Source organism: Paraburkholderia sp. BL21I4N1, from assembly GCF_002973525.1.
In the GTDB taxonomy this organism is placed as follows: domain Bacteria; phylum Pseudomonadota; class Gammaproteobacteria; order Burkholderiales; family Burkholderiaceae; genus Paraburkholderia.
Genome location: NZ_PVEN01000006.1, coordinates 285,251 through 342,734 on the forward strand (window position 1 = coordinate 285,251; position 57,484 = coordinate 342,734).

Annotated in this window: 50 protein-coding genes and 1 pseudogene (1 of these 51 only partly in view); 13 read left to right on the forward strand and 38 right to left on the reverse strand. The window is 64.8% G+C overall.

The genetic code is table 11. The features are described 5' to 3' along the window. Positions 1-38 precede the first annotated feature (38 nt). From B0G83_RS18140 to B0G83_RS18170, 7 genes are all read left to right on the forward strand, one after another. Positions 39-824 carry an SDR family oxidoreductase gene (locus B0G83_RS18140; protein WP_105508940.1) on the forward strand — a complete coding sequence of 262 codons (786 nt, stop codon included), beginning with the start codon at positions 39-41 and terminating at the stop codon, positions 822-824. A gap of 127 nt (positions 825-951) precedes the next feature. Then, positions 952-2,526 (forward strand): DUF1302 domain-containing protein, encoded by a 1,575-nt coding sequence (locus B0G83_RS18145; protein WP_105508754.1) that lies wholly within the window; start codon positions 952-954, stop codon positions 2,524-2,526. 110 nt (positions 2,527-2,636) lie between these two features. Next, positions 2,637-4,028: a DUF1329 domain-containing protein gene (locus B0G83_RS18150; RefSeq protein WP_105508755.1), complete on the forward strand. Its 1,392-nt coding sequence runs from the start codon at positions 2,637-2,639 to the stop codon at positions 4,026-4,028. Positions 4,029-4,127: 99 nt separating this feature from the next. Beyond that, positions 4,128-4,910, forward strand: a complete 783-nt coding sequence (dmpE, locus tag B0G83_RS18155; RefSeq protein ID WP_105508756.1) for a 2-oxopent-4-enoate hydratase — start codon at positions 4,128-4,130, stop codon at positions 4,908-4,910. 34 nt (positions 4,911-4,944) lie between these two features. After that, positions 4,945-5,841, forward strand: a complete 897-nt coding sequence (locus tag B0G83_RS18160) for an acetaldehyde dehydrogenase (acetylating) (RefSeq protein WP_105508757.1) — start codon at positions 4,945-4,947, stop codon at positions 5,839-5,841. Positions 5,842-5,850: 9 nt separating this feature from the next. Continuing rightward, complete coding sequence (gene dmpG / locus B0G83_RS18165) at positions 5,851-6,876, forward strand: 4-hydroxy-2-oxovalerate aldolase (RefSeq protein ID WP_105508758.1); 1,026 nt, start codon at positions 5,851-5,853, stop codon at positions 6,874-6,876. 643 nt (positions 6,877-7,519) lie between these two features. After that, entirely contained in the window at positions 7,520-8,347 is an 828-nt protein-coding gene (locus tag B0G83_RS18170) for a tyrosine-protein phosphatase (protein WP_181156943.1), read from the forward strand. A 48-nt stretch (positions 8,348-8,395) separates the two neighbouring features. Here B0G83_RS18170 and B0G83_RS18175 read toward each other — a convergent pair whose 3' ends face one another. From B0G83_RS18175 to B0G83_RS18300, 26 genes are all read right to left on the reverse strand, one after another. Beyond that, entirely contained in the window at positions 8,396-9,472 is a 1,077-nt protein-coding gene (locus tag B0G83_RS18175; protein WP_105508760.1) for a Rieske 2Fe-2S domain-containing protein, read from the reverse strand. A 143-nt stretch (positions 9,473-9,615) separates the two neighbouring features. Then, the gene (locus B0G83_RS18180; protein ID WP_105508761.1) at positions 9,616-12,105 is read right to left on the reverse strand and encodes an RND family transporter; all 2,490 of its coding nucleotides are present in this window, start codon (positions 12,103-12,105) and stop codon (positions 9,616-9,618) included. Between the two features lie 108 nt (positions 12,106-12,213). Continuing rightward, positions 12,214-13,239: a YCF48-related protein gene (locus tag B0G83_RS18185; protein WP_105508762.1), complete on the reverse strand. Its 1,026-nt coding sequence runs from the start codon at positions 13,237-13,239 to the stop codon at positions 12,214-12,216. A 172-nt stretch (positions 13,240-13,411) separates the two neighbouring features. Then, positions 13,412-14,617 (reverse strand): acetyl-CoA C-acyltransferase, encoded by a 1,206-nt coding sequence (locus B0G83_RS18190; RefSeq protein ID WP_105508763.1) that lies wholly within the window; start codon positions 14,615-14,617, stop codon positions 13,412-13,414. A 37-nt stretch (positions 14,618-14,654) separates the two neighbouring features. After that, entirely contained in the window at positions 14,655-15,137 is a 483-nt protein-coding gene (locus tag B0G83_RS18195; protein WP_105508941.1) for a MaoC family dehydratase, read from the reverse strand. An 11-nt stretch (positions 15,138-15,148) separates the two neighbouring features. Then, positions 15,149-15,952, reverse strand: a complete 804-nt coding sequence (locus tag B0G83_RS18200) for an SDR family oxidoreductase (protein ID WP_105508764.1) — start codon at positions 15,950-15,952, stop codon at positions 15,149-15,151. Then, positions 15,949-17,160: an acyl-CoA dehydrogenase family protein gene (locus tag B0G83_RS18205; RefSeq protein WP_105508765.1), complete on the reverse strand. Its 1,212-nt coding sequence runs from the start codon at positions 17,158-17,160 to the stop codon at positions 15,949-15,951. The genes B0G83_RS18200 and B0G83_RS18205 overlap by 4 nt, the downstream gene beginning before the upstream one ends. Further along, complete coding sequence (locus B0G83_RS18210; protein ID WP_105508942.1) at positions 17,160-18,443, reverse strand: acyl-CoA dehydrogenase family protein; 1,284 nt, start codon at positions 18,441-18,443, stop codon at positions 17,160-17,162. Before B0G83_RS18210 ends, B0G83_RS18205 begins: the two co-directional genes overlap by 1 nt. Before the next feature lie 4 nt (positions 18,444-18,447). After that, complete coding sequence (locus tag B0G83_RS18215) at positions 18,448-19,323, reverse strand: SDR family oxidoreductase (RefSeq protein WP_105508766.1); 876 nt, start codon at positions 19,321-19,323, stop codon at positions 18,448-18,450. 39 nt (positions 19,324-19,362) lie between these two features. Beyond that, the gene (locus B0G83_RS18220) at positions 19,363-20,514 is read right to left on the reverse strand and encodes an acetyl-CoA C-acetyltransferase (protein WP_105508767.1); all 1,152 of its coding nucleotides are present in this window, start codon (positions 20,512-20,514) and stop codon (positions 19,363-19,365) included. After that, complete coding sequence (locus B0G83_RS18225) at positions 20,514-21,575, reverse strand: acyl-CoA dehydrogenase (protein WP_105508768.1); 1,062 nt, start codon at positions 21,573-21,575, stop codon at positions 20,514-20,516. Before B0G83_RS18225 ends, B0G83_RS18220 begins: the two co-directional genes overlap by 1 nt. A gap of 72 nt (positions 21,576-21,647) precedes the next feature. After that, positions 21,648-22,829 carry an acyl-CoA dehydrogenase family protein gene (locus B0G83_RS18230; protein WP_105508769.1) on the reverse strand — a complete coding sequence of 394 codons (1,182 nt, stop codon included), beginning with the start codon at positions 22,827-22,829 and terminating at the stop codon, positions 21,648-21,650. Beyond that, a complete protein-coding gene (locus B0G83_RS18235; protein WP_105508770.1) occupies positions 22,826-23,647 on the reverse strand; it encodes an enoyl-CoA hydratase family protein in 822 nt (273 codons plus the stop codon). Before B0G83_RS18235 ends, B0G83_RS18230 begins: the two co-directional genes overlap by 4 nt. A 41-nt stretch (positions 23,648-23,688) precedes the next feature. Continuing rightward, positions 23,689-24,771: a nitronate monooxygenase family protein gene (locus tag B0G83_RS18240; RefSeq protein ID WP_105508771.1), complete on the reverse strand. Its 1,083-nt coding sequence runs from the start codon at positions 24,769-24,771 to the stop codon at positions 23,689-23,691. Beyond that, positions 24,768-25,667 (reverse strand): enoyl-CoA hydratase, encoded by a 900-nt coding sequence (locus B0G83_RS18245; RefSeq protein ID WP_105508772.1) that lies wholly within the window; start codon positions 25,665-25,667, stop codon positions 24,768-24,770. The genes B0G83_RS18240 and B0G83_RS18245 overlap by 4 nt, the downstream gene beginning before the upstream one ends. An 8-nt stretch (positions 25,668-25,675) precedes the next feature. Beyond that, positions 25,676-26,473 carry a CoA-transferase subunit beta gene (locus B0G83_RS18250; RefSeq protein ID WP_105508773.1) on the reverse strand — a complete coding sequence of 266 codons (798 nt, stop codon included), beginning with the start codon at positions 26,471-26,473 and terminating at the stop codon, positions 25,676-25,678. 10 nt (positions 26,474-26,483) lie between these two features. After that, positions 26,484-27,368, reverse strand: coding sequence for a CoA transferase subunit A (locus B0G83_RS18255; RefSeq protein WP_105508774.1), 885 nt, complete (start codon positions 27,366-27,368; stop codon positions 26,484-26,486). 6 nt (positions 27,369-27,374) lie between these two features. Next, a complete protein-coding gene (locus tag B0G83_RS18260) occupies positions 27,375-28,271 on the reverse strand; it encodes a VOC family protein (protein ID WP_105508775.1) in 897 nt (298 codons plus the stop codon). 76 nt (positions 28,272-28,347) lie between these two features. Next, positions 28,348-29,997: a FadD3 family acyl-CoA ligase gene (locus tag B0G83_RS18265; RefSeq protein WP_105508943.1), complete on the reverse strand. Its 1,650-nt coding sequence runs from the start codon at positions 29,995-29,997 to the stop codon at positions 28,348-28,350. Between the two features lie 66 nt (positions 29,998-30,063). Then, positions 30,064-31,176, reverse strand: a complete 1,113-nt coding sequence (locus tag B0G83_RS18270) for a ferredoxin--NADP reductase (RefSeq protein ID WP_105508776.1) — start codon at positions 31,174-31,176, stop codon at positions 30,064-30,066. An 11-nt stretch (positions 31,177-31,187) separates the two neighbouring features. Continuing rightward, positions 31,188-31,952: an SDR family oxidoreductase gene (locus tag B0G83_RS18275; RefSeq protein WP_105508777.1), complete on the reverse strand. Its 765-nt coding sequence runs from the start codon at positions 31,950-31,952 to the stop codon at positions 31,188-31,190. 20 nt (positions 31,953-31,972) lie between these two features. Next, positions 31,973-33,670: an FAD-binding protein gene (locus B0G83_RS18280; protein ID WP_105508944.1), complete on the reverse strand. Its 1,698-nt coding sequence runs from the start codon at positions 33,668-33,670 to the stop codon at positions 31,973-31,975. Between the two features lie 17 nt (positions 33,671-33,687). Beyond that, entirely contained in the window at positions 33,688-34,206 is a 519-nt protein-coding gene (locus B0G83_RS18285) for a flavin reductase family protein (RefSeq protein ID WP_105508778.1), read from the reverse strand. Then, positions 34,203-35,951: an FAD-dependent oxidoreductase gene (locus B0G83_RS18290; protein ID WP_105508779.1), complete on the reverse strand. Its 1,749-nt coding sequence runs from the start codon at positions 35,949-35,951 to the stop codon at positions 34,203-34,205. Before B0G83_RS18290 ends, B0G83_RS18285 begins: the two co-directional genes overlap by 4 nt. 11 nt (positions 35,952-35,962) lie before the next feature. Then, complete coding sequence (locus tag B0G83_RS18295; protein ID WP_105508780.1) at positions 35,963-37,156, reverse strand: flavin-dependent monooxygenase; 1,194 nt, start codon at positions 37,154-37,156, stop codon at positions 35,963-35,965. A 212-nt stretch (positions 37,157-37,368) separates the two neighbouring features. After that, entirely contained in the window at positions 37,369-38,526 is a 1,158-nt protein-coding gene (locus B0G83_RS18300) for an LLM class flavin-dependent oxidoreductase (RefSeq protein ID WP_105508945.1), read from the reverse strand. A 326-nt stretch (positions 38,527-38,852) separates the two neighbouring features. Here B0G83_RS18300 and B0G83_RS18305 point away from each other — a divergent pair, with 326 nt between their 5' ends. Beyond that, on the forward strand, positions 38,853-39,206 hold the full coding sequence (locus tag B0G83_RS18305; RefSeq protein ID WP_105508781.1) for a VOC family protein: 354 nt from the start codon (positions 38,853-38,855) through the stop codon (positions 39,204-39,206). A gap of 10 nt (positions 39,207-39,216) precedes the next feature. On the opposite strand, the gene B0G83_RS18310 is transcribed toward B0G83_RS18305, so the two are convergent. Then, entirely contained in the window at positions 39,217-40,398 is a 1,182-nt protein-coding gene (locus tag B0G83_RS18310; protein WP_105508782.1) for a helix-turn-helix transcriptional regulator, read from the reverse strand. Between the two features lie 272 nt (positions 40,399-40,670). Between B0G83_RS18310 and B0G83_RS18315 the strand changes: the two genes are divergently transcribed. The 4 genes and pseudogenes from B0G83_RS18315 (at position 40,671) to B0G83_RS18330 (ending at position 44,656) form a co-directional block, all read left to right on the forward strand. Next, entirely contained in the window at positions 40,671-41,651 is a 981-nt protein-coding gene (locus B0G83_RS18315) for an alpha/beta hydrolase (RefSeq protein WP_105508783.1), read from the forward strand. An 11-nt stretch (positions 41,652-41,662) separates the two neighbouring features. Further along, the gene (locus tag B0G83_RS18320) at positions 41,663-42,466 is read left to right on the forward strand and encodes an enoyl-CoA hydratase/isomerase family protein (RefSeq protein ID WP_105508784.1); all 804 of its coding nucleotides are present in this window, start codon (positions 41,663-41,665) and stop codon (positions 42,464-42,466) included. A gap of 53 nt (positions 42,467-42,519) precedes the next feature. Further along, a pseudogene (ribBA, locus tag B0G83_RS18325) lies at positions 42,520-43,614 on the forward strand (bifunctional 3,4-dihydroxy-2-butanone-4-phosphate synthase/GTP cyclohydrolase II); the annotation flags it as partial. A 151-nt stretch (positions 43,615-43,765) separates the two neighbouring features. Beyond that, a complete protein-coding gene (locus tag B0G83_RS18330) occupies positions 43,766-44,656 on the forward strand; it encodes an SDR family NAD(P)-dependent oxidoreductase (protein ID WP_374954919.1) in 891 nt (296 codons plus the stop codon). Positions 44,657-44,790: 134 nt separating this feature from the next. Here B0G83_RS18330 and B0G83_RS18335 read toward each other — a convergent pair whose 3' ends face one another. The 10 genes from B0G83_RS18335 to B0G83_RS18380 form a co-directional block, all read right to left on the reverse strand. After that, positions 44,791-45,081 carry a hypothetical protein gene (locus tag B0G83_RS18335; RefSeq protein ID WP_035555733.1) on the reverse strand — a complete coding sequence of 97 codons (291 nt, stop codon included), beginning with the start codon at positions 45,079-45,081 and terminating at the stop codon, positions 44,791-44,793. Between the two features lie 259 nt (positions 45,082-45,340). Further along, positions 45,341-46,756 carry an amidase gene (locus B0G83_RS18340; RefSeq protein WP_105508787.1) on the reverse strand — a complete coding sequence of 472 codons (1,416 nt, stop codon included), beginning with the start codon at positions 46,754-46,756 and terminating at the stop codon, positions 45,341-45,343. Between the two features lie 79 nt (positions 46,757-46,835). After that, the gene (locus B0G83_RS18345) at positions 46,836-47,597 is read right to left on the reverse strand and encodes an ABC transporter permease (protein ID WP_105508788.1); all 762 of its coding nucleotides are present in this window, start codon (positions 47,595-47,597) and stop codon (positions 46,836-46,838) included. Continuing rightward, positions 47,594-48,520: an ABC transporter ATP-binding protein gene (locus B0G83_RS18350; RefSeq protein ID WP_105508789.1), complete on the reverse strand. Its 927-nt coding sequence runs from the start codon at positions 48,518-48,520 to the stop codon at positions 47,594-47,596. Before B0G83_RS18350 ends, B0G83_RS18345 begins: the two co-directional genes overlap by 4 nt. A 117-nt stretch (positions 48,521-48,637) precedes the next feature. Then, the gene (locus B0G83_RS18355) at positions 48,638-50,563 is read right to left on the reverse strand and encodes a response regulator (protein WP_105508790.1); all 1,926 of its coding nucleotides are present in this window, start codon (positions 50,561-50,563) and stop codon (positions 48,638-48,640) included. Continuing rightward, complete coding sequence (locus B0G83_RS18360; RefSeq protein ID WP_105508791.1) at positions 50,560-52,038, reverse strand: sensor histidine kinase; 1,479 nt, start codon at positions 52,036-52,038, stop codon at positions 50,560-50,562. Before B0G83_RS18360 ends, B0G83_RS18355 begins: the two co-directional genes overlap by 4 nt. After that, complete coding sequence (locus B0G83_RS18365) at positions 52,038-53,156, reverse strand: ATP-binding protein (RefSeq protein WP_105508792.1); 1,119 nt, start codon at positions 53,154-53,156, stop codon at positions 52,038-52,040. The genes B0G83_RS18360 and B0G83_RS18365 overlap by 1 nt, the downstream gene beginning before the upstream one ends. Then, positions 53,141-53,575: an anti-sigma regulatory factor gene (locus B0G83_RS18370; protein ID WP_105508793.1), complete on the reverse strand. Its 435-nt coding sequence runs from the start codon at positions 53,573-53,575 to the stop codon at positions 53,141-53,143. Before B0G83_RS18370 ends, B0G83_RS18365 begins: the two co-directional genes overlap by 16 nt. A 44-nt stretch (positions 53,576-53,619) precedes the next feature. After that, positions 53,620-53,979 carry an STAS domain-containing protein gene (locus B0G83_RS18375; RefSeq protein WP_105508794.1) on the reverse strand — a complete coding sequence of 120 codons (360 nt, stop codon included), beginning with the start codon at positions 53,977-53,979 and terminating at the stop codon, positions 53,620-53,622. A gap of 46 nt (positions 53,980-54,025) precedes the next feature. Next, the gene (locus B0G83_RS18380; RefSeq protein ID WP_105508795.1) at positions 54,026-54,943 is read right to left on the reverse strand and encodes an STAS domain-containing protein; all 918 of its coding nucleotides are present in this window, start codon (positions 54,941-54,943) and stop codon (positions 54,026-54,028) included. A 527-nt stretch (positions 54,944-55,470) separates the two neighbouring features. On the opposite strand from B0G83_RS18380, the gene B0G83_RS18385 reads away from it, so the two are divergent. Continuing rightward, positions 55,471-55,878, forward strand: coding sequence for a hypothetical protein (locus B0G83_RS18385; protein ID WP_105508796.1), 408 nt, complete (start codon positions 55,471-55,473; stop codon positions 55,876-55,878). Between the two features lie 145 nt (positions 55,879-56,023). On the opposite strand, the gene B0G83_RS18390 is transcribed toward B0G83_RS18385, so the two are convergent. Then, positions 56,024-57,484, reverse strand: the 3' portion of a protein-coding gene (locus B0G83_RS18390) for a tannase/feruloyl esterase family alpha/beta hydrolase (protein WP_105508797.1). The gene runs 216 nt beyond the window's last position; the window shows 1,461 of its 1,677 coding nt (coding positions 217-1,677); its start codon lies off the right edge, out of view; it ends in the stop codon at positions 56,024-56,026.

Here is a 57,484-nt window from a genome sequence, read left to right on the forward strand (position 1 = left end):
CTACCATCGGGCCACACGAACGAATGGAGACAGCGGCAATGACGGGATTCGACTTCAGCGGCAAGGTGGTGCTGGTGACGGGCGGCACCAAGGGGATCGGCGCGGGCATCGCCCAGGCGTTCGTCGAGGCAGGCGCGACGGTGTATGTGTGCGGACGTACCGATCCCCACACACAACACCCGCGCTTCATCGCCGCCGACGTACGCGACATCGACGCGATCGACGCGCTGCTCGCGCGGATCGAACATGAAACCGGCCGCCTCGACGTGGTGATCAACAATGCGGGCGGCGCGCCGTTCGCGCTCGCCGCCGACGCCTCGCCGCGCTTCACCGAGGCGGTGATCCGCCTGAACCTGCTCGCGCCGCTGCAACTCGCGCAACGCGCCAATGCACGCATGCAGCGGCAAAGCGAAGGCGGCGTTCTGCTGTTTATCGGCAGCGTGAGCGGGCTGCGGGCGTCGCCCGGCACGGCGGCTTACGGCGCGGCCAAGGCGGGCCTGCTCAATGCGGTACGCTCGCTCGCCGTGGAATGGGCCCCGAAAGTGCGCGTCTGCGCGGTGAGCCCGAGTCTGGTGGAAACCGAAGCGGCCACCAGCGGCCACACCGGTTCGTCCGCAACGGACCCGCACGGCGCGCTCGCCGGCATCACGGCAACGATTCCCGCCGGCCGTCTCGCGCAGCCCGCCGACATCGCGTCCGCCTGCCTGTTCCTCGCGTCGCCACACGCGGCCTACGCATCGGGCAGCAACCTGATTCTCGAAGGCGGCGGCGAAGTCCCGGCGTTTCTCGCCGCGAGCGGCCAGCTTCGTCGTTCGACAACGTAACGCACGCGCGCACGCAGCGCGCGTCCCCCAGGACAAGCGACTAGTCCGTTTTGACGATTCCCGCCCTGCACGTGGCCCCTAACCTCTGATCACAACAAATTTCAGACGTGACCACAGAGGAGACAGGATGCAGATCAACGGAACACAGGAGCGCGCACCGGCACTGCGCGCGGTGTGCGCGGCATGCAAGCTCGCCATGCTGGCAGCGGCGACGCTGACCGTCGCGCCCGCTTACGCGGGCGACACGGTGAATCTTGGCGCCGATACCACGCTCGATTACACCTTCACGCTCGGTTACGGTCTGGGCATGCGCACGCGCGCGCCGAGCGGCAACCTGCTGACGCCCGCGAACATCAACGGCGACGACGGCGACCGTAATTTCGCCAAAAACAAGCTGATCGAAAACCAGGTGAGCGTGCTCGGCGAAGTGAATTTGAAGCACGACGACTGGGGTGTCTTCGTACGTGCCGACACGTTCTACGATCAGGCCTATCAACACTCGAATTACAACAACGCGCCCGGCACCGTGAATCACGGCGGCGTCTACAACAACTTCACCGAACAGGCGAATTACTGGGCCGGCGGCCGCACGCAACTACTCGCGGCATATGTCTACAACACCTTCAAACTGGGCGGCACGAGCCTCAATGTGAAGGTCGGCGATCAGGTCGTGGCGTGGGGCGAGAGCGTGTTCTTCCCGAACATCGCGGGCGCGCAAGGCCCCGCCGACGCGACCAAATCGTTCGTGGCGGGCGCGGAAGTCAAAGACATTCTGTTGCCGGTGCCGCAAATCTCGACGCAATGGCAGATCGCGCCGAACTTCAGCCTGCTCGGCTACTACCAGTTCGCGTTCGAACCGAATCAACTGAGCGCGCCGGGCAGTTACATGAGCTACTCCGACGTGGTCGGCCCGGGAGCCGAATACATCATCGGACCCGGCGGCGTGCAGATTCCGCGTGCGCCCGACAGCCGCCCCGGCAACAGCGGCCAATGGGGTCTCGGCGCGCGCTGGCGAGTACTCGGCGACACCGAAATCGGCGCTTACTACCTGCACTACAACGACATGAATCCCAGTGTCGTGACGACGTACTTCCCCACGTTGTCGTATCAGGAGAAGTTCTTCGACAACATCAAGCTCACCGGCCTGAGCTTCTCGACCGATCTGAACGGCGTGAACGTTGCAGGCGAAACCTCGTACCGCCAGGGCGCGGCCGTGCTCGTCAACACGCCGCTCGGCGCGCAGTCCACGCGCGGCGACGTCTGGCAATCGAACCTGTCCGCGATCTATTCGATCGGCCCGACCTTCCTCGCCGCCTCGCAGACGCTGGTGGGAGAAGTCTCGTATGTCCACGCCGGCAACATCACGCCGCTACTCGGATCGACCACGCTCGCCAACACGCGCAATGCCGCCGCGTTCGAAGTGGCCTGGACGCTTAGCTACAAAAACGTCTTCAACGGCTGGGACGTCGACGTGCCGCTCACCTACTCCGACGACTTCACCGGCAAGTCGTCGCTGGCTGGCGCGCTCGGTTCGATGACAGGCGTGGGCGACCACCGTGTGACGGTCGGCGTGACCTTCACGCGACTGAGCAACCTGCAGCTCGCGCTGGTCTACGCGAAGTTCCTCGGCACGCCGGACCCGGTCAACCGTCCGCTGGCCGATCGCGACTACGTGCTCGCCACCGCGAAGTACTCATTCTGACCGTTCCGAAGTCGTGCGACGGCATGACTCGCCACGGCGAAAACGTCGACGCGTCGGAACACGCATCACCCTTTGAATCAGCCGTCTTTTTACTGCAAGAGGATTTGGTCATGAGTCGAATTTGCAATCCCGCCCTGCGTGTCTGCGTGTTCGCCGCGGGCACCGCGCTCGCCGCCACACTCGGCGCCCCGTCGTTCGCAAAAACCAGCCCGGAAGATCTCGCCAAACTCGAAGGCCCGCTCACGCCGATGGGCGCCGAGCGCGCGGGCAATGCCGACGGCACGATCCCCGCGTGGAGCGGCAAATGGTTCGGCACGCCGCCGGGCGTCGACTATAAAGCGGGGCAACGCTTCCCCGATCCGTATGCGAGCGAGAAGCCGCTGTTCGTGATTACCGCGCAAAACATGCAGCAATACGAAGCGCGTCTGACCGACGGCGAAAAAGCGCTGCTGAAGAAATATCCCGATACGTTCAAGATTCCGGTCTATCCGAGCCACCGCGATTTCAGCTACGGCGACGCCGTGTACAAGGACATTCGCCAGTACGCGCCGAACACGACGATGACGAAGGACCAGAACGGCCTGAAGGATTTCCCGCCGGTCACGCCGTTCCCAGTGCCAAAGAGCGGTGTGGAAGCAATGTGGAATCTGCGCTTCGCGTCGGCGATCGAGGGTGAAACCGCGACCTACGATCAGGCGGTCGTCTATCCGGACGGCAATATTGCATGGGGCAAGGTGCAATACGCGATCTATGGGCCGCGCAGCGCGGATCATTTCGATCCGAAGAATGCACTGAACGCGAAGAGCTTCTTCCGTCAGACCACCATGTTGCCGCTGTCCGACCGCGGCACGATTATCACCGGCTACGAAATGTGGGACCAGGAAGGCTCCGACACGCGCCGTACCTGGTCGTATAACCCCGGCACGCGGCGCGTGCGCCAGGCACCCGAATTCGGTTTCGACCAGCCCGAAGGCCCCGGCGGTTTCCGCACCGTCGACGACGACCGGCTGTTCAACGGCTCGGGCGAACGTTACGACTGGAAGATCGTCGGCAAGCGCGAGGTCTACGTGCCGTACGACAACTACAAGCTGATGGACCCGTCGATCAAGTACACCGATCTCCTGACCAAGGGTCACGAAAACACGCAATACATGCGCTTCGAACTGCATCGCGTGTGGGTGTTGCAGGCGACGCTGAAATCCGGCTATCGCCATCAATACGCGAAACGTGTGCTGTATCTCGACGAGGACACATGGAATGCCGTCGCCGCCGACAACTATGACGCACGCGGCACGCTGTGGCGCACCAACCTCGCGCCGACGCTGTACGCGTTCGACGCCAAATCGTTCTATTCGACCGCCGTGTTCTACCACGACCTGATTTCGGGCGCCTATTACGCCGACCGTTTGTCGAATCAGGAACCGATGCCGGTGCTCACGCGCGGCTCGCAACTGACCGAAGCGTACTTCTCGCCCGACGCGATTCGCGGCGCGGGCAACTAAACCCGCCCGCGCTTTCGGGCGCACGAGCGCCGGGCCGTCGCGATTCAGTTCCTGTAGGACGCCAACGGTCCGGCGCTAACCCAGCCATTCAACCCTGCGATGACATCGACCCTACACGCCGAACTCGGCGACACGCTTTATCGCGCCTGGCTCGACCGCGCGCCGATCGCACCGTTTTCCGCACGCGACGACGGCTTGCCGCTCGCCGACGCTTACCGGGTGCAACAGCATTTCATCGCGCGGCGGATCGATGCGGGTGAAACCGTCGTCGGCAAGAAAATCGGCCTGACGAGCGCCGCCGTGCAGAACATGCTCGGCGTTCACCAGCCGGACTTCGGCATGTTGCTGTCGGGCATGCACTACGTCGCCGGCGAGGCGATTCCGATCGACACACTGATCGCGCCGCGCGCCGAAGGTGAAATCGCCTTCTATCTGAAACACGATCTGCGCGGTCCCGGCGTGACACGCGAAGCCGTGCTCGCCGCCACCGACACAGTGGGCGCGTGTTTCGAAATCGTCGATTCGCGGATTCGCGACTGGGCGATCCGGATTGGCGACACGGTCGCCGACAACGCGTCGTGCGGCGTCTACGTGCTCGGCCACGAACGCGTGTCGCCCGACGCGCTCGATCTCGCCGCCTGCCGCATGACGCTCGACCGAAACGGCACGCGTGTCGCCGAAGGCATCGGCGCCGCCGCGCTCGGCCATCCCGCCGATGCCGTCGCGTGGCTCGCCAATACGCTCGGCGAACTCGGCGTGCCGCTGCTCGCCGGCGAAGTCGTGCTGTCGGGCTCGCTCGCCGCATTGATTCCCGTCACCGGCGGCGACGTGCTGGAGATGCATATCGAAGGCATTGGCGGTTGTTCGGTGCGCTTCGTCTGATTGCTTGACCGTCTTTCACTAAAGGATGCATTGAATGAGCAAGATCAAATGCGCGTTGATCGGGCCCGGCAACATCGGCACCGATCTGCTGTACAAACTGCGCCGCAGCACGGTGCTCGAACCGGTCTGGATGGTCGGCGTCGACGCGGCCTCCGAAGGCCTCGCGCGCGCCCGCGAGCTGGGTCTGAAGACCACGGCCGACGGCATAGACGGCCTGCTGCCGCATCTCGCCGCCGACGACATCCGCATTGCTTTCGACGCTACCTCGGCCTATGTGCACCGCGAGCACTCCGACAAGCTGACCTCGCGCGGCGTGCGCGTGATCGACCTGACGCCCGCCGCGATCGGTCCGTTCTGCGTGCCGCCGGTGAACCTCGCAGCGCAGAACGATCAGCAGGTGATGAACGTCAACATGGTGACGTGCGGCGGCCAGGCGACCATTCCGATGGTGCATGCCGTGTCGCGTGTGCAGCGCGTGGTGTACGGCGAGATCGTCGCGACCGTGTCATCGCGTTCGGTCGGTCCCGGCACGCGCAAGAACATCGACGAATTCACCCGCACCACGTCGCTGGCGATCGAGCAGATTGGCGGCGCGGCGGTGGGCAAGGCGATCATCGTCATCAACCCGGCCGAGCCGCCGCTGATCATGCGCGACACGATCCACTGTTTGACCGAGAGCGATCCCGACGTCGACGCCATCACCGCGTCCGTGCATGCGATGGTCGACGAAGTACGCCAGTACGTGCCCGGCTACACGCTGAAAAACGGCCCCGTATTCGACGGCCGCCGCGTTTCCGTGTTCATGGAAGTAGAGGGCCTCGGCGACTATTTGCCGAAATACGCTGGCAATCTCGACATCATGACCGCGGCTGCCGCGCGCACGGCGGAAGTCTTCGCCCAACAGATGCTCGCCGCATCCACTACTGCTTAAGGAGCGACCATGTCATTAGCAGGAACGCGAATTACTCTCCACGACATGACGTTGCGCGACGGCATGCATCCGAAGCGTCATCAGATTTCGCTGGACCAGATGCGCGGCATTGCGCGCGGGCTGGATGCGGCTGGCGTGCCGTTGATTGAAGTCACACACGGCGATGGGTTGGGTGGTGCGTCGGTGAACTATGGTTTTCCGGCGCATACGGATGAAGCTTATCTGAGCGCCGTGATTGCCGAATTGAAGCAGGCGAAGGTTTCGGCGTTGTTGATACCGGGCATTGGCACGGTCGAGCATTTGCGGATGGCGCACGAGCTTGGCGTGCATACGATTCGGGTGGCGACGCACTGTACCGAGGCGGATGTGTCCGAGCAGCATATCGGGCTGGCGCGCAAGCTTGAAATGGATACGGTTGGGTTTTTGATGATGGCGCATATGTCGCCGGCTGAAGAGCTTGTCAAGCAGGCGAAGCTGATGGAGTCGTATGGGGCGAACTGCATCTATATCACTGACTCCGCGGGGCATATGTTGCCCGACGATGTGACGGCGCGGATTAGCCGGGTGCGGGAGGCGTTGCGGCCCGAGACTGAGCTTGGGTTTCATGGGCATCACAATCTCGCGATGGGGGTGGCGAATTCCCTTGCTGCCGTGGCTGCCGGCGCCAATCGGATCGATGCCGCTGCGGCGGGGCTTGGGGCTGGGGCTGGGAATACGCCCATGGAGGTATTGGTCGCGGTTTGCGAGCGGATGGAGATTCATACCGGCGTGGATGTGTTTCGGATCTCCGATGTGGCCGAGGATCTTGTTGTGCCTATTATGGATGCGCCTATTCGGCTTGATCGGGATGCTTTGACGCTTGGGTATGCTGGCGTGTATTCGTCGTTTTTGCTTTTTGCCAAGCGGGCGGAGGTTAAGTATCGGGTTTCCGCGAGGGATATTCTTGTTGAGCTTGGGAGGCAGAGGCTGGTGGGGGGGCAGGAGGATATGATTGAAGATACGGCGCTTACGCTGGCTAGATCGCGGGGCGGGTGACGGTGGTCTATTGCCTGCTTGGCGCTTCTTTTTCTGGGTTCTTTGGGGGTTGGCCTTTCCTTGCATTCTTAGTGGTCTATTAGCGTTGCCCCTGTGCGGGGCGGCACCTACTTCTCTTTGCCGCGGCAAAGAGAAGTAGGCAAGAGAAAGCCGCTCACACCGCTAATTCTTAAGTGGGTCTCTCGCGCAGTCACGGTAGTGGTGCATCTGGAATCCGTGTCCTCGCACACTCCCCGTTTGTGACACAGCAGTCATTCATCCCGCCTCGCGCTGCGCGCGGCGGAACGGCCTGCTTTCAACCATCGGCTCATTTTTACGTGGCCGAACCGGATCGTCGACCGACCGCGAGGGCGCGCGCAGCGCCGCCGGAAGAATGACTGCTGTGTCACAAACGGGGAGTGCGCGAGAGCACGGATTCCAGATGCACCACTACCGTAGCTGTGCGAGAGACCCACTTCATGGTTAGCGGTGTGAGCGGCTTTCTCTTGCCTACTTCTCTTTGCCGCGGCAAAGAGAAGTAGGTGCCGCCCCGCACAGGGGCAACGCTAATAGACCACTAAGAATGCAAGGAAAGGCCAACCCCCAAAGAACACAGAAAAGAAGCGCCAGCACGCACCAAAACCTCTCTCACCAAGACAAAAAAATGCACCCCACAAAACCTCTCTCAACGCTACTACTAACACTATCAATCAGCGCAAACGCGCACCCAACCGACCAATACATTCAGTTAGAAAAAATCCAGAACACAAGAGACCTAGGTGGAATACAAACAACCGACGGCAGTCAAATAACCCCTCACCGCCTCTACCGCAGCGGCAACCCTTCCAAAGCCTCCGCCCATGACATAAAAACCCTAAAATCAATGCACCTGGACGTAATCCTGGACTTCCGCGCCACAAGCGAAAAGCAACCCACCGAAAAAGCCTTCGCAGAACAATTCCCCTGGCAATCCGACCCAGTCCTGGCCGGCAACCTGGCCCCCTCCGCCATCATCCCGCTACTCAAGCGCTCCACCCCTGAGCAAATGCACGACTTCATGCTCAACCTCTACCGCCAATTCCCAAGCAACTACCAACCCCAATTCGCCCACTTCCTGAAACTGGCGGAAGACAACAAAACCATCCTCTACCACTGCACGGCAGGCAAAGACCGCACCGGCTTCGCCACAGTCCTTCTGCTATCGGCACTCGGCGTGGACCGCCCAACCACCATCGCCAATTACCTCGAATCAAACCGCTACAACGCAGCAAGCAACACCCAAGCCACCCAGCAACTGCAAAAACTCGGCATCGCCCCCGACGTCGTCGCCCCGCTACTCACGGTCGACCCCGACTACATCGGCGCATCCATGCAAGTCATCGACCAGCAATACGGCGGCATGCAGCATTACCTCGTCGACGTGCTCCACATCAACGTCATGAAGATCCGCGCCAACTACCTCACGCCGCCCGCGCAATCCGTCACGAATTGAACCCGCAAAAGAAAGAAGGCGGTGCATGCACCGCCCTCCGTTCAATCATCAATCTTCAAAAACATGCCTCAATGGCGGCGGCACGCCGCCCTCGCGCACCTTGATCTCCACGACCTTGCGCGCGATGCTCGAAGGACGCACATCCGCCGCATCCAGATAGAACTGCGAATACCAGTCGCGCATCTGATACAAGGGCCCATCGCCCTCGCACAACAACGGATTGTCGATCCGTGTCTTCGTGTCCCAGATCGCGACGTCCTCGTAAAACGCAGCCTGCGCCTGCTTCGCATAGGCACGCGCAATCTCCATGTTCTGCTCGTCGGACAGACCCGGCACCTTCTTCACCATCACGCCATAACGCAGCTCGAAACTGTTCATGTCGATCGGCACGTGACAGTTCAGCAGAATCGAGTGAATCGGATGCCCGCCACTCTGCCCCGTCATTTCGGTGATGTGATAGGCGGGACCGAAATACGTCGACAATGCAATCAGTTCGTCGCCACCAAGGCGCTCGCTGCGGCCCACCAGCAGTTGCGTCGCCTTGTGGCCTTCGAACAGGTTGGCGAAATAATCGACCGGCGCGCCATGCACGGTCGAAAAGTGCGCCATGTCGGAAATGTTATCGACCAACTCGCGACAGTTCGTGCCAATCTCCATGCGGTCCACCACCCACGCGGACCAGTCGTCGGAAAAGCACGCTTCAATGCGCGGAATCGCCACGACCTGGTCCGGTGGATTGCCTTCCGGGTCGTGCCAGACGAACAGCAACTGGTTCTGCTCGCAGGTCTGCCAGGTGCCGATCTTCGCCTTCGGCGGAATCCGCTTGCAATACGGAATCGACTGGCAATTGCCGTCGCCGTCCCACTGCCAGCCGTGAAACGGACACACCAAGGTATCGCCGTCCACGCGGCCGGCACTCAGATCACCGCCCATGTGCGGGCAAAAACCGTCGACCACGTTGACGCGGCCCTGCGAATCCATGAACGCCGCGAGACGCCGGCCGAAAATGTTCAGCGTGTGCGGCTTGCCATCCTTGTAGTCGCTCGCGAGACCCAGGCAATGCCAGCCGCGCGCATAGCGCTGCACGAGCGGTTGCGCTTCGATTTTGTAGGGACGTGCGGACATCTGTTATCTCCTCCGATGGAAAAGGCGGCGTCGCCAGTCCGCCGCCGTCATAGGTCTGTGTGGATCGCGCGCGAACCCGCGCGCTTACGCCTGACGATAGACGCCGCAATCGCTTCGTTCATCGTCTCGACGGACTAGGTATTTCAGCTAGCCGAGTTGCCCTGTTCCAGCGTTGCGTGCTCGGTCGCCTTGACGGATGCGGTGGCGATTCGCGCGCCATCGCCAGGCGATGCACCGGGTCGCACCACCCCACCCGCACGCCGCTCCGCACGTTCCACGCCGAGCCAGGCCGCCAGCGCCGGCAGCAGAAACACCGCACCGAACAGATTGACGAGGAACATAAACGCGAGCAGCACGCCCATGTCCACCTGGAACTTCAGCGCGGAAAACGCCCACGTGCCCACGCCGATGAACATCGTCACCGCGGTGAACAGCGCAGCGGTGCCGCGTTGGCGCATTGCGGCCGCGAATGCATCCGGCAGGTTTGCGCCGTCACGCACCTCATGCTGCAAACGTTCGTAAAGGTAAATGCCGTAATCGACGCCCACACCGACGCCCAACGTAATCACCGGCAACGTGGCGACCTTCAGACCGATGCCAAGCCAGGCCATCACCGCGTTGCACAGAATCGACACCACCGTCAGCGGCACCACGATGCACAACACCGCGCGCCACGAGCGGAACGTTACGACGCACAGCAACGCGATCGCGCCGAAAATCGACAACAGCATCGCCACTTCGGCATCGGCCACCGCCTCGTTGGTTGCCGCCATGACGCCGACGTTGCCGCCGCCGAGCCGGAACGCCACGTTCGGCGTGTGGTCCTCCGCGGCCAGCCGCTTGATCTCATCGACAATGTGCGCGATCGTTTTGCCCTCGTGATTCGTGGTGTAAATCAACACCTGGATCACCTGGCAGTTTTCGGTATTCATACCGTTGTCGGGATCGAATGCGTTGGCGCCCTGGGTCAGGCCGTCGCTCGAACGCGGCAACGCGCCCCAGCGCGGATTGCCTTCGTTGAACGCGGCAATCGAAATCTTCGCCAGCGAGGGCACGCTCACCACCGATTGCACGCCCGCCACGCCCCGCATCTCCATTTCGAAACGTTCGATCGCGCTCATCACCGGATAGTGCAGACAGGCATCGTCGAACCCGCTCGTCTCGACGAATACCGACAGCGCGTCGACGCCGATGTCGTATTGGCTCGTGATCCGCGCGTTGTCGAGGTTGTAGCGCGAGTTGGCGCGCAATTCCGGCGCGCCGGAGCCGATATCCCCAATCTGCAGATCGCGCGACGCTTTCGCGCCGAAGCCGAGCAGCACCAGCGCGACGACGAACACGCCAAGCGCCGGCGCCGGCCGCGCAAACACCGCGAAACGCGTCCACAGACGGCTGCCGCCAGCCGCCGCGCGGGCCTGCGCACGCGTCAAGGTCGTTTTCTCGAGCCGCGTGTAAGACAGCAAAATTGGCAGAAACACCTTGTTGGTGATAATCATCAACAGCACGCCGAGGCACGCCGTCACGCCCAGTTCGCGCACGATCTCGATCTGGATGCGCATGATCACCATGAAGCCCAGCGCATTGGTCAGCAACGCGACGGTGCCCGGCACGAACAGCTTGCGAAACGCGTCGCGCGCGGCATCCACGGGCGGCATGCCGGTCACCAGCGCCTGTTTCCACGCATTCGTCATCTGCACGGCGTGCGAGACGCCGATCGAAAAGATCAGGAACGGGACGAGGATCGACATCGGGTCGATGCCGAGTCCAAGCACCGGCAGCGCACCGAGCAACCACACCACCGGCAACAATGCGACGAACAACGCGAGCGCGGTCGTCTTCGGCGAGCGCGTGTAAAGCAGCAGCAACCCGGCGGTAATCACGAACGCCAGCGCGAAAAAGCCGATCACGCCGCTGATACCCGACTCGACATCGCCGACGAGTTTCGCAAAGCCGATAATGTCGACCTCGACGTCCTGATTCGAATAGCGCGCGCGAATCTGCTCGAGTTGCCGCGCTACCGCGCCGTAGTCGAGATGCTTGCCGGTGGTCGGATCGGTCTCGCGCAATTCCGCGCGGATCAGCGCGGAATGCAGATCGTTGCCGACCAGCCGCCCAATCTGTCCCGAACGCGCGACGTTGCGGCGTACGGTGGCGAGATCGTTCGGATTGGCGCTGCTGAACTGGCCGGGCACCACCACGTCGCCGCGAAAACCGGCTTCAGTGACCTCTGTATAACGCACGTTCGGCGTGAACAGCGAGAACACTCGCGAACGATTCACGCCGGGAATGAAGAACACGTCGTCGGTCGCGTGGCGCAGGTCGTCCATGAACGCCTGGTTGTAGATATCGCCATGCCCCTTCCAGCGCAGGCTCACGAGTATCGTGTTGGCGCCGGGAAAGGCGCTCGCGTAGCGATTGAACACCTGCATATACGGGTGTTGCATCGGGATCATCTTGTTGAAACCGGGATCGAGCCGCAAACGCGTCGCGGAACAACCCAGCGCGACGGTCAGCGCGAGGCATAGCGTCAACAGAATGCGTCGGTGACGCATGATCGCGTCGGCGCAACGCTCGACGAAGCGTGACAGGCGCGACGGCGCGCGGGGCGAAGAAGGACGGGACGGAGCGTTCATGAGGCTTCTCACGGCAAGGCAACGGAATGCCCCGCGAACGCGGCCGAGGGACGGCGGGCGAACGCGCGGCGAAAGATCGTCTGGCGACTGGCTAGCTGGGCTGCGGGATCAGGAAGACGGCGCGCTGGCCGCTGCGTTGGCCGCACGCGGCGGAGACACCGGCGGTGACTTCGGCAACGTCGGCAACACCGGCAGCAGCGACACACCCGCTTCGCCCCCCAGCGCCAACTCGCCATGCCCCACGTCCACCACAGCGGCGAGACTCTGCACGCCGCCGACCTTGCGCACCGCGTAGGTCAGACCGTTGTCGCGCGACGTGACGATCGCGCCGCCTTGCCCCACCAGCACCAGTTCGCCGTCGGCCAGTTGCACCGCGCCGAAATACGAGGTGCCCACGCGGCTATCCTCATGCGTCCACGTCTCGCCTTGATTGGTGCTGCGCAGCACGTTGCCGCGCATACCGTAAGCGAGCCAGTCGCCGTCGGCCAGTTTCAGCACACCGAACAGCGAGCCCTGATACGGCACTGGCCGCTTTTCCCAGCTCGCGCCGTGATCGGTGGAGCGCAGCAACGTGCCGGTTTCGCCAGCGATGATCAGGTTGCCGTCAGCGTCGCCCGCAATTGCGTTCAGATGACGGTCGTCGGCGGGCGTTTTTTGCTGGGCCCAGGTTGCGCCCGCATCGTGCGAGACGAATAGCTGACCGAAGCTGCCGGTCACGAACACGAGACCGTCCGCGTTGCCCCACACCGACAGCAACGGGTCCGAATGCCTGCGGTCGAAATGCACCTCGCTCCAGTGTGTGCCGCCGTCGACGCTGCGCAGAATCCAGCCGTCGTGGCCAACCGCAATGCCGATTTGCGGCGAAATGAAGAACACCTGGGTCAGCGCTGACGCTTCATCGGTGGCGACCGTGGCTTGCCGCCACGATGCGCCGCGGTCGTCGCTAATCAGGATCACGCCGCGCTCGCCGACCGCGACGAGTCGCGTGCCGGCCTTTGCGAGTCCGTTGATCTGCAGCCGGTCGGCCTGAAGAGTCGTCGCCGCGAACGCCGGTAGCGGACGCGGCGAGAACGCGAACAGCGCCGCGCCGAGCACGGCCGCCGACAGCAGCAAGCCGGGTAATGTCGTTTTCATGTTGTCTCCTGTCGATCAGAGTTGGCGCTTTAGCGCCTTACTCTGATCCCATGCAAGGCTGTCGACCAGAGTTGGCGCTTTAGCGACTTACTCTGGTCCCATGCAAGGCTGTCGATCAGAGTTGGCGCTTCAGCGCCATACTCCAATCCCATGCCAGACTCCGATCCGCGATCTACGCCGCTGCTTCGAAGAGTGCCGCCGCCCCCATACCGCCGCCGATGCACATCGTCACGACGACGTACCGCACACCGCGCCGCCGCGCTTCGAACAAACCGTGCATCGTCATGCGCGTGCCCGACATCCCGAACGGATGCCCCACCGCAATCGCGCCGCCGTTCACATTCAGACGGTCCTGCGCAATGCCCAGTCGATCGCGGCAATAGATCACCTGGCACGCGAACGCCTCGTTCATTTCCCACAGACCGATGTCGTTCACCGTCAGCCGATGCCGCGCCAACAGCTTCGGTACCGCGAGCGCCGGGCCGATGCCCATCTCGTCCGCGTCGCAACCGGCCACCGCGAGACCGCGAAAAGTGCCAAGCGGCGCCAGACCGCGCTGCTTCGCCTGTGCCGCGCTCATCACGACGACAGCCGCCGCACCGTCGGACAATTGCGACGCGTTGCCCGCCGTGACGAACTCGCCTTGCGCGACCGCTTCGCCGCCGCTCCAGACCGGCTTCAACGCGGCCAGACTCGCGGCCGTGGTGTCGGCGCGGTTGCATTCGTCGCGTGTGGCACGCACGTTTTCGCTGCCCGTCTGCTTGCCTTCTTTATCGAACAGCGCACGTTGCACGTCGAGCGGCACGATTTCCTCGTCGAAGCGCCCCGCCGCTTGTGCGGCTGCCGTGCGCCGCTGGCTCGTCAACGCATACTCGTCCTGCGCCTCACGCGTAATACCGTAGCGGCGCGAGACGACCTCGGCCGTTTCGATCATCGCCATATACGCGGCGGGCTGATTCGCAAGCACCGCCCCGGAACGCGCGCGATACGCGTTCTTGTACTTGTTCTGCGTGAGCGTGATCGATTCGACGCCGCCCGCCACCACGACCCGCGCATCGCCGCACAGAATGCTTTGCGCGGCGCTCGCAATCGTCATCAGACCGGACGAGCACATACGGTCCATCGCCATGCCCGGCACCGACGACGGCAATCCCGCCGCCGCGGCGGAGAGCCGGCCAATGTTGTAACCCTGGGTGCCCTGCTGCGCGGCGCAGCCCATCAGCACGTCGTCGATTTCGGCGCCGTCGAGCTGCGCGCGCTCCAGTGCCGCACGCACCACATGGCCGCCTAACGCGGGCGCTTCGGTATCGTTGAACACGCCGCGATACGCCTTGCCGATCGGTGTGCGTGCAACCGATACGATGACCGCTTCGTTCATGAGCTACTTCCTCTACGGGTTCTACTGCTACGAATGACTACAGGTAGTAACGGCTGATGGTGTCGGCCACGCAGCCGGGTTTGGGCTCGCCGTCAATTTCCACGGTGACGCGAATCCATGCCTGCACGCCGCCCTCGAACGTTTCGGCGCGCAGCAACTGGCCGACGCCGCGAATCCGCGCGCCGACGCGTACCGGCGCGGGGAAACGGATCTTGTCGCAACCGTAGTTGACGCCGAGCCGCGCACCGTCTATGCGCACGATCTGCGGCAAAAAGAAATTGACCAGCGAGAGCGTGAGGAAGCCGTGCGCGATACACGCACCGAACGGACCGTGCCGCGCGCGTTCGGCATCGACATGAACCCATTGATGATCGAGCGTCGCGTCGGCAAAACGGTCGATCCGCGATTGATCGACCTGTAGCCACGCGCTTTCGCCCAGCGTTTGCCCCGCCGCCGCGATCAGCTCACCGGGGTGCGCGAACACGCGCGCGGGTTGCAGGTCGCCGTCGATCTCAGCCATGACGCGCTCCATTACGCGTGCTGGCTGCTGACCGACAGCACTTCGCCGGTCAGATACGACGCATAGTCGCTTGCGAGAAAGACCATCACGTTCGCCACCTCCCACACTTCGGCGGCGCGTCCGAATGCCTCACGCGACGCCAGTTGATCGAGCAGATCGGCCGAAGCCGACTTCTTCAGGAAATCGTGCAACGCAATACTCGGCGCGACCGCATTGATGCGCACGCCGTACGGCGCGGCCTCGAGCGCCGCGCAGCGCGTCAGCGCCATGACCCCGGCTTTCGCCGCGGCGTAATGCGCCTGTTCCGCCTGCGCGCGCCAGCCGAGCACCGACGCGTTGTTGACGATCGCGCCATGGCCGCGTTGCTGCATGTGCGGCAACATCGCCCGCGTCATCCGGAACGTGCCGGTGAGGCTAATGTCGATCACACGCGACCATTCGGCATCGTCCATTTCGACGATGCGGCGCGCGCCGCCGAGCCCGGCGTTGTTGATCAGCACGTCGACGCCCGCCAGCTTGTCCTCGGCGTCGGCCACCAGCGCGCGCACGTCCTCTTCCAGCGAAACGTTGCACAGGCGCCCGTAAATGGCCCGCAAACCGGTTTCGGCGCGCAGCGTCTCGACCGCCTGCGCCAGCCGCCGTTCGTGGATGTCGGAGATGAACAGCGCGCGGCAGCCTTCTTCCGCGCAGCGCTTCGCGGCGGCGAAGCCGATACCGACACCGGCGGCGGCGGTAATCAGCACCGACTTGCCCGCCAGCAGCTGATGGCCCGGCACATACGCGGGCGCGCTGCGCACCGCTTGAGACTCGTTCATAGCGTTCCTCTCGGTTCCTTCGGCATGCCGAGCCCGCGCTCGGCCATGATGTTGAGCTGGATTTCGTTGGTGCCCGCGTAGATCGTGTCCGCGCGCGAGAACAGGAAAACGCCTTGCAGACGGCTGCGTTTGGCGTCGTCGGCGGCGAGCAGGTTGGCGTTCGGGCCGAGCACGTCCATGGCCAGTTGGCCGAGTTCGCGGTGCCAGTTGGACCAGTAATACTTGTAGATCAGCGCCTCGCGGCCCAGCGTGCCGCCAGCGCCCGCGTTGGCCTGGTTTGCACCGTCGGCGCCGGCCAGCATGCGCAGTGCGTTGTAGCGCATCACGCGCAAACCCACCCACGCCCGCGCGATCCGTTGCCGGATCACGGCGTCGTGCGCGACGCCCGCTTCGTGCGCGGCGTCGATCACCCAGTCCAGTTCGCGGATGAACTGCATCTGCTGGCCGAGCGTCGACATGCCGCGTTCGAAGCCGAGCAAGGTCATCGCTATGCGCCAACCGTCGCCAGGTGCGCCGACGAGATCGTCCGAGGCAGCGAGCGCGCCGTCGAAGAACACCTCGTTGAATTCCGCGCCGCCGTTCATCTGCCGGATCGGCCGGATCTCGACGCCCGGTTGATCCAGCGGCAGCAACAGGAACGACAGCCCGCGATTGCCGCGCGAATCCGGATCGGTGCGCGCGACGACGAAGATCCAGTCGGAATCGTGCGCGAGCGAGGTCCAGACTTTCTGGCCAGACACGCGCCAGCTGCCGTGGTCGTCGCGAACGGCGCGGGTGCGGATGTTCGCGAGATCGGAGCCCGCGCCGGGTTCCGAATAGCCCTGGCACCAGAACTGCGTGCCGTTCAGAATGCCGGGAAGGAAGCGCTTGCGTTGATCCTCGCTGCCGCAAGCGATCAGCGTCGGGCCGAGCAGCCCTTCGCCGATATGCCCCATGCGGCCCGGGCCGCCGGCGCGCGCGTATTCCTCGTGGAAAATCACCTGCTGCGCGACCGTAAAGGCGCGGCCGCCTTCGCCGGTGGGCCAGCCGAGTCCCGTCCAGCCGCCGTGCGCAAGCTCGCGTTCCCACTGTTTGCGCAGCGCCGGATAGGCTTCTTCGTCGCCCGGACCGCCGCGGTATTTCAGGCACGCAAATTCGCCCGTTAGGTGCGTACGCATCCAGTCGGCGACTTCGACACGCAAGCGCTCGTATTGAGTTTCGCTATTCATCACAGGACTCCCGCGAGCACGTTTTGCGCGTGATCGATCTGCGCCGCGGCAGGCGCCTCAGACTTAAGCCCACGGCGATCCACAAGTTGTTGCGCGATCAACGACAACATCTCCGAGCTCGTGCCGAATAACGCACTCGACGCCTGGGCCCGCTTGAAATACAACTGCGGGTCGTATTCCCAGGTGAAGCCGACGCCGCCGTGCAGTTGGATCGCTTCCTGCGCGCAGAAGCGGAAAGCGTCGTTGGCGCTCGCTTTGGCAGCGGCGACATCCGCGAAGACGTCGGCACCGTGTGATGCGGTGGCACTCGCTTGATCCCACGCTTGCGCGGCACCTAAAACGACAGAGCGGCTGGCTTCGATCTCGACCAGCATCTGCGCGCAGCGGTGTTTGACCGCCTGAAACGATGCAATCGCGCGGCCGAATTGCACGCGATCCGCCGTGTAGGCCAGCGTGAGATCAAGGCATTGCTGCGCGCCGCCTACCTGTTCGGCGGCGAGCGCCAGCGCGGCGAACCACGCGGTGTGCGAGAGCACGCGTTCGGCTTCACGGCCACGGGCCAGAACGGCGGCACGCGGCAGTTCTACCTCATGCAGGTCGAGCCGCGCCAACGGACGTGTCGCATCGAGCGTGACGAGCGGTGTGCGCGTCAATCCCGCGATGTTCGCGCCACGCAACTCGAATAACGCGAGTGTCCGCGCTTCGTTGGCCACCAGCGCCGGCACCAGCAATAGCTCGGCACTCGCGCCGTCGATCACCTGCTCCAGCGCGCCGGATAAACGGTAACCACCAGCCGTTTCTTCCGCGTACAGCGGCGCCGTGCGCGCGTCGAGTTGGAATCTGGGTGACATCGGGTATGCCTGCGTGTCGAACCCGAAACCCACCGATATCGGCAACGCGAGCGTGGCGCTCAATTCACCGCTCGCGATCCGTGCGAGGTGTTCACGCGCGGCCTTCGCATCGTCCGCGCCGTCGCTCAGCATCGTCAACGCCGTCGCCGCCAGACAGACCGTGCCGAAGTACGGCGCGCACGCAAGCCGGCGGCCGAACTGTTCCATCAGCAGCACCAGTTCCGTCGCGCCCAGACCGGCGCCGCCCGCGTCTTCCGGCACCGTGAGCGCACACCAGCCAAGTTCGCCCGCAACCGTGCGCCACAGCGCTTCATCGCGGCCCGCGCCGTGTTCGATCGCGTGCCGCACCGCTGCCGACCCACTGCGCTCGGCCAGCACCTCGGCCGCCGCGTCGCGAATCATGATCTGTTCTTCGGAAAGAGCGAGGTTCATCGCATCAGCTTCCGTAGACGCGCTGCGCGGGCTCGCGCTGCGCGACCAGCGCGGCGACCGCACCGCCGATTTCCGCCACGTTCCAGCGCGCGCCGTTGTCGATCGTCGGGCCGGTGCGCCAGCCTTCCGCCACCGCGATCATGCCGCCCGCGGCCTCGAACACCTGGCCGGTGACATCGCGCGACGCCGCGCTGCCGAGCCACACCACAAGCGGCGCGACGTTGGCGGGATCGAAGTAATCGAAGCCCTCGACGGGCTTCTTCATCATGTCGGCGAACACGCCTTCCGTCATCGACGTGCGCGCGGCCGGCGCCAGCGCGTTCACGCGGATGCCGTAGCGTTGCAATTCGGCGGCCTGCATCAACGTGAGCGCCGCGATGGCGGCCTTGGCCGCGCCGTAGTTCGCCTGCCCGATCGAGCCTTGCAGCCCGGCGCCGGAGCTCGTGTTGACGATCCGCGCGTCCACTTCGGCACCGCTCTTCGACGCTTCGCGCCATTCTCGCGCCAGCAATTGCGCGAGGCAGAAATGGCCACGCAGATGGACGCGCATCACGTCGTCCCAATCGGTATCGCTCATGCTGGCGAACATCCGGTCGCGGCAAATGCCCGCGTTGTTCACCAGCACATGAATCTCGCCGAAGGCCCGGTGCGCGGCATCGACGATACGTTGCGCGCTATCGACGCGCGTAATGTCGTCCGCATTGGCGAGCGCGCGTCCGCCTGCTCGCGCGATCTCGTCGCAGACCGCCTGCGCGGCGTCCTCGCGAATATCGTTGACCACCACCGCCGCGCCTTCGGCGGCGAACGCCCGCGCATACTCGCGGCCCAACCCGCCTCCCGCGCCGGTGATGATGACCGTGCGGCCGTTGCAGATTCCCATGCTTGATCCTCGTAGACAGTGATGCGTTTGGTGTCCCGCTTACAGGCGCTCGATAATCGTGACGTTGGCGAGCCCGCCGCCCTCGCACATGGTTTGCAGGCCGTAGCGGCCTTGCGTGCGTTCGAGTTCGTGCAGCAGGCTGGTCATGAGCCGCGCACCGGTCGCGCCGAGCGGATGACCGAGCGCGATCGCGCCGCCGTTCGGGTTGGTGCGTTCGTGCGGATAGCGCATGTCGGCGAGCCAGGCCAGCGCGACCGAGGCGAACGCTTCATTGAGTTCGACCACGTCGATATCGTCCAGCGTGAGGCCCGCTTTTTTCAGCGCGTGACGGGTCGCGGGAATCGGCGCGGTGAGCATCCACAGCGGATCGTCGCCGAGCACACTCAAGTGATGCATGCGAGCACGCGGGGTCAGGCCGTAACGCTTGAGCGCGTCTTCGGAAACGATCAGCAACGCGGCGGCCGCGTCGCATGTCTGGCTCGAAACGGCTGCCGTCAGCGCGCCGCCCGGCATCAGCGGTTCGAGCGATGCCATCTTCGCGAGCGTGGTGTCCTTGCGTGGCGTTTCGTCATGCACCACGCCCGCAAAGGGCGCTATTTCACGTGAGAAATAGCCACGTTCAATCGCCATCAGCGCACGCCGATGGCTCTCAAGCGCGTACCGTTCCATGTCCTCGCGCGACAGATTCCACCGATCCGCGATCCGCTGCGCCGCATGAAACTGCGAGACCGGCGCATCGCCAAAACGTGCACGCCAGCCGATGCTGCCGGAAAACGGATCGCTGAAGCCGAGAGGCACGGCCGCCGTCATCGCCGACGAAATCGGAATCTGCGTCATGGTCTGCACGCCGCCCGCGACCACCACGTCCTGCGTGCCGCTCATCACCGCCTGCGCGGCGAAATGCACGGCCTGTTGCGACGATCCGCACTGACGATCCACCGTCACGCCCGGCACCGTCAGCGGCAAGCCGGCGGCCAGCCAGCAGGTGCGCGCGATATTGCCCGCCAGCGGGCCGATCGTATCGACGCAGCCGAACACCACGTCGTCGTAATCGTCGGCGGGAATCGCATTGCGCGCCACCAGTTCGCGCAGCACGAAACCGCCGAGGTCCGCGGCATGCACCTGCGCGAGGCCGCCTTTGCGGCGGCCGGTCGGCGTGCGCAGCGCGTCGACGATATAAGCCTGTCTCATCACGACTCCAGTTCGAAAGTACGGGCCGGACCGATCGGTGCGCGATCGTCGATCAGCGCAGCGGCGACGCGGGCCTTGTGAAACGTCGTGTCGCCCCAGCTATTCGCGAGCGCCCAGATGCGTTTCAGGAAAATTTGCAGATCGAGTTCCCACGTGTAGCCGATCGCACCGTGCACCTGCATGGCGTGACGCGCGGCGAGTTGAGCGGCGGCGGTGGCGGCGAGCTTCGCGTGAGAGACGTACAGCGCGCGCCGCGGGTCGTTGTCAGCGATCGCGCACGCGGCGCGATACACCACCGGCCGCGCGAACTCGTAGCGAATCGCGACGTCGGCAAGCAGATGCTTGAGCGCCTGATACGAACCGATCGGTTTGCCGAACTGCTTGCGCTGCGCGCTGTAGTCGATCGCCACGTCGAGCACACGCTGCGTCAAACCGAGCAATTGCGCGGCGACGGCGAACGCGCCGCGATCCAGCGCAGCGTCCAGCAGCGGCGCGGCGGCATCGCGCAAAGCCACACGCGTCCCGGCGGAAGGCGTCCAGTCGACTTCGAATAAACGCCGCGAAGGATCGACGCTCTCCACGGCGTTCAAACGGCACGCGTGCGGCGTGAGCCAATGCAGTTCGCCGTCGCGCTCGGCCAGCAGAACCTGCGCGACATGGGCGTCGGCCACATACGGATTCACTGGATGCGCAATCGCCACCCGTGCCGAGCCCGCCGCGATCTCGCGCAACAACGCGTCGCGCGCCTCGCTCGCGGGCAAGCCGTCGAGCAGCCCCACGGCCACCAGTGCCGTATCGAGCAAGGGCTCGGGTCCGGCGAAATAGCCGTAGGTCTGCGCGAGCAGCGACCATTCCACTTCGCCGAGACCGAGGCCGTTTTGAGCCTCGGGCACCGATACCGCCGTCAAACCTTGCGCGGCGATCATCTGCCACAGCGCGTCCGAGCGTCCCGTCGGCGTGTGCCACAACTCGCGAATCAGTTCGGGCGTCATCTCCGTCATGAGAAAGCGCCGGACGCTGCTTTCCAGCGCGTCCTGATCCTCGTTGAATACGAAATCCATAGTTCCTCGCTCAATCCTTTAAGCGCCCGGATGCGGGCTCGTTGCGGCCGTCGGCGGCGTGTCGCACCGGCATCACGAGCGCGGCATGCCCAGCATCCGTTCCGCGACGATGTTCCGCTGGATCTCGTTGGTGCCCGCGTAAATCGGCCCGGCCTGCGCGAACAGAAAACCATCGAGCCAGTTGCCGAGCGCGGCGTGCTGCTCGCGCGTTTGCGGCACCACCTCGGCACGCGCGCCGAGAATGTCGAGTGCGGTCTGATGCATGCGCAGATCGAGTTCGGACCAGAACACCTTGTTGGTGCTCGATTCCGCGCCGATATGGCCGCCCTTCTGCAAGCGGCTGGCGGTGGCGTAGGTCGACAGCGCATACGCCTGCGCGTCCATCCATGCTGCTGTCACGCGATCGCGCAAGGTGGGATCGCGGTCGGCCTCCGGGCGGTGCGCAAGGTACAGATCGCGTAACGCTTCGGCGGTGCGTTGAAAACGCGCGGGCGAACGCAGCATCAGGCCGCGTTCGAAACCGGCCGTGGCCATCGCGACCTGCCAGCCCATGCCTTCGCCCGCAAGACGGTTGTCGACCGGCACGCGCACGTCGTCGAAAAAGATTTCCGCGAAACCGGTGTGGCCGTTCAGCTGCCGGATCGGCCGCACGGTGATGCCGGGCGTGGACAGCGGCACCATCAGGAACGTCAGCCCGTGATGGCGCGTGGATTGCGCGTCGCTGCGAAACAGGCCGAACAGCCAGTCGGCCCAGACCGCGCGCGTCGACCAGATTTTCTGGCCATTGAGGATGTATTCGTTGCCCGCGCCACCGTCGGCGCGGATCGCGCTGGCACGAATCGCGGCCATGTCCGAGCCCGCGTTCGGCTCGGACCAGCCTTGCGCCCACACGTGATCGCCGGCCGCCATGGCCGGCAGAAAGCGGGCTTTTTGCTCGGGCGTGCCGAAGTCCATCAACGTGGGACCGAGCAGGAAGATGCCGTTCTGATTCACGCGCATCGGCGCGTCGGCGCGCCAGTACTCCTCCTCGAAGATCAGCCACTCGATCAGATCGCAGCCGCGCCCGCCCAGTTCGCGCGGCCACGTGACCATGCTCCAGCGGCCCGAATGCAGCGTGCGTTCCCACGCGCGATGCGCGGCGAAACCGGCTTCGGTGTCGAAACTCGGCAGCGGTTCGCGTGGCACGTGCGCGGCGAGCCAATCGCGAATCTCCGCGCGAAATGCGCGTTGCGCCGGCGTGTAGTCGAGCTTCATGCGCGCGCTCCGGCTTGCGCTTCGGCTTTGCTTGCCGCTGCATCGAACTGCGCATCGCGTTTCTCGACGAAGGCCGAACGCGCTTCGGCCGAATCGTTCGTCATGTAGGCCTGCAACGTGAAGCCCTGTTCCCAGCGATATTTGTCTTCGAGGTCGCCGTCTTCCACGCCGTTCAGTGCCTCTTTCGCGAGTTGCAGCATCGCGGGGCTCTTGGCGGCGATCTTGCGAGCGAGTTCGAGCGCGGCATCGCGCAACTGCTCGCGCGGCACGACGCGTTCCACGGCGCCGAGGCGATAGGCTTCGGCGGCGTCGACCATATCGCCGGTGAAATACATCGCGCGCACTTTCTGCACGCCGAACATGCGCTGCAAATGCGCGCCGCCGCCCATCGCGCCGCGATCGATTTCCGGCACGCCGAAACGCGCGCAGTCCGACGCGACGATCACATCCGCCGCGCCGCAGATGCCGATGCCGCCGCCCAGCACGAAGCCGTGCACGGCGACGATCACCGGTTTTGGATTACGGTGCACGGCGCGAAACGTCGCGTAATTGCCGGCATTGACCGCGACGATCCGCTCCGGATGCGCGGCCAGTTCCTTGATATCGACGCCCGCGCAAAAACCGCGTCCCGCGCCGCGCAGCACGATGACGTGCACGCTGTCGTCGCGGCCGAGCGCGTCGATCGCATCGGCCAGCGCTTGCCAGCCGCGCGCGTCGAGCGCATTGACCGGCGGCTGATCGATCACCAGCTCGCCGATACCGCCTTCGCGTTCAATCCTGAACGGCAGCGAGCGGATGCTGTCGAGGGGTTCTGTCATGGTCTCCGTCCCTGATGAGTGTTGTCTGTCGACCGGCGGGCTCACGCATGCACCGGAATGCCGCGCATGGCGGCGAGTGTGTCGAGCCGCGTGGTCGCCTCGTCGACGATCCGTGCGATGACGCTCTCACAGGATTCGAGCGCGCCGATTACCGCAGCCGCCTGGCCGCTCGGCAGCACGCCTTCGTCCGGCTTACCGTCGACGATCGCGCGCTGGATCAGAAACGGCGCGTTCGCGGCCATCAGCGTCTGGCTCGCGGTGTAGCTGTGCTCGCGCAACGCCTTGAAACCGAGCGACGCCATCTGCGCGACACTCATGCCGCTCTGGCGACGCCACGCTTCGGCGGTGCGCAGCGCGAACAACGTGCGGCGCAACGGCCCGAATGCTTCGAGACGCAGCAGGTAGGGGTTGTCGATCATGCGTTGCGGCAAACCGTCGAGCGCGGCCGAGACGCGAATGCGCGCGGGATCGTCCACCGCCACGTAGCGTTCGAGCGTCGCGCGCGGCACCGGCGATTCTTCCGTCATCAGAAAGCGCGTGCCCATCGCGATACCGGCCGCGCCATAACCGAGCGCGGCGGCGAGGCCGCGTCCGTCGAAGAAACCGCCCGCGGCGATGACCGGCACATTGACGGCGTCCAGCACGCGCGGCAGCAGCAGCGTGGTCGGTATCGAGCCGGTGTGGCCGCCGCCTTCGGCGCCTTGCACGGTGACCGCATCGGCACCGAGTTCCACGGCTTTCTGCGCGTGCTTCGGCGCGCCGACCGTGGGAATGCAGATCACGCCCGCATCCTTGAAACGGCGGATCGTTTTGGCGTCGGGGCCACGGCCGTAGCTCACGGCGCGCAGCTTGTGTTTGATCGCCAGATCGACGACTTGCGCCGCGTTCGGCTGGAACATGTGAAAGTTGATCCCGAACGGCTGGTCTGTCAGTTCCTTCACCCGCAAAATCTCGGCCTCCACGCGCTCGGCTTCGAGCGTCGCGCCGGCGAGAAAACCGAAGCCGCCAGCATTGCAGGTCGCCGCGACGAGCCGCGCGTCGGCGACCCAGCCCATTGCGGTTTGCACGATCGGATAGCGGCAGCCGAGCAGATCGCACAGCGGCGTGTGCAGTGCGGCGGTCATGCGGCTTCTCCGTTCGACGCGGCGTCCGTGCGTTGCGAGTCGGCCATCTTGCGGGCGTCGTAGCCGCCCAGCTTGTCGCCGCTCACCAGTTCGTTGTGAGCATGCGCGAAGTGATGCCACGCAAAGGCCGCGTCCATGGCCGCGCGTTTGCCCTGCAATTCCTCGACGTGATTCACCGCCTGCTTGGTGAGCGTCAACCCGAGGCGCGGCATGCGCGCGATCTTCGCGGCGATTTCCGTGGTGGTGTCCAACAACCGCTCGCGCGGCACGACCCGGTTCACCATGCCCATCTGATAGGCGCGCGCCGCGTCCATCCGTTCGCCGAGAAACAGAAACTCCTTGGCGATGCGCGGATTCAACTCATACGCATGCGCAAAATATTCGACACCGGGAATCCCCATCCGCACGACGGGATCGGAGAAAAACGCGTCGTCCGACGCGACGATCAGGTCGCAGACCCACGCCAGCATCAACCCACCGGCCACGCACGCGCCCTGCACCATCGCAACGGTGGGTTTCGGCAGATCGCGCCAGCGGCGGCACATGCCGAGATAGACCTCCTGCTCGCGGGCATACAGAAACTCGCCGCCCTCCTTGCCGACATGGTCGTACCAGAGCGAGGTTCGCTCGAACGACTGATGAATGTCGCGGCCCGGCGTGCCGATGTCGTGTCCCGCCGAGAAATGCTTGCCGGCACCGGCCAGCACGATCACCTTGACGGCGTCGTCGTTCGACGCACGCCGGAACGCCGCGTCGAGCGCGTACGTCATCTTCGAGTTCTGCGCGTTGTGATATTCGGGGCGATTCATCGTGATGGTCGCGATGCCGTCGCTAACGCGGTACTCGACCACTTCGTCGATGGCGTCGGCCGAAGCCGTGGATGGATTGATCGACATGACGTCCCTCAGACGCCGCGTGGCGCGGGGTTATTGCGCACGACGCTCGCGCGCAGGTTGTGGGGGTCGAGCGCGCGTACGATGCGCAGATCGTCCGCGCTGGGCGGCGGCGTCACCTGCATCTCGGGATGCGCGAGCAGCGCGAAGCCCGTCAGTTCCTGCACTTCGTCGAAGCTCACGCCGGGATGCAGTGAACGCACCTGTACCGCGTGATCCGCACCGCCGAAATCCATCACGCACAGATCGGTAATCACGCTGCGCAGATCGGTGAACGCACGCATGCCGGGAATTTCACGCGCCGGGTTGTAGCCCACGCTGCACACCATGTCCACTTCACCGGCCACGAACGTGCGTTTGCCGTGCCCACTGACAAAAAACGAATTCGCGTGATTGATGCTGTTGCCGGGGAAACCGCGCGCGCCGAGCAATTGCGTTTTCGGGCGCGCGTAGTCGCCGCCGAGCCACGAAATGTTGGCCTGACCGAAGCGATCGATCTGCGTCGGCATGACCAGCGCGTGACGCTTGCCATGCCACACGCAATCGAACACCCGCTCGTAAGTCATCAATCCGCTTGCCTCGACGCGATAGCCCGCGTCGCGCGGTCCGAGCGGCACCGGGTTTTCGACCAGATAGGCCTCGCCGTCGGTCAGCATCAAGCCGGCGTTATAGGCCAGACGCGCGAGACCCGCCGCGAGGCGCGGGCCGGTACCAATACCCGTGGCCAGCACTTCGCCGTCGTCGCGCCAGACACGCGCGGCGGCGGTAATCATCAGTTCCGCGAGGGAATAATCGAGAGAGTCGCTCATTTGCGCTCCATTACAGAATCGGCAACGGCAAAGCCGCCACATGGGACCGGCCGCCCGCGCGTTGCAGATAGCCTGGTTCGTCGGTGCCCACCACGTCGCGCACATAGGCCGCCGTTTGCGTCGCATCCTCGGCGCTCGCGCAATAGGTCTTCAGATGCGGCAGATCCCAGCCGTAAGCCGGCGCGCACGAAGTCGGATGCGCCCCGCACGGCGCGTGCACCACGCCGCTCACGAGCGAGCGTTCGAAGGTATTGCGGCGCGCGAGATCGAGGTCGCCGCTCGCGAGCGAATCGACCACTGTCTCGCTGCTGACGAAGCATTTCGCCGCCGCCCGCGCGAACCATGCGTCGAAGAAAGGATCCGGACCGTCGATCCGCGTGTTGCCCAGCTTGTCCGCCACGTTCACGTGCAGCAGCGCGGCGTCGAGTTCCAGCGCGGGCATCGCGAGCAAGGTCTCGCCACCGTACGGCGACTGCACCGTGCGCCAATGCGGCGCGTGCTTGAGCAGATCGGTGCCGAGCCCGACGCGCGTCGGCAGAAACGGCAAACGCGCGGCGGCTGCGCGCAGGCCGAGTTGCAGCAGACCTTCGTCGAGTTCCAGCACGTCGATCGCGCCGGTTTCGCGCGCCCGGCGAAAATGCGGTTCGAGCGGAATCACGTCGAGCGACACGAAGCCGAACACCACCTTGCGCACTTTGCCCGCCGCGCACAGCAGGCCGACGTCGGGTCCGCCATAGGCGACCACCGTCAGGTCTTTCAGATCCGAGCGGACGATTTCGCGCACCAGCGCCATCGGTTTGCGGCGCGGCCCCCATCCACCGATACCGATCGTCATGCCGTCGGCGAGTTGCGCGACCACGTCGCGCGCGCCGAGTTGTTTGTCGAGTGTTTTCATATCGGTCTAGCGGAACCCCACGCTGAAGTCATGTCCCCACAGGCTCACACGGGTCGCTTCGTAGACGCTGTGCTGCGCCCAGTCGACTGTCAGCCCGCCGTAGCCGTACTCCAGATCGAAGCCGCCCGGCGTCTTCATGTAGAACGAAACCATGTGGTCGTTGCAATGGCGGCCGAGCGTCGCGGAAAGCTTCACGCCTTGCGCGGCGACCCGGTCCAGCGCGCGGCCCACTTCGTCCATGGAATCGACTTCGGCCATCACGTGAATGCAGCCCGACGGCACCGCCATCTCCATGATCGCGAGGCTGTGGTGACGTGCGTTCTTGCAATGCAGAAAGTGGATGCGCTTTTCGGGCTCGGCGGGGTCGTCGGTGAAACGCACGCGGAAGATGTCCGAGAGCTCGAAGCCCATGACGTTGCGCATGAACGAATCGGTGGCGTCGAATTGCGGCGCGGGCAGCACCGTGTGCCCCAAACCCATCGCGCCGGTAACGAAACCCGGCACGCCGAGCGGCGATACGAAGCGCCGGAAATCGGCGCGCACGCCCCAGAAAAACTCGTGCCGGTTGCCGGACGGATCGACACACCACACCATCGCCTGCACGCGGCGCAGCGCGATCTCCTCGGCGCTCGCGCGAACCGCTTCCACGCCGCACAATTCGAGCGTGCGGATCGCGTTGTCGAGCGCCGCGGCGTCGGCCAGTTCCCAGCCGGACGCGAAGTAGCGATCGGTGTCGCCGGGCACGATCAGATAGCGGAAATCGCGCTCATCCATTTTCAGATACAGCGCGCCGTTCGCGGCGTCCTGCGTCTGCATGCCCAGCACGTTTTCGGCGTAATCGCGCCATCTGTCGGCCGTGGCCGACTGCACGACGACGTAGCCTAAAGCCCGCACTTCGATCATCTCCGACTCCTCCAGAAGCTGTTGTTGTCAGGCTTATTCTGGCGCTGCGGGGGCGGCGTTACATCGTCTGTTGGGACTAGCTAGCGGCGCTGTTTTCGGGGGTTGGGGCGTGCTTAGCCGCATCGTTTACGGCGTCGCGTCCGGCCCCTTCGCGCAGACGGTACTTGAGCACCTTACCGGCCGCGCTGACCGGCAAACGCTCGACCAGCGACAGAAAGCGCGGCACCTTGTAGTTCGCCATATTCCTGCGCGCCCACTCGGTCAGTTCCTCGACGCTCGCCTGCTCGCCCGCGCGCAGCACGACAAAAGCGTGTCCGACTTCGCCGAGCCGCTCGTCGGGCACGCCGATCAGCGCCACCTGCGCGACGGCGGGATGCCCGCTGAACAGCCGCTCGATCTCGGCCGGATAGCAGTTGAAGCCGCCGACGATAAACATGTCCTTGATGCGATCCGTAATGCGCAGATAACCGTTGACGTCGAGCGTGCCGAGGTCGCCGGTGTGCAGCCAGCCGTCGGCGTCGACGGTGTCGTTGACGCTTTCGCGCTGGCCGAAATAGCCTTGCATCACGTTGTAGCCGCGAATCTGCACTTCGCCGGTTTCACCGGCCGCAAGCGCCGCGCCGTTGCTATCGGCGATCCGGATTTCGACGCCCGGCATCGCGCGGCCGGAGGTGTGCGCAACGGTTTGCGCGTCGTCGCCGCGTCGGCACAGCGCCGCGAATCCACACGATTCCGTGAGGCCGTAACCCGTCAGCACCGTGTCGAAACCCAGTTGCGCGCGCATCCTTTCGATCAGGCTCGGCGCGATCGCCGCGGCGCCGGTCACCGCGACCCTCAGCGACGACAGATCGCGCGCGGCCAGATCCGGCATGTCGAGCAACGCGTGGTACAGCGTGGGCGGTCCCGGCAATACCGACACCTTGTCGCGTACGATCCGTTCGAGCACACGCTCCGGGTTGAACACCAGATGCGGCAACACCGTCGCGCCGCTCGCCAGCGCCGCGAGCCAGCCGGCCTTGTAACCGAACGCATGAAAGAACGGATTGACGATCAGATAGCGGTCGCTGCCGCGCAGCGTCGCGATTTGCGCCCAGTCGTGGACCGCGCGCAGATTCTGGCCATGCGTGGTCATCACGCCTTTCGGGCGGCCCGTGGTGCCGGACGTGAACATGATGTCCATCAGCGTATCGGGGCGCACCGTCGCTTCGCGGCTGCGGAAGGTTTCCATCGACGTGCCGGCCGCGCGCAGCAGAAACGCGTCCCAGGTTTCGTCGCGGCCGTGATGCTCGCTCGCGCGGTGCTCCATGTCCCCGTCGAACACGACGATCCGCTCCAGCGACGCGGGACGGTGCGGCGCCAGCATGGCCGGATACGAGTCGCCGAGGAAGGTGCCGCAGCAGAACAGCAGCCGCGCGCCGCTGTCTTCGAGAATCGCGCCGGCTTCAAGGCCTTTCATACGCGTGTTGATCGGCACCAGCGCCGCGCCCGCGCTATGAATCGCCAGCGCCGCGACGATCCATGACGCCACGTTCGGCGCCCAGATCGCGACCCGCTCGCCCGGCTGGATACCGCAGCCGATCAGCGCGCGCGCCGCCGCGATGCGCGCGGCGTCGAGTTGCGCGTAGCTGAGGTTGCCCTGCGCCGTTTCGATCGCGGTGCGCGTGCCGTGGCGCGCGGCGCCGTGCGCGATCAACGCGGGCGTCGTCAGAATGTGGTTGAGCGTCATGATGAATTCGATGAGGAGGGTTCGCGGCACGCGCACGCATGAACGGCGCGCCAACGCGCCGCGAACCTAGTCGGGAAAGGCCACGCGCAGCGTCGCGCTGGCGGGGGTCGCGCTGCACGCGAGGGTCCAGCCGTCGGCGAGATCCGCCGCGTCGAGCACGTGGTTGGCGTTCAGGGTCACGCTGCCGGCGACGACCCGGCACATGCAGGCGCCGCACAAGCCGCTGCGGCACGAGTTCGGCGCGGGGACGTCGGCGCGCAGCATCGCGTCGAGCAGGGTTTCGCCGGGCTCGCTGGTGAGGTGAAAGGTGGCGCCGTCGAGTTGGGTTTCGATCGAGGCCGTGGTTTCGCTGGCGGTGGAGGTGCCGATCGCTGTGTCGGAGGCACCCGCCGCGTCGCCCAGCGCCGCTGCCGTGCGCAACGTCGCAGCGGCCGTGACGCCGCGCTCGGCTCCCGGCAAATCCGGCAAATCCGGCAGCGAAACAAACCGCTCCACATGCACCTTCGCACGCGGCAAGCCGAGCGCCAACATCGCCGCCAACGCGTTCTCCATAAACAACGCCGGTCCGCAGATCAAGCATTCCTGCCTGCTCCACGGCCGGGCCAGTTCTTCCAGATGACGCTGCTGCGGAATCCCCTGCACGCTATCGAGCCAGTGAATCACGCGCAAACGTCCCGCGTGCCGCTGCCCGAGTTGCCGCAGCTCGTCGGCGAAAATCACCGACTGTGCGTCGCGGTTCGCGTAGATCAGCGTCAGCGTGCCGCGCCCGTTCACCAGCGCCGACTTCAGGATGGACAGCACCGGCGTGATGCCGCTGCCGCCCGCGAACAGCAGCAGGTCGCCGTCGAGCGAACGCGGCGTGAAGACGCCCGCCGGCGCCATCACGTCGAGTTCGTCGCCAGGCTGCACGCGGTCGCACATCCAGTTCGACACGCGGCCGTCGCGCACCCGCTTGATGGTGATCTTCGGCGCGAGGTCGATACCCGGTGCGCTCGACAGCGAATAGCAACGCTGCAGATTTGCGTCGGCGCACGGCACCTTGAGCGTCAGAAATTGCCCCGGGCGATAGCTGAACACCTCGCGCAACGTCTGCGGCAGATCGAACACGAAAGAGCGCGCGTCGGCGCTCTCCGCGATCACGTCCGCCACTTTGAGCCGGTGAAAACGCGCATCAGCCATGGCGGGCGAACTCAGGCCACGCCCATGATGAGCTGCGCGTTATCGATCCGATACTCGCTGCCGTTGATGAAGCGCGATTCGTCAGAAGCGAGGAATAGCACCAGATTCGCGATGTCTTCCGGCAAGCACATGCGCGCCTGCGGATCGATGGATTGCGTCAGCGCGTCGCGCGTGCCTTCGGCCGAACCGAAGAACGGCGCGGTCATCGGCGTGAGAATGCCGTCGGGGTGGATCGTGTTGCAGCGAACCTTGTAGCCCTGGGTCTTGCAATGCGCGGCGATCGCACGCGTCATCGCGGTGACCGCGCCCTTGCTGGCCGAATACGCGCAGAACGCGCCGAGCCCGCCCAATGCCGCCACCGACGACATATTCACGATCGAGCCGCCCTTCTCCTTCATCGCCTTCACCGCCGCGCGGCAGCCGAGAAAGTAGCCTTCCGCGTTGATGCGCAGTACGTTCTGCCACTGTTCGAGCGTGGTGTCTTCAATGCTGCCGAGCAACAGCACGGCGGCGTTGTTGACCAGCACGTCCGGCGTGCCGAAACTGCTTTGCGCAGCGCCGAACACATCGTTCCAACCCGCTTCCGACGTGATGTCGTGACGCACGAAACGCGCCGCGTCGCCGATTTCAGCCGCCACCGCGCGGCCCGCTTCCTCGTTGACGTCGGTCAGCACGACGCGCGCGCCTTCGCGCGCGAACAGCAGCGCGTCCTGTTTGCCGACGCCGCTCGCCGCACCCGTCACGACGGCGATCTTGCCTTTGAGTCTGTCTCCCATCTTCGTTCTCTCTTTCAGTGTCAGTCAGTTTCAGTCAGGGAATGGGCGCGATTCGCGAGAACCACGCCCGCTGCGGCCCGGCCCGCCTGGCGGCCGGACCAGATACAGTCCGCGAGCGAGAGGCCGCTCACGTAATGATTCGATGCCAGTCCGCACGCGGCACGGCCGGCGGCAAACAGACCCGCGACCGGTTCGCCTTGCGCCGACAGCACCGCGTTGCTCGTTTCATCGACTCGCAAACCGCCGAGCGTGATCGACGGGCACGGGAAAATGCGGCTGTCCGACGAAATATCGATCGCGTAGAAAGGACCGCGCGCGAGCGGCTGCAACATGGCGGCGGATTTGCCGAACTCGCGATCGACACCGCTCTCCGCGGCCACGTTGTAGGCGGCGACGGTTTGCTTCAACACCGCCGGATCGCAGCCCATACGGTCGGCAAGTTCGTCCAGCGACGTGGCGCGCTTGCGGCCGGCGAGCATCAGCAGCATCGCGGGCACGCTTTGAAATGCCCACAGCTTGCCGCGCCGGCATTCGTGCAACGCATGCTTGACGAGGCGCGCGTCGAGAATCAACCACGCGTGGCCGTCGCGGGTTTCGCACATCGCGTGGCCGAGCGCCGCGCCATAGACTTCCTCGTTGCAAAAGCGCGCGCCGCGACGATCCACCACGCAGCCCTGCGCCCACGCATACGGCGGATTGATGAAGCGCCATGCCGACACCCGTTCGAGCCGCGTCGCCACGCCGCCCGCCGACACGCCGAGCCGGATGCCCGCGCCATCGCAGCCGGTTGCGCCAAGCCGCCAGTTCGGCAGATAACGCGGCGCGTGGCGCGCGATCATCGAACGATTGAAGATGAAGCCGCCGGTGCTGAGAATCACCGCGTCGGCCTTGATCGTGATGAGCCGGCTTTCACGCAGTTCGATGCGATGCAACGCGGCGCGCAAGCGATCCGCCCACGCCGGCATACCGTTATGCAAACGTTCGGCCCACCGCGCGAGCCGCTTATGTGCGCGCTGCGCCCGACCCGGCGCGATCTGCCAGACCTGTGCGCCGATCACGCGGCCGCCACGATCGGTCACGAGGCGGCGCACGCTGGCGTGGCACATCGTGTCGATGAACGGCTGCGTATCCACCGCGCGACGCAGCGTGTCGTACAGCACGCGGCCCGACATGCCGTCGCCGACCACGCGGTGGCCGCGCGGCGCGGGCGAATGTGCGCGCGCCACATCGCCGACCGCCTCATTACCGGAGTAGTAAAGGTAGTAGCGATTCCGCGGATACGACGTCTTGCGCGGCGGCACCGACGCACCGAATCGCACGCCGAGGCGTTCGAGCCAGCGCAGCATGTCGGCACTGCCCGCGCAAAAGCGTTGAAGCGTCGCGGCTGACACGGCCTCGCCCACTTCCTGCTGCAGATACGCGAACATCGCTTCGGGCGTATCGCTGTAGCCCGCTTCGTTTTGATAACGCGTGCCGCCGCCCGCGTACACCACGCCGCCGCTTTTCGCGCTCGCGCCGCCGCCTTCGAAGCGCTCGACAATGCGAACGTTCGCGCCGGCCGCCGCCGCTTCGAGCGCGGCGCAAGCACCGGTTGCGCCGAAGCCCGCGATCAGCACGTCGCACACGTCGTCCCAGCGCATCAGCGCGGCATCGTCGACGACGAGCGGCGCTTCCACCGGTGTCGCGAAGTCCTGCCGGGCAATCGAGGATTCGTGCATGGCGCGACGTGCCTCGTTCAAGCCGTCGCGCAACGCACGGGCGTCGAGGCGGTCGTATAGACGCCATCCACGTACACCAGCGGATCAACCTCGCCGCTGATCAGCACCTGCTCCACGCGGCCGATGAAAATCGCGTGCGTGCCGTAGTCGAAGCGGCCGTCCTGCGTGCAGATCAAACTGGCCTGCGCGTCGAGCAGAAACGGCACGCCGTTCGCCGAGCGTTGCCAGTCGCCGGTGCTGAAACGCTCCTCGCCTTTCAGGCGGCCGCTGCAGTCGATCGCGATGTGCTGATGCTGCGCCGACAGCACGTTCACGCAAAACGCCGCGCCCTGATCGAGCGGCGGAAAGATCGACGAATTACGGTTGATACAGATCAGCAACGAAGGCGGTTCCGTCGACAACGAATCGACCGCCGTGGCCGACATCGAATAGCGGCGTTCGCCGTCGCTGCAACTGATGACGGCAACCGAGCGCGCGAGACGGCGCATGGCGAGCAGCATGTCGGCGCGCAGCGGGTGGGCATTGAGTTCGGTCATGGTGTGACTCCGCGAAGTTCGGCGTTGGCCTCGGTGTTCGTGCCGGCTGTGTCGTCGGCGAGATGATTGGCGGCGATGTAGCCGAAGGTCATCGCCGGGCCGAGCGTCGAGCCCGCGCCCGGATAACTCGCGCCCATCATCGACGCGCTGGTGTTGCCGATCGCATAGAGACCGGCAATCGGCGACGCGTCCTCGCGCAGCACACGGGCGAACGCGTCGGTGAGCAGGCCGCCTTTCGTGCCGATGTCGCCCGCATCGACGCGCACCGCGTAGAACGGGCCGGTGTCGAGCGGTGCGAGACAGGGGTTCGGTTTGACGCTCGGGTCGCCGTAGTAGGTGTCGAACGCGTTGCCGCCTTTGGCGAACTCTTCATCCACGCCGCTGGCGGCGTAGCGATTCATGTTCGCCACGGTGTCGCCCAAGCCTTGTGCGTTCACGCCGATCAGCGCGGCCAGTGCGTCCAGCGAGTCGGCCTTGTACAGCAGCGAGCGAAACGCCGCGGGAATCCGCGAGTCGGGCATCATCGATCCCGGCATGATCGGCCCGCACGGATAGTTGCGGCGAAAGCGCGCGTCGAACACCATCCACGCGGGTACGCAGGCGCCCGTTTGCGCGTGATCCCGATACATCGCGGGCACGAACTCCGAATACGGCGCCGCTTCGTTGACGAAGCGCTTGCCGCGACCGTTGACGATCACGCAGCCCGGCAGATTGCGCTCCACGAACAGCGCACGCTGCTTTTCCTCGCGATCCACATGGACAGTCGGCGCACCCCACACGTGCTCCATCAGCGCGATGCGTGCGCCGAGTTGCAGGCCTGCCGCGATGGCGTCGCCGGTATTGTTGGGCGGCGTGGCGCTCCAATGCGCTTGCGTCGGATGCGGCAGATAGCGCTCGCGCATCGCCTGATTCCGTTCGAAGCCGCCCGCCGCGAGAATCACGCCGCGTCTGGCCAGCACCCGCACGGCCCGGCCGTCGCGTTCGATCACGACACCTGTCACGCGTCCGTCGGCTTCGAGCAATTCGCGCATCGGCGCATTCAGCCACAGCGGCACCTTGCGGTCGAGCAACGCCCGGCGCAATCCACCGGCCAATGCATTGCCCAGCGTCAGACGACGGTCGCGCCGCGAGCGCATCCGCGAACCGATATCGAACCAGTAGCGGCCGAACTGCTTCAACGCGAGGCCGATATAACCCGGCGCCTTCGACAGCAGCACATGGGCTTCTTTCGATGTCACCGCCACGCGTCCACCGATCAGCGTGCCCGGCGAAGGCAGCCGCAGCCGCGCGAATTCGGCGCCGAGCGACGCGCCGTCGACCGGCAACGGATCGAGCGCGCGATAACCCGGCATCGAGCCCGGCAGATGCTGAAAGTAGTCGGCGTATTTCGGCAGCGACTCGTAGCGTACGGGCGTATTCGCCTCGACATAGCGCAGCATCTCCGGCGCGATGTCGAGATAGGCGTCGAGCTTGTCGCTGGCTGTCGCGCCTTGCGTGCAGGCGTCGAGATACATACGCGCCGCTGCGCGCGTATCGGTCGCGCCGAGTTCGGCGATATGGTGATTGCACGGAATCCAGATGCCGCCGCCCGACACCGCCGTCGTGCCGCCATACACGTCGCTCTTTTCGAGCACGACCGCCGAGAGACCGCGATCTGCCGCGCGGCAGGCGGCCAGCATGCCGCCCGCGCCGGAACCCACTATCACGACATCGAACACCTGAGTCTGCGTTTGCTGGTCGCTCATGGCGGCGCCCGTCAGACGAAGAAGTCGGTGTTCGGGCGCCCCAGCATCACCGCGCCGAGGTTCTGTCCGAACCGGTCGAGATTGTTCGCATAGTGCGCGCGCGCCGCATGCAGATCGAGAAAACGCCGTACCAGCGGATTGCGGTGGTAGATGCCGTTGCCGCCCGCGTAACGCAGCAGCGAATTGGCCGCTTGCGCGCAGCGTTCGGCCACCTGGGCGGATTGATAGCGGAACAGCACGCGACGCTCGATCGACACTTCAGGGCCACCGTTGGCCGCCGCCATCAGCTCCGCGAAGTTGCGCTTGAGCAGCACCTTCATTTCGTCGATCGCGACCGACGCATTGGCGCACGCGGTTTGCGCGCCGGTGTCGTCGGTCGTTTTCGCGCCGCTGTTGGCGCTCACGCGGGTGGCGGCGTAGCCGGTGAAATCGTCGAGCGCGCCTTGCAATGCCCCGATACAGGCCGTGCAAACCGCCCGCACGAAAATCTGCGCGAACGGCAGATGAAACAGCGCCGCGTCGTTCACCGCGAGACCCGGGCTCGTGCCCATCATGCCGTCGATCGCTTTGTGCGTGCGGTAGTCCGGCACGAACACATCGTTCACGACAATGTCGTGGCTGCCGGTCGCGCGCAAGCCAAGCACGTCCCAGTCCTGCTGGATCGTGTAATCGCTTTTGGGCAGTAAAAACGTGCGGTATTCGGGCGGCTCGCCATCTTTTGCGGGCGGCACCAGCGCGCCGAGAAACACCCAGTCGCACAGTTCGCTGCCGCTGGAAAATTTCCAGTGACCCGACAGGCGGAAGCCGCCTTCAACCGGCGTGACGCGACCCACCGGCATATACGTCGAGGCGATTAGCGTGCTCGGGTCGTCGCCCCACACGTCCTGCTGCGCGCGTTCGTCGAACAGCGCGAGCTGCCAGTTATGCACGCCGACCACGCCGTACACCCACGCGCTCGACATGCAGCCGCGCGCCACCGCCATCTGAATGTCGAAGAAGGTTTGCGGATCGAGTTCGTAGCCGCCATGGCGCTTGGGCTGCAATACCTTGAACAACCCGGCCGCCTGAAAATCGGCCACCGTTTCGGCGGGAATGCGGCCATTGGCCTCGGCCTGCGCGGCGCGCCCGGCCAGCACCGGCGCGAGGGCTTCGGCGCGGGCAATCAGTTCGGCTGCAAGGGGGTTCGAATCGTTGTCTCGATGCACGGCTGTCTCCTGTCGATCCGGGTTAGCGTGTCGACCCGAGTGAGCGCTCTGGCGCTTGCTCCGGTCCGATGGTGCCGACTCCGGTCTCACGTCTCACGCGCGAGAGGGTTCGCGCTTGTTCTGTTGGGTTCATCTTCGAGGGCCGGCCGGCGCGTCGCATCGTCTGAAGAGACTAGCGGCACGCGCGCGGCCGGTTCACGCCTTGCGTTGCGTCAGGCGACGGCTTGGGCTCTGGCTTGCTTGTCCGCCTTGAGGCGATTGAAGTAAGGGATCACGTGCTCGCCGATATTGCGGATCGTTTCGAGCTGCGCTTCCTGCGGCACGGTGCCCATCTGGCACAGGAACAACACTTCGTCCACACCCGCTTCCATCAAACGGCCCACGTAGCCGATGCAATCGTCCACCGTGCCGTACGCGTGATTCGGGTTCATCATCGAGAGTGCCGGGTCGCTGAAATCGACCACCACCTCTTCCGACGCGAAGCGCGAGCGGATCACCATTTCGCCGGTGTTGCCCTTCACGAGGTCGTCGCCCCAGCTCGACGGGTCGGGGCGCTCGCCGCCCGTGTACCAGTAAGCGAGCGATTCCATGAAATAGCGTTGGCCGCGAATGCCGATCTTGCGCGCCTGCTGGCCGTCGTTCATCACCACCGCCGGGCACAGCGCGGCCAGATGTTGGGTCGGGCGGAAGCCGACCTGGTCTTCCGCTTTGCGGGTGGCCCACGCTTCACGATACAGCGCGTTTTTCTTTGCCACTTCGTCAGGACCGCCGAAGCCCAGCACCAGCGCGCCGAGGCCGCGTTGTCCGGCGCGCAGCAGGCCGTCGTTGTTGGTGCACGCCATGTACATCGGCGGATGCGGATCCTGATACGGCTTCGGGTGAATCGGCCGTTTCGGGATCTTGATGTATTTGCCGTCGTGCTCGATCTCGTCCTGCACAAACATCTTCGGCACGAGGTACATCGATTCGTCAATCATCGGCTGCAGTTCAGCGAGGTCGTAGCCGAACGCGCCGGCCTCCTGCTGGCTGCCGCCCTTGCCGACGCCGAAATGCACGCGGCCACCGGACAGAATGTCCAGCATCGCAACGCGTTCGGCTACCTTGATCGGATGGTTCATCGCGGGCGGCAGGCAGATCACGCCGTGGCCGAGGCCGATGCGAGTGGTGCGGCCGGCCAGATACGCGAGGAAGGTTTCCGGCGCGCTCATGTGCGCGTAGTTGGTCAGCGACGTGTGTTCGACGCACCAGACGGTGTCGAAACCCATCTGCTCGGCAAGCAGGGCCTGCTCGACGGTCTCCTTGAATACCCGGTGATCGCCTTCCCGCGAAGCGTCCGTGGTCTGGGCTTCGTAAATCAGAGAAAACTTCATTGCGTGCGTCTCCATGAATTTTGGACTGTGCTGAATCGGGCGGTCCGCCCGCGATCCGGCGCTGAACCGGCTCAGAATCGCGACGGTCCACGAAACGCAGTTTCAGATCGCGCGTGCTTGCCGGCATCGTCTGTTTGGATTAACGGCGGGGGTTTGGCGGGGAAGTTTTTGTTGGCGCGTATTTCAGCCCGCTTTTAAGGCTGTTTTTTGCATGGCGGCTAGTCCGATTGGACCTCGTGCGACGCGTGCGCGCGGCGCTACGATCGAATCGCGGTCAATCAAAAAACCACGCGAACGACAACGCTCAACAATGGGAGTGCCCTGCAATGAAGGCTTCGATAATGCTGTACCCGGTCGACTCGATCGACGCGGCACTGCCGCTCTTTGTCGACGGGTTGGGACTGGCGGTGAAATTCCGTGACGGCGAGCGCTATTGCGCGCTCGATGGCGTGGGGCTGACGGTTGCCCTGATCGCGGGCGAGGAACGGATCGTCGAGCGCCCCGCGCTGGTGTTTCGCGTGGAAGAAAACGACGACCTGTACGCGGCGATGGCGCGCGTCGTCGCGGCGGGGGCTTCGGTGCGCGTGCCGGTGCAGCAAGGTCCGCATGAATTGCGCGCCGTGCTGGAAGATAAAAACGGCGCGCTACTAGTGTTGTCGCAGAAACGCGTGAGTCTTTAGTCTTTCGTCTTTAACCCAGCGGCACCACGCTGCCCAGCAGAATCCGCACGAGCGTGGCCTGACGGGTCACGCCGGTCTTGGAAAAAATCGCCCGCAAATGCGCGCGTGCGGTGTTCTTGCTGATCCCCAACTCGTCGGCCGCTTCTTCAAGCGTCAAACCGTTGGTCAACAGCAAAGCCAGCGACGTCTCCGCCGGCGTGAGGTCGAACAGCTTGCGCACGATCTCCTGCGAGCCCTGCGACTTGCGATCGGGATCGCGCAAAAACAGCACGGTCGCCGGCCGCCGTTTGTTGTCTTCGGACCAGTCCGACAGCGGAATAGTCCGCACCAGTACGCCGAGTTTCGGCTTGTCGCAACCACGCGTGATCGGCATCGCTTCCACGATCGGCGCGGCGGTGCCGAAGTGCCCCATCAGCGCATGACGCACGAGGCGTTGCAGATTGCGGTTCTCCTGCGCGTCCGTCGCCTCGACATTGCCGTGCGTAATGCGCAGCCCGTTGCCTTGCGCGAGGATTTCGTCGGCCACGCTATTGGTGCGCATGATCGCGCCGCTTTCGTCGAGCGTGACCGTGCCCACCAGCATCCGGTCGATCGCGCTCGCGTACAGCGTGCGCTCCGATTCGACGATATCGAGCCGCGAATGCAATTCGACCGCGCGGCGCAAATGCGGCAGCAACAACGCGCAGAACGCCTTGTCGCGGGCCGAAAAATGCGTCGCGCTGTGCTTGCGGCACACCCGGAAGCGGCATTCCACGCCCGATTCCGTCCGCAGATCCGCGCCCATGATGTAGCGGATATCGGCGGGCTTCAGGAACTGCTTGTACAGCTCGCTGGTGAGCCAGCCGGTGTCGCCGAATACTTCGTCGACGGTCACCACGCGATCGGCGGGCAACCCGACGAACGGATCGAGCGAATAGTAGTAGTTGTTGTACGACGCTTCGCCCGGCACGCCCGGACCGATTTCCGACGCATGCACCATCAGTCCGCGCCGGTCGCTCGAAGGCGAACGCAGGATCAGCGTCACGTAGCTCGCGCCGAGTGAGGTGCGAATCAGTTCGAGCGCGCTGGCCCAAGGGGTGCTTTCAAGCGGTCCCTGATAAATACGCGCGGCAAGCTCGCTGAATTGCGCGACGTTCATGTCCGGCAATTCGCTCGCGGCCTGGCCCTCTTCAGGGGCCCATTTTGTCTCCATCAACACGCTCCGTCCTCCATGCGACCTGACATCGCGACGCCAAGCTTACGGGCCGCTCCGTTCGCTGGCATCGGGGGAAGTACTTAGCCGGGGAAAGTTTCGCAGAGCGTGCGAACGAACTCTCGTCCAATCGGACGATGCCCCCGCCGGAGCGCCGCGCTTCAATGCATTCAGTGTCGTGTCCGATGCGTCGCCGCTCGCGTTTTCGCGGGGCGCACGCGCGTTTTCTAATACCCGCCATAGCCGCTGTTGCACCATTCCAAGGAGACCCGATGGCGCTCGATCCCCAGGCGCAAGCCCTGCTCGCCGCGTTCGCCGGCATGCCCGCGCTCGATTTCACGCAACTCACGGCGCCGGCTTATCGCGCGATCCTCGCCGCGGGCGGCGGTTTTGCACCCGGCGACGCGATCGCCGCGGAACAAGACCTGCTGATTCCCACCGCGCACGGGTCGGTTGCCGCGCGCGTTTATCGGCCCGTGATTGGCGGCGGCGACACCAACGCGCTGCTGCCGCTCACCGTGTTTTTCCACGGCGGCGGCTTCGTTTCGTGCGGGCTCGATACGCACGCCAACATTTGCCGCTGTCTGGCGCAGCGGGCGCAAACGGTCGTGCTGTCGGTCGATTACCGGCTCGCGCCTGAAGCACCTTTCCCCGCCGCCGTGCACGATGCGCTCGACGCCGTGCGCTGGGCCGCCGCCAACTCAGCGGATCTGCGCGTGCGACCGGGCGCGTTGGCGGTTGCCGGCGACAGCGCCGGCGGCAATCTCGCCGCGGTGGTCGCGCAACAGTTGCGTCATGACGGTGCGGCTGGCGGTGCGGTGATTGCGCACCAACTGCTGCTTTACCCGGTCGTTGATTGCGCAACCGAACATCCGTCATACGAATCGAAGGGCGACGGCTACTTCCTGAGTGCGGACCAGATGCGCTGGTTCAAGGACCAGTATTTCGGCCCGGCCGCGAACCCCGCCCAGCGTGCCGATCCGCTCGCCAGCCCGCTCGCCGCCGACGATCTGCGCGGCGTGGCGAGCGCCACCATCATCAGCGCCGAATACGACCCGCTGCACGACGAAGCCGAGCATTACGCGGCACGGCTCGCGCAAGCGGGCGTGCTGACCACGCACGTACGCTGGCCCGGCCAGATTCATGGTTTCGCGAGCCTGCTCGGCGTACTCGACGCCGCCGACCACGCGCTCACGGCGGCAACGCACGCGTTGCGCCACGCGCTGCACGCCGAGCCTTTCCGACTCCGCTAACCCGACACGACATGACTGCATTGATCCGCCTCGCGGCCGAAGACGGCATCGCGACGCTCACGTTCGACCGCCCCGACGCGTTGAACGCCCTCAACGAAGCGATGGCAATCGAACTGAACGCCAAGCTCGCGCGGCTCGCGCATCACGACGACATTCGCGCGATCGTGCTGACCGGCGCCGGCCACGCCTTCATGGCGGGCGGCGACCTGCACAGCCTGCGCGACGCTCTCGACGAGAAGCCGGCGATTCGCGACCGTGCGATCGGCAAACTCGTGCGGCTCGCGCAGAGCGCGGTCGAGGCCATCGCCGCTTCGCGCAAACCGGTGATCGCGAGTGTGAACGGCGCGGTCGCGGGCTTCGGTCTGAGCCTCGTCGCGGCGTGCGATCTCGCGATCGCGGCGCAGCGCGCCACCTTCACCTCGGCGTACGGCCGTATCGGCAGCTCGCCCGACGGCGGCGTCACCTATACGCTGCCGCGAGCGCTCGGCGCACGGCAAGCCGCGCAATGGCTGTATCTCGACGAGCGTCATAGCGCCGACGAAGCGTTGCGCGCCGGTCTCGTCAACTGGGTCGTGCCCGACGATCGGCTCGCCGAGCAGACGCGTTCGCTGCTGGAGCGCATGGGCGCGCTTGCCCCGGATGCGTTCGCGCAAACCAAAGACCTGCTGCTGCACGCGCCGCAACGCAGCTTCGCCGACCATCTTTACGCGGAGCAACGCAGCTTCCTGCACTGCGCGGCCGGCGACGATTTCCGCGAAGGCATCGACGCGTTTTTCGACCGACGTTCGCCTGTTTTCGGCTCCGGCGTGCGTTAATGAAAGCACTCGCGCGCCACTTCCCCTCTTCACCCCAGCACGGGATCACACCAATGAAACTGGCCACCACCGACGAAATCGTCGCCGAACTCAAAGCCGGCCGCATGATCATTCTGGTCGACGAGGAAGACCGTGAAAACGAAGGCGACCTGCTGATCGCCGCCGACCACGTCACGCCCGAAGCGATCAATTTCATGGCGCGCTTCGGACGCGGCCTCGTTTGCCTGACGCTCAGCGCCGAGCATTGCGAGCGCCTGAAACTCGCGCCGATGGCCAAACAGAACGGCACGCGATACGGCACCGCCTTCACGATCAGCATCGAGGCGGCGCACGGCGTCACCACCGGCATCTCCGCCGCCGACCGCGCGCATACGATCCGCACCGCGATTCACGCCGACGTACGCGCCGAACATCTGGTGCAGCCGGGCCACGTCTTTCCGATCGCGGCGCGGCCGGGCGGCGTGCTGGTGCGCGCCGGCCACACCGAGGCCGGTTGCGATCTCACGGCGCTGGCCGGTTTGACGCCCGCCGCGGTGATCTGCGAAATCATGAACGACGACGGCACGATGGCGCGCCTGCCGCAACTGATCGAATTCGCCACGCGCCATGGGCTGAAAATCGGCACCATCGCCGATCTGATCCACTATCGCGGCGTCAACGAATCGCTCGTGGAACGCGTCGGCGAGCGGCCGCTGCACACGCCGTGGGGACCGTTTCGCGCGATCCAGTATCGCGATACCGTGCGCGCGTCCACGCATCTCGCGCTGGTGCGCGGCGAACCTTCGCCCGACGTGCCGGTGCTGACGCGGGTGCATGAGTGCTTCTCGCTGCTCGATCTGCTCGATGCAGAACCGTCCGCACATTCGTGGCCGCTGCACGCGGCGCTACAAAAAATCGACGCGGCCGGTTGCGGCGTGGCGGTGCTGCTCAATTGCGATATGCCCGCGGATGCGGGCGTCGGCCAGCGCAATCCCGGCACGGCAACACGTCAGGACGGACGGCTTTCGGGAATCGGCTCGCAGATTTTGCGCGACCTCGGCGTGCGTCGCCTGAACGTGTTGTCGAGTCCGTTCAGATTGCCGGCGCTGTCGGGGCACGAACTCGAAATCATGGCGTTCATTCCGCTTGGCGAAGCCGATCCCGACAATCCGCACGCGTTCGACTTCGCGACGGCCGCGCCGCCGGCCCGCGCATATTCCGCGCCGCGTGGCAACTCGCCAGTTGCACCGAGCGCATCGTTGCGTGCGCAACCGCAAGCCGCTTCGTACGAACGCCAGGCCACTTCCTGACGAACCGCCCATGACTCAAGCTAAGCCTCAAGCAATCACTCAACGCAATCAACCCTACGTCGCGCTCGTCACCGGCGCGTCGCGCGGCGCCGGCAAGGGCATCGCTCTTGCACTCGCCGCCACCGGCGCGACCGTCTACGTCACCGGCCGCACGCAGCGGGAAGGCGATGCGCCGTTGCCCGGCACGGTACACGCCACCGCGATCGAAATCGACCGGCTGGGCGGCAACGGCATCGCCCTGACCTGCGATCATGCCGACGACGCACAAGTCGCCGAAGTCTTCGAGTACATCCGTCAGGCGAGCGGGCGGCTGGATATTCTCGTCAACAACGCGACCGTCCTGCACGACGAGCTGATTCGTCCCGCGCCGTTCTGGGAGAAGCCGCTCGATCTGGTCGATATTCTCGACGTCGGTTTGCGCTCCGCTTATGTCGCAAGCTGGCACGCCGCGCGGATGATGGCCGCGCAAGGCGACGGACTGATCGCGTTCACGTCGTCGTTCGGTGCGAGCTGCTATATGCACGGCGCGGCGTACGGCGCGCAGAAAGTCGGCGTCGATAAATTCGCCAAAGACATGGCCGTCGACCTGAAACCGTACGACGTGGCCGCCGTCTCGATCTGGATGGGCATGCTGCAAACCGAGCGCACCGCGCGCGTGATCGCTGCCAATCCCGAGCAATACGCGGGCTTCAGCGAACTCGCGGAAACGCCGCAATTCACGGGGCGTCTGATCGATGCGCTGTATCGGGATCCGCAGCGGATGAGCAAGTCCGGCATGGTGCTGGTCGGCGCGGAGCTGGCGCACGAGTACGGCATCACCGATCTGGACGGTCGGCAGCCGCCTTCGCATCGTGAAGCGCTGGGCGGGCCGGTGCAGGCGCATCCGGCGATCGTCGCGTGAATTGCGGCGTGAATTGTCGTGTGAATTGCCGCGTGATTGCCGCGCGGTCCTCGCGGGTGGCTCGATGACCACTTCACGCCCGCCGTCGCGGCACCTGTTTCCACGCGCCTACAGGCCCGTCACCGGGCCCGTCGCTAGAACCCGCTTACCACCATCGCGAACACCACCGCCGCGCCACCTACCGCCCCGAGGAAGGTGAAGCACTGCTCATCGGCGCCCGAGCGACGCGCCCAGATTCGCCCGGCCAGCGCGGCAATGCCGGTGATCCCGAGAAACAGCGACAACGACGAGCCCGCCGTGCACACCATGCCGGGAAACTCGTCGCTCCACGCGCACGCATAAAGCTGCCGCACGGATACGCCGATCACGCCGATCGCCACCAGCAAACCGGCAATCAGCCCATCCCGCTGAACTCTGGATTTCATTTGCAGCCCTCCTGCTGTCATGCGTGTCTCCCTCTGTCGGCGGCCTGGGCGGCTGCCGCTTCGCGTCGTCGTGTGTGATGTATGACGATCGACGCAGCGCCCTGACGGCGCATACCGCCATTGACGGCGATTCGACGTGCATGGGCATCGTCCGGACGGACTAAGGGGGATTGCGGAGGGAGTGAGGAGACGACAGCGGACGTGGCGGCGAACGCCGCCACGCCGGGTCAAGCAGTCGGAGAGACTACCGGGTGGACTTTCAGAAGGCTTGCGGCGTGCCGGTGGCCCACGTGCCGATGGTGTCTTCAATCGCCCGCGCCGCCGACAGCAACGCCGCCTCGCCACGCGGTTTGCCGACGATCTGAATCCCGACGGGCAGGCCGTTCGCGCTCATCCCACACGGAATCGCCAGCACCGGCATGCCGGTGAGCGTCAACGCGTAGGTGATCGCGAGCCAGTCGATGTAGGTGTCGAAATGCTGGCCGACCGCATCGCGTATGTCGCGCGCCTCGACCGGAAACGGCAGCACGATCGAAGCCGGACAGATCAGCACGTCATACCGTTGCAGCAGCGCGTTCAGCTTGTAGAACAACTGGCTGCGCGTACGCTGCGCCGACAGCATCGCGCGGTTGTCCTGTTGCAGACCGAACTCGATGTTCCAGACCACGTTGGGGTTCAGCACGTCGCGATGCTGCGCGAGCACGTCCTCGTAATTCGTCGCGTAGGCGAGACCACGCAGCGTGTGGAACGCCTCTTTCGCACCGCTCAGATCGATATCGCTGTCATCCACGCCGACGCCGGATGCGGCGAGCCGGTCCATGGCACGGCGGCAAATCGACAGAATCTCCGGCTCGACAGTCGCGATGCCAAGCCCTTCGCTGAACGCGACCCGCGCGGGACGTTGCGGCCTGCGCGCATGCGTCAGAAACGAGCTTGCCGGTTCGCTCACCGACAACGGCGCGCCGTCGATTTCCCCACACATCGCGTCGAGCAGCAAGGCCACGTCGGTCACATTGCGCGCCATCGGCCCATGAATGCCGAGCGTGTCGTACGGATTGGCAACCGGACCATACGACACGCGTCCCGGCGTGGGACGCAAACCGACCACCCCGCAGAACGCCGAAGGCGTACGCAGCGAGCCCGCCAGATCGGAACCCTGCGCGACCCACGCGGTGCGCGACGCCAACGCGGCGGCCGCGCCGCCCGACGAGCCGCCCGCCGAGCGCGACAGATCCCACGGATTGCGCGTGATGCCGAACACGCTGTTATACGTATGCCCACCCGAGCCGAACTCCGGTGTATTGGACTTCGCGTAGACCACTCCGCCGCGCGCTTCGAGCAACGTCACGCCGTTATCAGACGTTTCCGGCACACGGTCGCGATACACCAGCGAGCCGCGCGTGGTCCTTACGCCGGCCACGTCCGTCAGATCCTTGATCGGCACCGGCAAGCCGCACAACACCCCACGCTCGGCAACCGGCTTTTTCAGCAGCGCGTCGGCATGCGCATGCGCGCGTTCGAAACACAGCGTGGGCAGCGCGTTCACCTGCGGTTCGACACGCGCCACCTGCGCGGCCAGCGTGTCGAGCAGATCGTGCGGACTCACGGCCTCTTCGCGCAGCAAATCGACGACTTCGCACGCGCTTCGCTCTATAAGACTCAAATCGACGGACATGTTGACTATCGGCTCCGTGGTGAAGAATCTCGGTCAGCTTCGCGCGCCGGCGCGCGCGATCCATCGGCTTATCGGCGCATCACGTCTTGAGCCGGTAACCGGTCTTGAAGATCCACGCCACGATCAGCAGGAACACCGCGAGGAACAGCCCGGTCATGGCGAGACTCACTTCGACATTAACGTCCGCGAGCCCATAAAAGCTCCAGCGGAACCCGCTGACCAGATAGACGATCGGATTAAACAACGTCACGACTTTCCAGAACGGCGGCAGCATATTGACCGCATAGAAGCTGCCGCCCAGAAACGTCAGCGGCGTGATGATAAGCAACGGCACGAGTTGCAGCTTCTCGAAGCTATCCGCCCAGATGCCGATGATGAACCCCAGCAAACTGAACGTCACCGCCGTCAGCACCAGAAACAGAATCATCCAGAACGGGTGCTGCACTTGCAGCGGCACGAACAGGCCCGCGGTCGCGAGAATGATCAGCCCGAGCAGAATCGATTTGGTGGCCGCCGCGCCCACGTAACTGACGACGATCTCCAGATACGACACCGGCGCCGACAACAACTCGTAGATCGTGCCGGTGAAGCGCGGAAAGTAAATCCCGAACGACGCGTTCGAAATACTCTGCGACAACAGCGACAGCATGATCAGCCCCGGCACGATGAACGCGCCGTAACTGATGCCGTCCACCTCCTTGATACGCGAGCCGATCGCCGCGCCGAACACGACGAAGTACAGCGAAGTGGAAATTACCGGCGCGATGATGCTCTGCATCAGCGTACGCCAGGTGCGCGCCATCTCGAACTTGTAGATCGCGCGGATTGCGTGGATGTTCATTGATCACCTCGGAGCAGACTGACGAAGATGTCTTCCAGCGAACTCTGCGTGGTGTGCAGGTCCTTGAAGCGGATGCCGGCGTCGTCGAGCGCTTTCAGCAACGCGATGATGTCGGTGCGGCCGCCTTCGCCTTCGTAGGTGTAGATCAGCTCGGCGCCGCCCTTCTCCAACGCCAGCGTGTAGCCGGCGAGCGAGGCAGGCACGGCATCGAGCGGGCTCTCCAGTTGCAGCGTCAACTGCTTCTTGCCGAGCTTGCGCATCAGCTCGGTTTTCTCTTCGACGAGCATGATCTCGCCGCCGCTGATCACGCCGATGCGGTCGGCCATCTCCTCGGCTTCGTCGATATAGTGCGTGGTGAGAATGATCGTCACGCCGCTCTCGGCGAGCGAGCGCACCAACTTCCACATGTCGCGGCGCAATTCGACGTCCACACCGGCGGTGGGTTCGTCGAGGAACAGCACGCGCGGTTCGTGCGACAGTGCCTTGGCGATCAGCACGCGCCGCTTCATACCGCCCGACAGCGTGATGATCTTGCTATCGCGCTTTTCCCACAGCGACAGGTCGCGCAGCACCTTTTCGACGTAGGCGGGATTTTTCGGCTTGCCGAACAGACCGCGGCTGAACGAGACGGTGGCCCAGACGGTCTCGAAGGAGTCGGTGGTCAGCTCCTGCGGCACGAGGCCGATCAGCGAGCGGGCGCCGCGATAGTCCGTCGCGATATCGCGGCCGTCTACCGTCACGCTGCCCGTGCTGGCGTTGACAATGCCGCAGATGATGCTGATCAGCGTTGTCTTGCCCGCGCCGTTGGGGCCGAGCAGTGCAAAGATTTCTCCGCGGTTGATCGCCAGATTGATGTTCTTGAGTGCATGAAAACCCGTGGCGTAGGTTTTCGACAGATTCGTGACCGAGACGATTGGCTGCATGGATTCGACGATGGCAGACACCGTTGTTTGATTAGAGGGAACGGTGCAGAAGCGCCACCGCCCCCGCAATGTAATGGAAAGTGGCGATGCTTGCAGCAGACCGCCACGGCGCGGCGTCTACGCCTCGCGCCGTCCGTTGGGGAAACGGGCGGTAATCACCTGCTGGATTTCCTCGGACGACACGGGCTTGACCAGATGGTGATCGAAGCCGGCGTCGCGCGAACGCTCGCGGTCGGTGGCCTGGCCGTATCCGGTGACGGCGATCAGCAAGGCCGTGGCGGTGGCCGGGTTCGCCCGCATTGCCCGCGCGAGCTGGAAGCCGTCCATGCCGGGCAGGCCCAGATCGAGCAGCACGATTTCAGGCTCGAACTGCGCGGCAATCTCGATCGCACTCGTCGCTTCGTGCGCCACGCGCACCTCGTAGCCGTCCGATTCGAGCACCAGCGACATGGCCAGCGCCGCGTCGACGCTATCGTCCACCAGCAGCAAACGCAGCGCCGGACCGGCCTCTCGCGGCGTGCTCGACAAAGGCGCGGCGATCGGCTGGTCGGGGCGCGCGAGCCGGGTCAGCGGCAGACGCACGACGAACTCGCTGCCCTGTCCCACCCCCGCTGAAAAAGCCTCGATCTGGCCGCCGTGCAACTCGACCAGCGTGCGAGCCAGCGGCAAGCCGACCCCGAGTCCGCCGTCGGAGCGTTCCAGCGAACTCTGCGATTGCACGAACAGGTCGAAGATATGCGGAATGGTGTCGACCGCCATGCCGACGCCGTTGTCGCGCACGCTGATCCGCACGTCGTCCTGCAACTCGCGAACCTCGATCAGAATCTCGCCGCCTTGCGGGGTGTACTTCGCCGCGTTGGAGAGAATGTTGCCGAGCACCTGGGCGAGGCGCACACCATCGCCGACAATGAACAGCGGTTCGCTGGGCAGATCGGTTCTGAGCGTATGGCCTTTGCGGGTGAGCGACGGTTGCACGGTCTCGATCGCCGCCTCGAGCGCGGCGGCGAGTTCGACGATTTCCTGGCGCAGCGTGATCTTGCCCTGCGTGATACGCGCCACGTCGAGCAAATCGTCGACCAGGCGGCTCAGATGCTTGACCTGACGACCGATCACCGCGCGCATCGTGTCGAAATGCTGCGGCGAGGGCGAACGGCTCGGATCGAGCAATTCGATCGCGTTGCGAATCGGCGCCAACGGGTTGCGCAGTTCGTGCGCGAGCATGGCGAGAAATTCGTCCTTGCGGCGATCGGCATCGCGCAACACGCGGTCGTTGGCCTTGCGCTCCGAGATGTCGTTGACGATGCCGGCCAACCGGTAAATCCGCTCGCCCGAATCGCGCACCGGAAAACCGCGCTCCGCCACCCAACGGGTCTCGCCATCCGGCCGCACGATCCGGTACTCGATCTCGTACGGCACGCCGGTGGCGAGCGCGCGGTAAGCGGCTTCGACCTGCGCCTGATCCTCGGCATGAATATGGCCCGCCCAGTGGCGCGCGTCGGGTGTCGGCTCGTGCGCCGCGTCGCCCCACAGGCGGCCATAGGCCGGACTCACGTACAGCAAACGCGCGGTGGCCGGGTCGAGCATCCAGAACACGTCGTCGATGTTTTCCGCCATCTGGCGAAAGCGCTCTTCGCTTTCGCGCAATGCGCCTTCCGCGCGGCGCACCCGCAACAGCGCGCGCACCTGCGCGATCAGTTCGGCCGGCTCGATCGGTTCGATCAGATAGCTGTCCGCGCCACCGTCGAGACCGCGCACTTTATCCATGCTCCGCACCGCGGCGGCCGAGGTCTGCAACACGAGAACACTGGCCGTGTCCGGCGACGCCTTGATGCGCCGGCACACTTCGAAACCATTGATGTCGGGCAGCTTGACGTCGAGCAGCACGAGGTCGGGCTGGGCGATGCGCGTCTGCTCGATCGCGTCCGTGCCGTTGCCGGCTTCGATCACCACAAAACCGGCACGCGCCAGGATGCGCGTTTTCGCGTAACGCGCGCCCTCGTTGTCGTCGACGTTCAGAATGAGGCTTGCACTCGAGTCGGTCATGAGAAATCGTGTCCGTGTGGTCTGGCGTTCATGTCGCTCGTGTAGGGCGGCCCGCTCGTGTTGTCTGCATCCACCGGCGCGGTTGCGGCCTGCGGTGCTGCCGGGAGAGAGGGAAGATAAGCCGGAATCGTCGCCGTGAACGTGGAGCCTTTGCCCAATTCACTCTCCAGCCCAACCGTGCCGCCCAGCAGCTTGCACAGCTTGTCGCAGAGCGGCAACCCCAGCCCGGTGCCTTTCACCTGGGTTTGCAACGGATTCTCCACCTGCTCGAATTCTTCGAAGACACTTTGCTGATGCCGGGGCGCGATGCCGATGCCGGTATCGCTCACCGAGAAGATCAGGCGGCGCTCGGCGTCGTCGTAGCGCGCGTGGACGCGCACTTCACCCTGTTCGGTAAACTTTAATGCATTGGATATGAAGTTGCGCAGAATCTGCGAAACCTTGCCTTCGTCGGTGTAGACGGGCGGGATGTCGTAGCACGGGTCGAACAGCAGATCGACGCCGCTCGCCGGCAACAAGGGGCGCAGCATGCCGCGCAACGCCGAAAACAGATTGGCAACCTCGAATTCGGCGGGCCGCAATTCGATCTTGCCCGCCTCGATCTTGGCGATGTCGAGGAGGTCGTCGACGGTTTCCGACAACTCCTCCGCGGCCTTGCGGATAAAGCGTACCTGTTTGACCTGTTCCTCGGTCAGCTCGCCGTCCACCCGGTCCATCAGCAGTTTGGACAGCGCCCGGATCGAATACAGCGGCGAACGAAACTCATGGCTCATGTTCGACAGGAAACGCGATTTCGCTTCGTCGGCACGGCGCAAATGGACGGCGCGTTCGTCCAGTTCGGCGTACAGCGCCACGACGCCGCGATTGGTGTCCTCGAGCTCGCGCGTGAGCCGCACGAGTTCCTCCTGCCGCTCCTGCAGGTCGCCGAGCGCGTCCACCAGTTCGCGGTTCTGCCGTTGCACTTCGTCGAACGGGGCCTGCGCGCTCGCTGGCGTGGCGGCAAGCGCGGCGGCTGCAGCAGCCGCTGCAGCGCTTGCGACCCGCGCCGCCTGCTCGGGCAGATGCCTGGTCAGGGTGACGACGGCGTCGCCCGCCGCATTGTCGAACGTGCAGACGTCCATCAACCGCTGGGCGGCGAGTACCCCTAATGCATCGACGGTGGCGGCCGGTTCTTGTGCGGCAAGGTCGCCGGCGGCGCCTGGCGCGCGCCCGATGAACCGTTCCAGTCCCGTTGCGGGCGCAACGAAACGGATCAGCAGGCTGTGCGATCGCCCGGCGGTGTCGAACAGAAACTCGACGCGTCCCGCGCGCGTGGCAGCCAGCATGGCGCGCGCGACTTCGAGCACGGACGTCGCGATCCGCGTCTGGTCCTGTACCGCGAAACCGAGCGCCTCACTGAGTCCGCGCGCGCTGCGCCGCGCAGCGACCACCGCAAGTTCGCTATCGACCTTAGCGATATGGAGCGGCTCGATCATCACGAGTGCTCGCTGTGCCGGGCGCGTGCGACGACCACGGTGATGTCGTCGCGGCCGCGCGCGAAGTCGCGATAGAGCACCGCCGCGATCAGCGCGGAATGACGCAGCGCAAGGCCGGGATACGGGCTCAGATCCCAGCGCGTGGCCAGACCGTCGGAGTGCAGGATCAGCAACGCGCCGTCCGGCCAGTCGACCTGGAACACCTGTGCCTTGTGCATCTGATGACCGACAATGCCCGCGTGCGACACCAGATGGCGATGACTTTGCGGCGTCCAGACGCTCGCGGCAATATTGCCGATGCCGCAAAAGCGTGCCGTGGCGGGTGCGTCATGCAGCGTGCCGCCGGCGGCAATCCGCGCGACGCCGAGCGCCGCGCCGCGCGTGGCGCGCAACGCGTCGTGCGAGGCCTCGACGATTTGCTCGAGGCTCGACGCTCCGAGCTGGGCGAAGGTATCGGTAGCGGCAATCGCCGCGGCATTCGCTAACTCACCGTGGCCGAGTCCGTCGGCGATCATCACGGTGAATTCGCCGTCCGCGTAGCCGCATGACCACGCATCGCCGCACACCCACTCGCCCTGCAGCGGCAGATTGATCGCGCCGTATTCGATCGCCGACTCGCCGGCGGCGCCGGTGTCCGGCGCGGCCGTGGAACCCGCGGCCGAAGCGCCGACGTCCGCCCACACCACCGCGCGCAAAATCGTGCCGCGAGCCGGTGCGCTCCAGATGTCGAGCTGATCGGCGAGCCGCCGGATCGCACCCATGCCGTTGCCCGGACTGCCGGCCGTCGTATAGCCGTCGACGAAACAGGCGTGCAGATCGTGAATACCCGGGCCGTTATCGATAGCCAGCAATTCGACGCCATAGCGCGACGGCAAGCCCGAGCCGGGCGGCACGACTTCGCTGAGCGCGCGCACCAGCAATTCGCCGCGCTGCGCGTGCTTGAGCTGATTGGTGGCGCATTCGGTCACGATGATCGCCAGCCTGCCGACAATCGTTTCGCTACAGCCGACGGCTTGCGCGAGGTCGCCGATGCCGCGCCGCGCGAACGACACCTGGCTCGGATCGCTAATTTCGAAGCGCTGCTGGGTAGCGCTAGACCGGTTTAGAACGGCTTCCATTTGGTAATCGAAATGTGAGTACCTTCGCCTGGCGACGAGCGGATCTCGAACTCGTCGCACAGCCTTTTCGCCCCACCGAGACCGAGACCCAGTCCATTGCCGCTGGTATAGCCGTCGGTCAATGCCTTCTGGATGTCCGCGATACCCGGCCCGTGGTCGATGAATTCGAGTCGCAGGCCGCTGCGGCTGTTCTGTTGAAGCTGATAAAAGTGTACGTCACCGCCGCCGCCGTACGTGAGGGTATTGCGAGCGAGTTCGCTCGCCGCGGTGACGAATTTCGTCTGATCGATGAGCGACATGCCGAGCGCCACCGCTTTCTCGCGCACCAGACGACGCAGCCTGACGATCTGCTCGTCCGAGCGGATCGGCAGGACCTCGTCGGGCGCCTGAGCGCCTGGCTGCAAGGAAGGGCTGGTCATGGAGGATAGCGGCACGGTATCGGGAGGCCCGCCGGCAAACGCGTTCAAAACGTGTCCGACCCGGTCAGCAACGCCATGCCCTTCTCGACGTTCAGCGCGGTGCGCACGCCGGGCAGCGCGAGGCCGAGTTCGACCAGCGTGATCGCAACGGACGGCTGCATGCCGACCACCACGGTTTGCGCGTCGAGCACGCGCGCCATCGCGGCGGTGTCGCCAATCATCCGGCCGATGAACGAGTCCACCACGTCGAGCGACGAAATATCGATCAGCACGCCTTTCGCGCGATCTTTCACGATGCGGCTGGTCAGGTCGTCCTGCAACGCCATGGCCAGACGGTCGTGCATGTCTACCTGAATCGTGACGAGCAGAAACTTGCCCATCCGCAAAATCGGAATGCGTTCCATCGCCGGGTCCGGTTGGTGTGCGCGAAGGTGGGTGCGATAGCCGGCGTCAAACGCCGCTGAACGGGTTGACCGGCGCAGCCCCGGACGCGCCGGCGCCGTCGGTACGCGGCGCGCCGACCTGCAACGACTTGCCCATACGCTGCAACGCGACCACGAATGCGTCGGCAAGGGTGGCCTTGGTGATCACGTTCGACAGATTGACGCCCAGATGAACGATGGTCTGCGCGATCTGCGGACGAATGCCGCTGATGATGCAGTCCGCACCCATGAGCCGTGCGGCGGCCACGGTCTTGAGCAGATGCTGGGCGACGAGCGTGTCGACGGTCGGCACACCGGTGATGTCGATAATCGCGATTGCCGCGCCCGTTTCGACGATCTTCTGCAGCAGGCTTTCCATCACCACCTGGGTGCGCGCCGAATCCAGCGTGCCGATCAGCGGCAACGCGAGAATACCTTCCCACAGTTGCACGACCGGCGTGGACAGTTCGAGCAGTTCCTGCTGCTGACGCACGATCACCTGTTCGCGGCTCGTCTGGTAGACCTCGGTGGTGTACAGCCCGAGTGCATCCAGCAAGGTGCTGACGGTCCAAATGAGTTCCGCCAGCCTGGCGGGTTCGTTCAGCAGCTCCACGCGCAGGCGCGAAAACAGCGGCTCTTTCAACGAGAACACGAACATGGCGGTTTCGACCGGCGTGAAGCCTTGCCGCGCGCGTTGGGCCGAGACTTCGGCGAGGAAACCGCGGACCTCGTCCCACCCTGGCGTGTTGAAGTCGACGCGGTCGGAAGCGCTCAGCGCGGCGCAGGTGAGCGCGACGAACTGCACGAACTGATTGCGCAGTTGCGCTTCGGCGACACCGCCGCGACGTGACGCGATGGCGTATTGCTGCGCGATCCACTCGCCCAGCAACTCGCTTTGCCGATCGTTGAAGAGTTGGGCGAGACGCGTTCCGCCAAGCGTTTCCATACGATATCCCTAGTCGTTTTCAGCGGACGGCGCGACGGGCCGACCCGTGTATTTTCTGGCGATGGTCACTGATGCTGCCGATAGGCGAAATGGACTCTAGCATGTGTCCGAGCGCCTTAACAGTGCCGCTACGGGCATTCACCGGCACCGTCTACTCGATGTGCGAGTGACCCTCTTCAGGCGCTTGATCTGAATCGGATTCTTTTACTTCAGCCAAACCGAAACCCAGGAAAACAAGGTAACTATTGCCTTTTTCCGAACCTCGCGACGACACCTGTCGAGCATTGCCTGGTGGAATTGTCGCGCCAGGAAGCAAACGTTTGCCGGCTAACGATCGCGTCCTTCACGAGTTGCCCGATCGGTCGTCATTGCTCGGGATACCTACCTTTGCGCTCACTCCTGCGGGCGTCGCCGGGAACGCCTCATGCGCTGTGTTCGATGTCTTCAAGGCACACCGCTTGCGCGAGATTCAACATGCGAGCGACATCGCTCGCGTGACATCAATCCGACTGTGATGGAGGTTGACCATGAAACACATGACCAAGGCGATTTTCGCATCGGCGCTCGTGATGGCGCTTTCGGGTGGGGTTTACGCACAAGCCGGCGGCGGCGGCGCGGGTGCGGGAGCCGGCGGCGGCAACGGCGGCGGTAGCGGCATCGGCGCCGGTGGCGGCACGACCGGTGGCGCGGGCGGCACGGCGACACCCGGCGTCGGTCCGAATTCGATGAAAAACCCAGGCAGTTCGGGCTACGGCTCACCGGGTGTAACCGGCACCGGTGGCGGCATGGGCACTGGCACGGGTGCAACGCCGAATAGTGCGCCGATGAACGGTTCGAACGGCAGCATGAACAATGGGGCGAATATGAATAACGGAACCCAGAACGGCATTCGTGGCAACGGCGTCAATGGTGGAACGATGCAGAACGGTCAGTAATTCGCGTCTGGGATTCGCGTTTCCGATTTGATCCACGAAGCGGGGCGGCGGCGTTCATTAAGGGCGCTGCCGCCCTGCTCGCGTGCGGTCATTGCAAGCGCTCTACAAATCGTTGTAAATGCAAGCACCACTAGCCGGCGTCGACTCACGGTTCCACGCAGACGAAACTGCTGGCCAGATTGATACTCCCCTTGCCCATATATCGCGGAAACAGCGGATAGCGGCACAACGGCCGCGAGCGTCCATTGGTGGCCGGCGCAATATCGGTCGCGGTCAGGGTCTCGGGCGCCACGCCGCGCGTCACCCAGGCGTCGAGTGCGCCCAGCAGATCCACCGACGGAATGAACACGCCGCTGCCGTGCTGAAAACCCGGCACCATGTAAAGCCGCATGAAACTGTTCACCTGGTCGTTGCCGAAGCGCTCGTTCAGCGCCTCGTAGTACGCGATGGTCTGGTTCGGGCTGATGACTTCGTCGGCAAGACCTTGCAGCGTGATGAGCTTGCCGCCATGCGCCATGTAGCGCGACAGGTCGGGGTTCATCGAGCCGATGGTCTGTGACAACGCAACCAGTTGCGCGCGATATTTTCCCGGATGCTGCGGATCGAATCTGAGCGAGTCGAACTCCGCGTCATGAGCGACGAAGTAGCGGATATAGCCGTCGCCCTGGGCGAACAGATAGCCGCTGGCGAAGAACGTCGGCACCGGCAGGCGCTCCGGTTGATGCGCGAGGCCCAGCATGCCCGTCAGATGCGTGCCCTGGAAAAGGTTGTAACCGCGATAACCGTCGACGCCCCACGCCAGCTTGTACGGCAGCGAGAGACCGTCGCGCATTACCAGCAAGGTGGCGAGTTGCGGGTCGGTCAGACATTCGTCATGCGCGGGCGTGTGCCCCGCGCAGCGCAACGACGCGATGATGTCCGCTTCATGCTCGCGGCACGCGGCGACGTCGCTGACAATGCCGTCCGCCGCGCCGTCGAGTTTGTCGCAAACCGCCAGCGTGCGTTGATAGACATGCTCCAGCAGCAACGGCGGAATAAAGCCGCCAGGCGTCGCATACTCGGCCTGGCCGAGTTTCACGCCGAGCAGCCGCACGCCGGAAAAATTGAGCGCGGGCGAATTGGCGATCACGCCGTCGTAGTCGTCCGGATAGCGCTGCATCACCGTGTAGCCTTCGCGCCCGCCGGTCGAGCCGCCGGCAAAGTACATACGCTGCGGGGGCCGGCCATACGCGCGTGCAATCAAGGCGAGTGCCGCGTCGTGGGTTTTCTTCAGGTGCGCGTAGCCGAAGTTCGTTACCGCCTCGTCGACCAGACCGAACACCGCGAGCGACGAATCGCCCACATGCCCCGAGTCGTCGCCGAAGGTCGCATAGCCTTGCGCGAGCGGTGCGCGGTCCGGTGAAAACGGCATCACGCCAGTGCCGCTTACCACTACCCCGTTATAACCGCCGCCGCCAATCTGCAACGCGCGACCGTTCCAGCGGCGCGGCAAATTCAGATCGAAACGGATATCGGGCGTGCTGGCTTTGAGCGCCTTAATGCGGCCGGTAATACGGCAATATTCGCCACCTTGCTGATTACCGGGCGCGGTGGCGCCCACCATATT

What these genes read in the sequence shown, in the direction of transcription:
- B0G83_RS18285 (WP_105508778.1), bottom strand. Translation starts at nt 34,206, where the DNA reads ATGACCGAACTCAATGCCCACCCGCTGCGCGCCGACATGCTGCTCGCC.
- B0G83_RS18320 (WP_105508784.1), top strand. Translation starts at nt 41,663, where the DNA reads ATGACTGCATTGATCCGCCTCGCGGCCGAAGACGGCATCGCGACGCTC.
- B0G83_RS18375 (WP_105508794.1), bottom strand. Translation starts at nt 53,979, where the DNA reads ATGGAACGCATTCCGATTTTGCGGATGGGCAAGTTTCTGCTCGTCACG.
- B0G83_RS18140 (WP_105508940.1), top strand. Translation starts at nt 39, where the DNA reads ATGACGGGATTCGACTTCAGCGGCAAGGTGGTGCTGGTGACGGGCGGC.
- B0G83_RS18355 (WP_105508790.1), bottom strand. Translation starts at nt 50,563, where the DNA reads ATGACCGACTCGAGTGCAAGCCTCATTCTGAACGTCGACGACAACGAG.
- B0G83_RS18340 (WP_105508787.1), bottom strand. Translation starts at nt 46,756, where the DNA reads ATGTCCGTCGATTTGAGTCTTATAGAGCGAAGCGCGTGCGAAGTCGTC.
- B0G83_RS18225 (WP_105508768.1), bottom strand. Translation starts at nt 21,575, where the DNA reads ATGGATTTCGTATTCAACGAGGATCAGGACGCGCTGGAAAGCAGCGTC.
- B0G83_RS18260 (WP_105508775.1), bottom strand. Translation starts at nt 28,271, where the DNA reads ATGATCGAAGTGCGGGCTTTAGGCTACGTCGTCGTGCAGTCGGCCACG.
- B0G83_RS18235 (WP_105508770.1), bottom strand. Translation starts at nt 23,647, where the DNA reads ATGACAGAACCCCTCGACAGCATCCGCTCGCTGCCGTTCAGGATTGAA.
- B0G83_RS18280 (WP_105508944.1), bottom strand. Translation starts at nt 33,670, where the DNA reads ATGCACGAATCCTCGATTGCCCGGCAGGACTTCGCGACACCGGTGGAA.
- B0G83_RS18290 (WP_105508779.1), bottom strand. Translation starts at nt 35,951, where the DNA reads ATGAGCGACCAGCAAACGCAGACTCAGGTGTTCGATGTCGTGATAGTG.
- B0G83_RS18330 (WP_374954919.1), top strand. Translation starts at nt 43,766, where the DNA reads ATGACTCAAGCTAAGCCTCAAGCAATCACTCAACGCAATCAACCCTAC.
- B0G83_RS18205 (WP_105508765.1), bottom strand. Translation starts at nt 17,160, where the DNA reads ATGAATAGCGAAACTCAATACGAGCGCTTGCGTGTCGAAGTCGCCGAC.
- B0G83_RS18345 (WP_105508788.1), bottom strand. Translation starts at nt 47,597, where the DNA reads ATGAACATCCACGCAATCCGCGCGATCTACAAGTTCGAGATGGCGCGC.
- B0G83_RS18195 (WP_105508941.1), bottom strand. Translation starts at nt 15,137, where the DNA reads ATGGCTGAGATCGACGGCGACCTGCAACCCGCGCGCGTGTTCGCGCAC.
- B0G83_RS18220 (WP_105508767.1), bottom strand. Translation starts at nt 20,514, where the DNA reads ATGAGACAGGCTTATATCGTCGACGCGCTGCGCACGCCGACCGGCCGC.
- B0G83_RS18170 (WP_181156943.1), top strand. Translation starts at nt 7,520, where the DNA reads ATGCACCCCACAAAACCTCTCTCAACGCTACTACTAACACTATCAATC.
- B0G83_RS18245 (WP_105508772.1), bottom strand. Translation starts at nt 25,667, where the DNA reads ATGTCGATCAATCCATCCACGGCTTCGGCCGACGCCATCGACGAAGTG.
- B0G83_RS18305 (WP_105508781.1), top strand. Translation starts at nt 38,853, where the DNA reads ATGAAGGCTTCGATAATGCTGTACCCGGTCGACTCGATCGACGCGGCA.
- dmpE (WP_105508756.1), top strand. Translation starts at nt 4,128, where the DNA reads ATGACATCGACCCTACACGCCGAACTCGGCGACACGCTTTATCGCGCC.
- B0G83_RS18350 (WP_105508789.1), bottom strand. Translation starts at nt 48,520, where the DNA reads ATGCAGCCAATCGTCTCGGTCACGAATCTGTCGAAAACCTACGCCACG.
- B0G83_RS18270 (WP_105508776.1), bottom strand. Translation starts at nt 31,176, where the DNA reads ATGGCTGATGCGCGTTTTCACCGGCTCAAAGTGGCGGACGTGATCGCG.
- B0G83_RS18335 (WP_035555733.1), bottom strand. Translation starts at nt 45,081, where the DNA reads ATGAAATCCAGAGTTCAGCGGGATGGGCTGATTGCCGGTTTGCTGGTG.
- B0G83_RS18385 (WP_105508796.1), top strand. Translation starts at nt 55,471, where the DNA reads ATGAAACACATGACCAAGGCGATTTTCGCATCGGCGCTCGTGATGGCG.
- B0G83_RS18240 (WP_105508771.1), bottom strand. Translation starts at nt 24,771, where the DNA reads ATGACCGCCGCACTGCACACGCCGCTGTGCGATCTGCTCGGCTGCCGC.
- B0G83_RS18315 (WP_105508783.1), top strand. Translation starts at nt 40,671, where the DNA reads ATGGCGCTCGATCCCCAGGCGCAAGCCCTGCTCGCCGCGTTCGCCGGC.
- B0G83_RS18255 (WP_105508774.1), bottom strand. Translation starts at nt 27,368, where the DNA reads ATGAAAACACTCGACAAACAACTCGGCGCGCGCGACGTGGTCGCGCAA.
- B0G83_RS18145 (WP_105508754.1), top strand. Translation starts at nt 952, where the DNA reads ATGCAGATCAACGGAACACAGGAGCGCGCACCGGCACTGCGCGCGGTG.
- B0G83_RS18380 (WP_105508795.1), bottom strand. Translation starts at nt 54,943, where the DNA reads ATGGAAACGCTTGGCGGAACGCGTCTCGCCCAACTCTTCAACGATCGG.
- B0G83_RS18310 (WP_105508782.1), bottom strand. Translation starts at nt 40,398, where the DNA reads ATGGAGACAAAATGGGCCCCTGAAGAGGGCCAGGCCGCGAGCGAATTG.
- B0G83_RS18215 (WP_105508766.1), bottom strand. Translation starts at nt 19,323, where the DNA reads ATGGGAATCTGCAACGGCCGCACGGTCATCATCACCGGCGCGGGAGGC.
- B0G83_RS18365 (WP_105508792.1), bottom strand. Translation starts at nt 53,156, where the DNA reads ATGGAAGCCGTTCTAAACCGGTCTAGCGCTACCCAGCAGCGCTTCGAA.
- B0G83_RS18275 (WP_105508777.1), bottom strand. Translation starts at nt 31,952, where the DNA reads ATGGGAGACAGACTCAAAGGCAAGATCGCCGTCGTGACGGGTGCGGCG.
- B0G83_RS18360 (WP_105508791.1), bottom strand. Translation starts at nt 52,038, where the DNA reads ATGATCGAGCCGCTCCATATCGCTAAGGTCGATAGCGAACTTGCGGTG.
- B0G83_RS18265 (WP_105508943.1), bottom strand. Translation starts at nt 29,997, where the DNA reads ATGACGCTCAACCACATTCTGACGACGCCCGCGTTGATCGCGCACGGC.
- B0G83_RS18175 (WP_105508760.1), bottom strand. Translation starts at nt 9,472, where the DNA reads ATGTCCGCACGTCCCTACAAAATCGAAGCGCAACCGCTCGTGCAGCGC.
- B0G83_RS18160 (WP_105508757.1), top strand. Translation starts at nt 4,945, where the DNA reads ATGAGCAAGATCAAATGCGCGTTGATCGGGCCCGGCAACATCGGCACC.
- B0G83_RS18210 (WP_105508942.1), bottom strand. Translation starts at nt 18,443, where the DNA reads ATGAACCTCGCTCTTTCCGAAGAACAGATCATGATTCGCGACGCGGCG.
- B0G83_RS18230 (WP_105508769.1), bottom strand. Translation starts at nt 22,829, where the DNA reads ATGAAGCTCGACTACACGCCGGCGCAACGCGCATTTCGCGCGGAGATT.
- B0G83_RS18200 (WP_105508764.1), bottom strand. Translation starts at nt 15,952, where the DNA reads ATGAACGAGTCTCAAGCGGTGCGCAGCGCGCCCGCGTATGTGCCGGGC.
- B0G83_RS18370 (WP_105508793.1), bottom strand. Translation starts at nt 53,575, where the DNA reads ATGACCAGCCCTTCCTTGCAGCCAGGCGCTCAGGCGCCCGACGAGGTC.
- B0G83_RS18190 (WP_105508763.1), bottom strand. Translation starts at nt 14,617, where the DNA reads ATGAACGAAGCGGTCATCGTATCGGTTGCACGCACACCGATCGGCAAG.
- B0G83_RS18185 (WP_105508762.1), bottom strand. Translation starts at nt 13,239, where the DNA reads ATGAAAACGACATTACCCGGCTTGCTGCTGTCGGCGGCCGTGCTCGGC.
- B0G83_RS18300 (WP_105508945.1), bottom strand. Translation starts at nt 38,526, where the DNA reads ATGAAGTTTTCTCTGATTTACGAAGCCCAGACCACGGACGCTTCGCGG.
- dmpG (WP_105508758.1), top strand. Translation starts at nt 5,851, where the DNA reads ATGTCATTAGCAGGAACGCGAATTACTCTCCACGACATGACGTTGCGC.
- B0G83_RS18150 (WP_105508755.1), top strand. Translation starts at nt 2,637, where the DNA reads ATGAGTCGAATTTGCAATCCCGCCCTGCGTGTCTGCGTGTTCGCCGCG.
- B0G83_RS18180 (WP_105508761.1), bottom strand. Translation starts at nt 12,105, where the DNA reads ATGAACGCTCCGTCCCGTCCTTCTTCGCCCCGCGCGCCGTCGCGCCTG.
- B0G83_RS18250 (WP_105508773.1), bottom strand. Translation starts at nt 26,473, where the DNA reads ATGAGCGACTCTCTCGATTATTCCCTCGCGGAACTGATGATTACCGCC.